Genomic DNA, 57,132 nt, shown 5'->3' with positions numbered 1-57,132 from the left:
GCCCCGGCGATCGCGACCGGCCTGTCGGTGTCCCGGCCGGACCTGTCGGTCTGGGTGGTCACCGGCGACGGCGATGCGCTATCCATCGGTGGCAACCACCTGATCCACGCGCTGCGGCGCAACGTCAACCTCAAGATCCTGCTGTTCAACAACCGGATCTACGGTCTGACCAAGGGCCAGTACTCGCCGACCTCCGAGGTCGGCAAGGTCACCAAGTCGACCCCGGCCGGCTCGGCGGACGCCCCGTTCAACCCGCTCTCGCTCGCCCTGGGCGCGGAGGCAAGCTTCGTCGGCCGCACCATCGACTCCGACCGCAAGCACCTCCAGTCGGTGCTGCGGGCCGCCGCGGAGCACGAGGGCTCGGCCTTCGTGGAGATCTACCAGAACTGCAACATCTTCAACGACGGGGCGTTCGAGCAGCTCAAGGACCCGTCCACCCGGGACGACTACCTGATCCGCCTGGAGCACGGGCAGCCGATAACCTTCGGCGCTGCTCGCGAGCCGAACGGGCAGCCCGGCGGCGCTGACGGGCAGTTCTGCGTGGTGCACCCGCCGGGTGGCTTCGGTCTGGAGGTCCGGGAGACCAGCTCGGTCCGTCCCGAGGAGATCGTCGTGCACGACGCGACGGTGACCGACCCGGCGTACGCGTTCGCGCTGTCCCGGCTGCCCGGCCTGGACCTGCGCAACACCCCGATCGGGGTGTTCCGCTCGGTGGACCGACCGTCCTACGACAGCGTGGTGCAGGCGCAGCTCGCGGCCGCAAAGGCCACTGTCACCGAGACCCCCGAGCAGCAGCTCGCCGGCCTGCTGGGCAGCGGCGACACCTGGACCATCCTCTGATCCGTCGGCACTGACGAGAGCGGCCGTCCCCGATCCGGGGGCGGCCGCTCTCGTCGAACCGGCTCTTTCTCAGCGCTGGGCGGTGGCCGGCGTCCAGAGGTTGTCGATCTCCTTCTCGGCCGCCGCGAGGCTCGCCTCGTGCAGCGGGATCAGCTCGGCCATCGCCGGCACCGACGGTGCCAGGGTCAGCTCGGCGCTGATGAAGCGCGGCTGCATGCCGGTCATCGACAGACCGTGCGGGAGCCATGGCTCGGCGTGGTCCCAGCCGGAGCGGGGGGTGCCCTCGCCGTAGCCGCCGCCCCGAGTGGCAAGCACCACGAACTCGCGTCCGCCGAGCAGACCCTCCTGCGTCGTCGGGTCGTACGCCAGCCCGGGAACGATCAGGTGGTCGACCCAGGACTTGACGCTGCTGGGCGCTCCGAAGTTGTAGAGCGGCAGGCCGAGCAGCACCACGTCGGCCCGCTTCACCTCGTCGACAAGCCGCTCACTGAGCTCCCAGGAGTCGCGCTGCGCCGGGCTGTGCTGATCCGGCGGCGTCATCCGGGCGAGGCCGCCATCCGAGTCCAGGTGCGGCAGCGGGTCGGCGCCCAGGTCACGGTAGGTCACGGTGCCGGCCGGGTGCGCCGCACGCCATGCGTCGACCGCGCGGGCGGTGAGCCGCCGGCTGACCGACCAGTCACCGCGGATGCTCGAGTCAATATGCAGCAGATGCATTATTCCTCCTCCAGGAATCGTCTGTGAAGCACCAACTATTTATAGCAGGCCGATGTTCCGCTCGGTCGGTAGACTGAGTCACATGTCCGCCCAGCCGCTCGACGCCTCCGAGCACCGCTCGGGCGCGCTCCTGGACCACCTGGCCCGGCGGATGCGGCTACGGTCGGAGTCGGTGCTCGCGCCGCTGGGGCTACGCCCCCGGCATCTGGTCGCGCTCACCGTGCTGCGGGCCGGCGGCGGCACCGGCCAACAGGCGCTCGCCGCCATCCTGGAAATGGACAGCACCAACATCGTCGGGCTGCTCAACGACCTGGAGGCGGAGCAGCTGATCGAGCGCCGGCGCTCCCCCGAGGATCGCCGCCGACACGTCGTCGAACTCACCGAAAACGGTGCGAAACGCCTCAGCGAGGCGGAATGCGCGCTAGCCAGCGCCGAGGACGAGGTGCTCGGCGCGCTGAATCCGACCGAGCGGGAGACGCTCTACGAGCTGCTCAGCCGGGCGTCCACCGGCACGTCGATCACCTGCACCGAGGCGATCTGCACCACCGACGACACCTGCTGACGCCGCGGCACACAGCAGGCGGGCGGGACGGTCAGGCGGTCGTGGCCGACTGGGGGCGGTCGTCGCGTACGTGCACAAGCATGTCGCCGGTCTCGATCACCGCGCCGGCCCGGTCGGCCAGGGTGACCACCTTGCCCCGCCGCACCAGAGCGATCACCAGCGAGTCCAGCTCGCGCGGCGAACGCCCCACCTCGTCCCGCTCCGCCGAACGCATGGCCAGCGCCATGCCCTGACCCGGGGTGAGCAGGTCCTCCACCACGTCGATAAGCGGCGGCGCCGAGGTGGAGAGACCGAGCAGCCGACCCGCGGTGGCCGAGGAGACGATCACGTGGTGCGCACCACTCTGCTTGAGCAGTGGCGCGTTCTCCGCCTCCCGGGCCGCCGCGATGATGCGGACCTGACCTGCGGTGAGCTGCCGTACCGTCAGCGCGACGAGCACCGACGCGTCGTCACTGTCGGTCGCGATGATCACGGCCTTGGCGTTCTTGACGTGTGCCTCGTTCAGCACCGACGAGCGGGTCGCCGACCCCTCGATCGCCACCAGGCCGGCGGACGTGGCCTGCCGCAGGGCGGCGGCGCTGCGCTCCACCACCACGATCCGCGAGCGGTCCAGGCCGTTCTCCAGCAGGGCCGAGACGGCGCTGCGCCCCTTGGTGCCGTAGCCGCAGATGATGACGTGGTCCTTCACGGCTCTCCTCCACCGCGACAGGCGACGGCCGGTCCGGTACTGCTCGGTCAGAACTTCAAGGGTGGTGCCGACCAGGATGATCAGGAAGATCACGCGGGCCGGGGTGATGAAGAGGACGTTGACCAGCCGGGCCGACGGCGCGGCCGGGGTGATGTCGCCGTACCCGGTGGTCGAGAGCGACACGACCGCGTAGTAGAAGCAGTCGAGGAGGGTGAGGCCGTCCTCGTTGACGTCGCGGTAGCCGTCCCGGCCCAGGTAGACCGCGGCGACCACGGCGAAGACCAGGCCCAGGGCGGCCGCGAGCCGGAGGCTCAACGCGCTCAGTGGGCCCCGCCGCTGTGCGGGAAAATGGATCACCGTCGAACCTGCTCCCCCGCCGTCTCCTGCACGCCCACAACATAGCGGGTACGACATCGATCGCACGTCCGGGTCGCGCCGGACGACCCAGGTCCTGTTCCCGGCGATCACGCTGGGCGCGGCCCGGACGGGTCGGCCCGGACGGCCGGGGACGGGCATGATGAGGGTGTTCCCGACGACGACCGCGAAAGTGAGGCCGGCATGTCGTTGCTGCGACGAGTCATCGGTGGAGTGCTCCGCCGACTCCGGCAGGGCCAGGGCCGCACCCTGCGTGAGGTGGCCGCCGCCGCCGGGGTCTCCGTGCCCTACCTGTCCGAGGTGGAACGGGGCCGCAAGGAGGCCTCGTCGGAGGTGCTCGCGGCGATCTGCCGGGCGCTCGGCATCCGCCTCTCCGACCTGCTCGAGGAGGCCCGCGACGACCTGCGTCGGGTCGAGCCCCGCATTCCGGCCGCGCCCCGGGCCGTGCTGACCCGTTTCGAGCGGGCCACTGTCGCCCGACACGAGTCGGGTCAGCGCACGCTGCGGACCAGCGGCCCGATCCTGCACCGGGCTCCCGGCGCGAGCGGGCCGACCCTCTCCGTTCGGGCGACGGCCTCCGCCGGCGGCGTGCGCCCCGGTCCGCGTACCGCCGCGTTGTTGGGCTGCGCGCGGGCCCGGGCGGGCGCGCGGCGGGTGACTGTCGCGTAGGCCGCGCCGGTTCTGCCGTCGGCGGATCTGCCGGCGGCAGAATCACTGGGCCCGCCACCGCCGTCGCCCGCACGCTTGGGGGGCCGGTCCACCGGGTGGTCCCCACCACCCGCCGGCATGGTGGGGAGGCGGCGGCACATGATGAGGTACGGCGCACGCATGCTTGACGGTGGGCAGCCGTCCTTCGGTGACCACGTGTTCGAACGACTGCTCCGGGAGCGGATCGTCTTCCTCGGCACCGAGGTGACCGACGAGTCGGCCAACCAGATCTGCGCGCAGATCCTGCTGCTCGCCGCCGAGGACGCCGACCGGGACATCTACCTCTACATCAACTCGCCGGGCGGGTCGGTGAGCGCGGGGATGGCGGTCTACGACACGATGCGCTACGTCCGCAACGACGTGGCGACGCTGGCGCTCGGGTTCGCCGGCTCGATGGGGCAGTTCCTGCTCTGCGCGGGTGCGGCCGGCAAGCGGTACGCGCTGCCGCACTCGCGCGTCATGATGCACCAGCCGTCCGGCGGGATGGGCGGGACGGCCGCGGACATCACCATCCAGGCGGAGAACATGCTGCACGTGAAGCGCACGATGCAGGAGTTGATCGCCGAGCACAGCGGACGGACCCTCGACGAGATCCAGCGGGACTGGGACCGGGACCGTTGGTTCACCGCCGATGAGGCCCGCGACTACGGCCTCATCGATCAGGTGGTGACCCGAGCCGAACAGCTGCCGACGCTCTGATCGCCGTCTGGTGGGGTACCGCCAGCCCGCGCTCAGGGGCGGCCGTTGATGCTCGCCCGTGCGCTCGGTGCCAGCGGGTTGGTGGCGGTCAGGTCGCGGGGCAGCAGGTCGAAGCCCTGCCAGTGCACGCGCATCGGGCTCTGGTCCTCGTCGCGCGGCAGGTGGTGGAAGCCGATCCGGACCCAGAGCACCGGGTCGGTGAGCGTCTCGCCGTTCACGTAGTCCACCACGGACCGGGCCGCGCACTCCGGGTCCAGGTTGAACGAGGCGAACTTCTCGCAGGCGCGGGCCTCGGTGACGGTCAGGTCGGGTGCCATCTCGGGCCGGCTCTCGTAGTCGTCGTTCGCGCCGGTCACGAGTTGGTAGGAGCGCGGGTGCCCGTCGGCGTTCGGCGCGGCGTCGCTGACCACCCGCCACCACCTGCGGTTCGCGCCGGTCAGCGCCCGCTCGGTGGGGATGGCGGTGCGGGTGGTGGCGAGGATCGCCGAGCGGCGGCCCTGCTGCCCGGTGGGCGCGGTGTCGAACTGCTCGACCCGTTCGCTGCCCAGGCCGGGATCGACCCGCCAGACCGCGTTGTGGTGGTGCGCGGCGGCGTGGTCGGAGGCGCCCGGGCCGATCGGCTGGCCGTACCGCGCGGAGGTGTAGTCGGTCGGGGACAGGTCGCCGGTCGCGCCGAGCCGGGCGGTGAACCGGCCGTCGTCGCCGAAACGGTACTCGGTGACGTACTCGTACCAGCCGACCTTGGAGATGGTCCGCAGCACCAGGTCGACACCCTGGCGGGAGTAGAGGTAGCCGTCGTCGGCGACCCGCTGCGCCGGGCCGGTGGGCTCGGCGACGACACAGAGAACCTTGCCGCTGTCGTACGCCGCGCGCCGCGACCCCCCGGGGCACTCGCGCTCGGGCAGCCGTTGCATCGCGTCGCCGCCGAAGCCGTACGAGGTGATGTCGTTCCACTCGGTGGTCCCGGTGTCGTACGGCACGTTGAGCTGACCGAGCGTCACCGACTCCAGCACGGTGGTGACCGGGCCGCCACGGAAGCTCAGCCCGACGTCCTCCAACACCAGGCCGGTCTGCGGGTCGACGTGCCAGCACATCTGCCAGCGGGCGCCGCCGGGCAGCGTTTCGCGGACGGTGGCCGCCGGACCGCAGGCCAACGAGGCGGGCTCCTCGGCGTGGCCGGCGCTGGCACCGGCCAGCCCGGAGGCCAGGACCACCGACAGCGCGGCGGACAGGGCGAGGGCCAGGGTGCGCTTGGTCATCGCGGGCTCCTCAGGGCAGACGGACGACGGTGCCGGCGGACAGGTCGACGACCAGATCGGTGAGATCCACGTAGGGCTCGCCCGGCCGGTGCAGGAGCAGCAGGACGCAGCGGTGCACCGCGCACGGTTCGCCGGTGTAGGTCTGCGCACCCGGCTGAAGCTCCGCCGCCAGGGCCGGCGCGGCACCGGTGGCCTGCCGGAACCGCTCGCGCATCAGCTCGCCGAGGTCGTGCCGCCAGAGCAGGTCCACCGCCGTCGCCACCTCCCGAGGGGTGGCCGGCGGCTGCATACCGGTGGCGGCGAACGTGCCGGTGACCCGGCCGGCGGTGAGGTCGACGGCGACCTTCACCAGCTTGTCGCCCCGGTAGTCGTAAGCGAGCACGTCGGCTCGGCGGGCGGTGCCGTCGCCGTCCGCGCGGCGGACGGTCAGCACCTCCGGCCCGGCCGCTCCGGTGACGTCGGTGGCGTCGGTGTCCGTCAGCCCGGCCAGTGCCAGCTCGCGGGCCCGCGCGGTCTCCGCCGGAGTGAGCGGATCCCGCCCGGTGCCGGAGGCCGGCACCGGCTCCTCGGGCGGGTCGGTTATCCGCGGGACGACGGGCGCGGCGCCGGGATCCTCCGCGCCGGCCGACGAGCCGAGCATCCAGCCCAGTGACCACATCGCGACCACCGCCGCGACCATGGCCGCAGCCGTTCTCTTCTGCATGTGCCGCCCCCCATGGGTGTGCCGGGCCGGCCGGTCGTGACCGGCCGGCCCGGATCGTGCGGTGCTACTTGTTGCGCGAACGCAGGAAGAGGATCACCACGATGGCGACCGCCACGAGGACGAAGAAGCCGATCAGCACAGGTGTGGCGACTGGTGACTTCGGGCCGCCGACCACGGCGAGGTTTTCCAGCATGTCCATCTCCGTCCGATGAGGAGGGTGCGGGTCAGAACTTCTGTGTTCCCGAAATGCCAAGCGAACAACCCGCTCCGGTGCTGCCCGGGCTGACCGAGGCGCTGTACTCGTCCTCGCCGGTTGCCGCGGACTCCTCGACGTTGGCGTTGAACGGCCCGGCGCTGCACTGTCCGTACCCGCTGACGCCCTCCTCGACGGTGCCGCCACCGATCTCGCTGTTGAAGCCACCACCCGCACCGACCCCGATGGTGCCGGTGACGCCCTGGTTGCCCTGGTCGTCGATCTCGTAGTTGAGACCGGCGCAGATGACGTAGCAGACCTCGAAGCCGATGCTCGCCACCACCAGACCCGTCGGGTCGGAGTTGTTGATCGGGTCGGCGCCGGCGAACGCGTACCTGTTGCCCACCGTCGGGTCGCCGATGGTGTTGAGGCTGTCCTGCTGGGTGAACCGGCCGGTCTCCGGGTCGTACCACCGCTTGCCGAACTTGGTCAGGCCGGTGCTGGCATGCCTGAGCCCGCCGGCGTAACCGATCGCGAACGAGTTGACCACCGGCTGGTTGGCAGTGGTGTTCGTGGTGCGGCCGTACGGGTCGTAGGTCCAGTGGCCGGCGTAGGTGCCGTTCTGGTTGGTCAGGCCGACCACCGAGCCGTTGCCGTCGATCGTCGGGAAGTAGTGCACCCACTTGCCGGTCTTCTTCTCGGCGACCCGGACGCCGACGAGCGCGCCGGTGCCGTCCCGCTCCAGGAAGTGGGTGTCACCGTCGACGGCCTGGTAGTCCTCGAGCGCGGTGCCGCCCTGCGAGCCACGACCCCAGGCGAAGTACATCTGGTCGTTGTCGTCCCCGTCCACCCAGACGGACTCCAGCTCGGACTGGTCGCCGGTCAGGTAGTGGAAGTAGGCGTCCTTGTTGCCGCTGGTCCTGTTGCCGGTCGTCTGCCCGGCCCCGTTGTAGTCGGCGCTTCGGGTGGCCGAGCCGTTGAGCTGGTTGCCCGCGCCGTCGTAGGAGTAGCCACTGGAGGTGATCTGGTTGGCCGAGTTGAACGTCAGCCGCTGCGTCTCGGTGCCGTTGACCTTGACGGTGGTGCGGTTGCCGTTCGCGTCGTAGGTGTAGTCGAACGTCCCCGGCGCCAGGTTGGTGGCCTTGGTCAGCCGGTTCGCCTTGTCGTACGTGTAGACCTGCACGGCGCCACCGCGGTGGTGCTCGGTCTGCCACTGGCGCAGCGAACTGTCCTGCGTCGTGTCGGTGCTGTTGCACGCGGCGGTGCCGACCCGCTTGCTGTAGCAGTACGAGACGTCGTACGTGACGAACTCCTGGTCGGCGTTGTTCACCCGCTCCCAGCGCTTGCTCGTGGTCCGGGTGATACGGCCCGACTTGTCGTAGGTCAGCTTGGTGTGCGCGGTGGTGGTCGGCCCGGCGTCCTCGACGCTGAGCTTCGTGTCGGTGCGCCGACCCTCCTTGTCGTACTCGAAGGTGTAGGTCGCCCCGTCGACCTCCATCTTCGTGAGCAGGTTGCGCTTGTCGTACGAGTAGATGGTGTCGCCCCGGTAGTCACCGTGCAGCTTGGTGAGGTTTCCGGCCGGGTCGTACGTGTACTGGGTCAGGTAGTAGTCCGGCCCGCGCTGGATGAGCCGGTTGAGCCGGTCGAAGACGAACGTCTCGCTCTTGCCGCGGGTGCGCTCGGTCAGGTTGCCGGAGCCGTCGTACTCGTACTCCACCGACTCGGTGTCGTCGGAGTACGTCGTCCGGACGAGGCGGTCGTCGGTGTCGTACTCGTTCGTGGTGACCCGTCCGCCGCCGTCGCTGGCGGTGCGCACCCGACCGAACGCGTCGTAGGTGAACTCCCGCTTGGCCAGGCTGTTGCCGGTCGGCGGGGTGATCGTGGTGAGCTGCTTGTCGCCGTTGTACGTGTAGTTCGTCGGGTTGCCGGTGTTCGCCGGGTCGGTGGCGGTCTTCACCGTGCCGTCACTGTTGTAGTCGACCTTGGCCTCGGCCGCCTCGGCGTTCTTGGCCGACATCTTGTTACCGGCGCCGTTGTACGAGTACGAACTCTGGTTCTTCTGCGCGTCCCCGCCACTCGATGGCTGGTAACCGGCGGTCGGGTTGGACGACGTGGGCGCGTTGCTGTACGCCGCCGAGCTCGACGCGCCGGTCGGCGTGGTGGTCGAGGTCAGCGACTGGCCGTTGTTGGCGTCGTACTTGTTGCCGACGCTCTGCCCCATCGCGTCGGTCGAGGTCGCCACGTCGTGGTACGGGGTGTAGGAGCGGCTGCGCTCGTTGCCGTCCGGGTCGACCGCCTTGGTGATCCGCTTGTCGCTGTCGGTGGTGTAGGTGGTGTGCGCGACGTCCGACACCCGCTTGGTGATGTCGGTGTTCGGGTCGGCCACCTCGACCTCCGTCGACGACGTGTACGCCCACCTGGTGATCGCTAGCCGGCCGTCCGGGTTGTCCACCGACTCGTTCTCGAGCACGCGGACGACCGCGGCGACGCGGTGCAGGCTGTCGTACTCGACCCGGGTCTCGGTGCCCGGCTCGGAGGAAAACCCGGTGGTGATCCGCTTGACCCGCTGGGACGAGTCGTAGGCGAACTTCACCGCGCGCCCAGAGGTGGGCATGATCTGCGTCAGGTTGCCCGCGTTGTTGTACGAGTAGATGACCTGGCGCGAGTTGGAGGCGTCGACCGCCTGCTGGAGTCGCTGGATCCGGCCGTTCTTGTACGTCACCACAGCGGTGCGCGCCCCGGTGGCACCCCGGTCGGTGACCACCTTGGTCAGCTCGCCCGAGCTGTTGTACTGGTAGTCGATGACGTTGTCGTTGCGGTCCTCGACCTTGTCGAGTTGCCCGGACGAGGTGAAGTACAGGTCACGCCCGTCGTTGTTCTCGGTGAACTTCCAGCCCGAGCCGTCCTGCTTCAGCGTGCCCTTGAACTCCTTGGGCGTGTCGTAGCCGCCGCTGACCGGCGTGAACGTGCCGACCAGCCCGTCCGCGGCCGCGTACGTCACCGAGTTGTCGGAGTTCTTGATGAGCTTGGTGTCCGGGCCCGTGCGTGCCCGCCAGCCGCGCCCGTGCGCGCCGGTCTCGATGTCACTGCCGACAAGCAGGCTGTTGAACGCCGCGCCAAGCACCACGTTGGTGCTGATGCCCGGCAGCACCAGATCGGTGGTGCGCAGGAGGAGGTTGCCGGAGCCGGCGTGTACCTGAAGCACCACCCGGTCGGACAGGTCGAAGGTGGTGAAGGTCGCGTTGTTACCGGCACCCGTCCCCTTGGGCACCGACACCGCACCGGGGACCATCGCGAGCGTCCCGTTGCTGGGGCCGAGCGCGATACGGCCGGAGCCCGGCGAACCGGGCTGCACCGGGGCGGCCTTGGGGGCCTTCTCCGGAGCCGCGAGCACCGGCCCGGTCACCGGCATGAGAACGGTCGCGGCGGAAACCGCCGCGACCGTGAACACTCTGAGTACGCGCACTACCGAACCTCCCCGTAGTCATGGCAAAGCACGGGAAGGCTCCCATCGAGATCACTGGATGGTCTGCCCCGTCGAGTCGTTTGCGCAGCATCCTCTATTGAGGACGATTGTCGTTGAGCAACTAACTGAAGGCGTGGTATGTGATCACCGGCAGTGACCTAGCGGGCAGGGTTGGCCGCTGCTGTCGATCCGGCGTGTTGGCGCAGCTCAGGGGCGCGAGGAAGGAGCACGCCGGTCGGGCGGCAGGGAGTCGAACCCTGGTGCGTGACCAGACTCCCGCCGGAGCGGCGGGTCGGTCTCAGCTGATCGTGAAGGTGCCCCCGGCAGGATTCGAACCTGCGACACACGGTTCAAAAAGTGTGGTCACGGGCGGACGCCGCTCGCCAGCGATCTGGCATGACCTGCGACCAGTGCCCGCCGACCTGTCCACTGTGGCTCGTGACTGTCAGCCACGACCCGCACAGGGCCCTCTAACGATCGCTTCGGCGGACAGTTCAGCAAGAGGCAGTTTCCAAGTCGTACGCGCAGACAGGGTGCGTGAGGCCTCACTGTTCCCCCTCAAGTAATGGGCGTTGAGGCTCTGCCACCTTCAGACGCTCTTCATCGACGATTCTAAAGAACTCCTTCTGACTCCGATCGACGGTGGAATCGCGCCACTCCACGTGAGTGTCGATATAATGGCGGCCGAGTTCGCTCCCGGCGAAGAAGGCAATACTCCTCCTAACCTGCTCCTCCGGCATCAGTCCTGCGCTGTAGTTGTAACTCCACCACCAAAACCACAGGTTCATGTAATACAGCTTCTTCTTATCATGGCCGTTGCCGAAGTTCGAGGGCACGCAGTCAGCCAGGCTCGGGTCTTGTATAGCCATCGTCAGCAACTGCATGTGATAGGTGCGATGATTCTCGCGCCGCTGGGCTCTCGCCTCAACCACTTGCATCCTCAGCGACAGTGCAATCGCGATCAGAGCCAACGCCGATACAATCGTCGCACTGAATCCGTACGCTTGTCCGACATTGGCCAGCTGCACCCAGTCAAGCTTCGAGTCACTCACATACCATGAAACTATGGGCGGCGCAAAGAACAGCACAAGGGCGAACACCAGAACAAACGCAAAGATATCGATCAGCATTGCTGGGCGCCGGTTTCCTTGCACGGACGTCCTCCAACTGTCGAAGCAGGCGAGAGGGGCATCGAGATCGCCATACGCCTATAGGTTGGCAGAAGGATGCAACTGCGTGCCGCTTGCGCAAGAGGAAGCACCTGGTTTGCGAGCTGGGTCGCGGATTCGCATGGCGTCCTGGTGGCCGCTCGTCGGCTCGGTCACGCCAGGCCAGCGTGACGACCCACCACTACGCTCGTGCGGCCGATGGCCGGGACGCTGAGGTCGCTTAGCACCCGGACGGCTAGCCGGGCGAAGGCCGCGAGGCGATCGGGCACGTAGCAGGCACTCAAGCCCCGGAAGGCGGAACAGTGATTGGTGATCAAGGCCGCGACCTGGGTGCCCCCGGCAGGATTCGAACCTGCGACACACGGTTTAGGAAACCGATGCTCTATCCCCTGAGCTACGGGGGCGCGAGTGGTCAGTGTAACGACCTGCGCGACCGTCCGTGTGGGCAGGGAGTGGCCCCCGTCGACGGACGTCGCTCCCGGTGACCACCTCGACAGGTGACCACAGCGGGCGCTTGATCACCGCACGACGAGGGTTCGCCGCGACCGCCGTACCGGGCGGTAGGGACTCTTGTCCTCAGCCCGGATTGGCCTTAGGTTGCATCGATGATCCTCAGCGAGGAGCCCCGCCCCGGCACGCTTCCGGATCTCGGCCACGGCGAGCTGCGGCCCGAGGATCTCGACGGCGTCGCCTACCTGCGCGGGTTGTCGAGACGGGGCTTCCTCACGGGTGCGGCGTTGGCGGCGTCCGGGGTGTCGGCCGCCTTCGGCCTGCTGCCCGGCTCCGCGCGGGCGGCCGGCAGTTATCAGAGGCCGTGCGGGAATGTCCGCATCTCCAGCTCCTGGCAGGATCACCGGAACCGGAATCCGCCCTCGGGTGAACCGGGCACCGACTACGCGGTGGGGACCGGCACTCCTGTTGCGGCCGCGGCGAACGGCACCATCCGTTACGTGAAGACCGACACCTCAAGCGCGACCGGGAGGGTCGTGGGGATGGCCCACGATGACGGCAACTACACCCGGCACCTGCACCTGTCGTCCATCGCCGTCTCGGCAGGTCAACGTGTGTCGCGGGGCCAGACGATCGCGTACTCCGGTGCCTCGGCGAACGGCAGCAACAACGGTGTCGGGCCGCACGTGCACACCAGCCTCTGGCTGAGCACCGGCAGTCCGACGAACTTCCGCGCGACTGTCGACTTCGAGAACTACGTCGGGGACGTCACCAACCCGAACCCGCCCGACCAGGAGGTAGACGACGTGTTCATCGCGAACGTGAAGGGCAACTGGTATCTGGTGGTGCCCCAGGGCACGGCCAAGCCGAGGGCTGTGGTCCTGGGCGGCGACAGCAATGCCGCCGCGTCGGGCATCCCCGTCCTGAACTTCAGCTGGGATCCGTCGGTGAACGCGCTCCGGGCCGCCGTCGACGGCATCGGCTGATCCAGCGGAAGCCATTCTGGTTGGCGGCGCGTACGGACGCCATGGTGTGGCGGGCCCGGCGCGGGGGGGTGCTCCTCCGCGCCGGGCCCGCTGCCGAGTGGGGGTCAGGCGGTCACGCAGGTGCCCGCCGTTGTGGCCGGGCCGGTGCCGGTGCCCTGGAAGCCGAAGTTCGTCGACTGCCGGCCGAGAACTCGCCCGTTGTAGCTCACGTTGGTGAACCTGACGTTCCCGCTGGTGCCGCTGACCTGGGCGTTCCAGGCGCTGGTGACCGACCCGTTGGGCAGCGCGACGGTAACGGTCCAGCCGTTGATGTCGGACTGGCCGGCGGTGACCGTCACGCTCGCGGTGAAGCCGCCAGCCCACTGGTTGACCGCGATCGACGCGTAGCAGCCGTCACCAGCCGGCGGCGTGGTCGGGGGCGTGGTCGTCGGGGGCGGCGTCGTCGGGGGCGTGGTCGTCGGCGGGGTGGTCGTCGGGGGCGGCGTGGTCGGCGGGGTGGTGGTGGGCGGGTTGGGCGCGCCGTTGGCCAGGCTGAAGGCCAGGTCGGGCTGGAACGAGCCGGCGGTGTAACGGCAGCCGTCCGCCTCACCCGGCGGCTTCACCCACAGGTACGCGTCGATGTTGCTGTCGCCGGTGTTGGTCGTCGGGTACGTCCCGATGCGCCGGTCGGTGTTGTCGTCGCCGCACCAGTCCCCACTGGCGCCGCCGTTACGGCTGGTGTCGATGACCTGGCGCTTGCCCGAGATGCCCATGCCGTTGAGGGAGGAGATGACCGCCCGGCCGAAGTTCGCCTCGTTCGACGTGGAGTTGTAGTTCGACACGTTGCTGAAGAAGCCGTCGGCGTACTGCACGCCGGCCGCCCGGAGCCGGTTGGCCGTCTCACCCGCGCTGTTCCAGGTGGAGTGGCCGGCGTCGAGGTACACCTTGGCGTTGGGGTTGGCCGACTTGATGGTCCGGGTGGCCGTCGAGATCGCCTGGTTACGCGCGTTGATCTCGCTGCTGCTCAGGCACGTCAGCAGGGCGAGCGAGTCGGTCTCCAGGATGATCAGAACCGTCTGGTTGCCAAGTCCTCTGGCGAAGTTGGACACCCACGTCTGGTACTGGTTGAGGTCGGGTGCCCCGCCGGCGCTGGCCCCGCCGCAGTCCCGGTTCGTGATCTCGTAGACCGCAAGCACCGGGATCTGCTGCGCCGCGTTCGCGGCACCGATGAACGCGGAGACCTCGGACTGCACCGTCGACGGGTTGAAGTTGGCGAACCAGCGGGCCTGCGGTTGGCTCGCGATCTTGTCGCGGATGACGGCGGCACGCGAGTCGCCGGGGTTGGCGGCGACCCAGCGGACGACTGCCGAACTCGGGTCGCGGTAGAGCGACCCGGACACCGTGCCGGCGGACGCACCGCCGACGGTGAGACAGATGCCGGCGACGGTGGTGACCGCGACGGCCGCCACGCTGATGGCCGCCGATCTACGGCGGAGCGAGGAGAGGATAGCCACGACGTGTTTCCTCCAGATCACATAGACGTATCTAAGTTCATGGGAGCGTTCCCATGGACGGTAGCGGAGGTAAGCGCCGCTGCCAAGATGTGCGGACATGCTCGTGCTGTCGACGTCCCCGTCGCCGGCCGGGTGACGGCGGGGCAACCCCTCCGCTTGCTGCCTCCAGGGCGTACTAGCCTGTCGCGGTGGCGAGCAATTCTCAGCCGAGCGGCGGGTTCTCCGGCACGCTACGGGCGGTCCTCAGTTGCGTGATCGCATTGGCGGTCGGGGTTGGTGCGATCTATGCCCTCGGGCCCTGGTCGGTCGAGTCGCCAGCACCTGCCGACTCTCCGCGTCCGCTGGGTGCCCCGGTGAAGGCCGCCGGACGGACGGTGTCAGTGCTCGGCGCGGGGGACATCCTGCTGCACCCCGAGTTGTGGGACCAGGCTCGACACGACGGCGGCGGCGAGTTGGACTTCGCCCCCATGCTGGAGCCGGTGCGCGAGACCGTTTCCAGCGCGGATCTGGCCCTGTGCCACCTGGAGACTCCGCTGGCACCGCCGGGAGGCCCGTACATCGGCTTCCCGAAGTTCAACGTGCCGCAGGAGGTGGTCAAGGGCATCAAGAGCATCGGGTACGACGGTTGCTCCACCGCCTCGAACCACACCATCGACCAGGGGTACGACGGGGTCAAGCGAACCCTCGACGCGTTGGACAAGTCGGGCCTGGGGCACACCGGCAGCTACCGGACCGAGCGTGACTCCCGCATCGTCAAGATCTATCGGGCGAAGGGCGTGAAGGTCGGGCACATCAGCTTCACCAAGAGCTTCAACGGCCTGCGCCCGCCGGCCGGCAAGGAGTGGGTGGCGAACCTGATCGACGTGAAGGCGATCCGGCGGGACGCGGAGGCGGCTCGGGAGGCGGGCGCGGAGATCGTGGTGGTCAGCCTGCACTGGGGCACCGAGTACGAGCACGAGCCGGACGTCGACCAGCAGACCTGGGCCCGCCAGATTGCCGCCATCGACGACGTGGACGTCGTCTTCGGACACCACGCGCACGTGGTCCAGCCGGTGGAGCGGATCGGCGACACCTGGATCGTCTACGGGATGGGCAACCAACTCGCCCGGCACGCCGAGCCGGTCAACGCCAACCGCGACGGCGCGATGACCCGGGTGACGTTCGGTCCGGCCGACGAGCCGAAAAGGTGGAAGGCGGTGGCCATCGAGGCGATTCCCACCTTCGTTGATCTGAACCCGGACATCCGTCTGGTCGATCTTGAGCGGGCACTCGCGGACCCGGCCCTCTCCCCCGGACGACGCCGGATCTACGAGGCCGCGGTCGAACGGATCGAGGGCAACCTGTTAACCAGGGCCGCCGACACGGCGGGACTCGTGGTGCGCGGGGTTTCGCGCAAGTAGCAGCGGTGACCCGGCCGACGCGAAGACGAAATCGGCACGTATCTCGTGGTGGTGGGCCTTGCTAGCATTCGCGGCGGCCGGCGACCGTGCCCGGCTGACGAGCTGGATGGATCGCGGTCCAGGGAGCAGCTCCACGGGGAAGGTTGTCGTTTCGTGTCAGGCAGGTCGGCGCAGTACGCGCCATGGCAGTCGACGGCTGGACCTGCGGACGACCATGAACAACTGGTGGCCTGGCGGCGACGGGCACTCGACCAGCAGTTGCCGGCGGCGGCCTTTCCGGCCGGCACGAGCGCGCCCTCCCTCGTCTATCTCTGGACCACGATGTTCGTGGTCGCCATGGCGATCCTCGGGTTCGCGGTCAGCGCCCAGCGCGGCGTACTCCCGGCTGTCGTCGACTCCCAGCGTGACGTCGTGTCCAAGCTGGCGTCCAGCATGCGGGTCGAGGCCCGCGGCCGGGCGACCGACCTCAGCCGGACGGTGCAGGACCGCGGCACCGCGAGCGACGCCGACCTGCTGACCCGCCTGGTCGGCGACGGCGCCGACTTCACCGGCGCGGTGATCGTCGAGACCGCCTCCCGGCGGCCTCTCGCCGCCAAGGGCGCGGCGCTGCCGATCGACCTGCTGCCGCCGGTGCTGGAGGTCGACAGGACGACAGCCGTCACCACACCGGACGGCCCCGCGCTCGTCTACGCCGTCGCGCTCGACGCCACCCGGGCGGTGCTCGCGATCCAGCCGGTCACCATGCGGAACCTGCGGCTCAACCCCGACGCTGGGCACGGCATCCACATGATCGGCCCGGACGGCAAGAGCAGCCTGATGCAGGGGGCCAGCGCGGTCGACGCCGTACACCTGCCGACGGTCTTCGCCGGCCTGGCCGGGTCCGACTCGTCGCAGAGCCGCGAGGTGGTGGTCAAGGAGTGGACGGACCGCAGGCTCGTGGTGTCGTCCGCGCCGGTGGGTGAGACCGGGCTCGTGGTCGTCTCCCTGCTCGCCGCGGAGGTGAGCGCCGGGACCTCGGGCACCAAGGGGGTGCTGCTCGGGCTCAGCCTGCTGGTCGTGACCCTGCTCAGCTTCGTACTCATGCGCATGTCGCTGGTCCGGCCGGTCCGGGCGCTGCTGGACCAGGCGAAGGCCGACGCCTGCGGCGCGATGACGCGGCACCGCGCGCCGGTGCGCATCCGCGAGGCGCACCGGATCACTCGGGCGCTGGCCCTGACCTCCGGCGACCCATACCCGAACGACCGGCGCTGGCGGCCGACAGTCCTGCAGGGCCTGACCGTGGCCGTCGTGGTCGCGATGCTCTGGCCGGCGGCGGCCACGGTGCTCGCGTTACAGGCTCCCGACCCGACGATTCCCGTGCAGTTGGTGCGCGATGCGGAGAGCCGGGCCGAGGAGGCAAGCAACGCCCTGGGACACCTCCTCGACGACGGCCTGGCCACCGTCTCCCGGGTCTCCCAGGGAGTCACCTCGAAGGACCTCGCCCAGGCGGGCCGGACTCTCGACCGGGAACTCGCCGACGAGCAGCGGCTCCGGGCGTTGTACCTGGTCGACCCGGACGGAAAGATGGTGGCCGGCGCGGGTCGGAAGCCGCTGCGGTCCGTCACGCCCCTGCCCGGCGAGGTCGGCATCCACCTCGACGACGCCGCCGAACGGTTGCCGCTGGTGTACGCCTTCAACAAGCGCGCCGACGGCTACGCGGTGGTCGGTGAGTTCGACCCCGACCGCCTGCTCGGGCTGGTCCGTCGGGTCGATGGTCGGGTCCGGGTCGTCGACGCCGAGCTGCGGACGATTCTCGATTCCGAAGGCTTCCAGGCGTTCCAGCCGCTTCAGGGCGAGTTGGCCCGGAGCATCGCCGTCGAGGTGCTGCCGGGCAGCACGGTCGGCCGGTCGACCACCGGGGACGGCGCTCCCGCGATGGTCGCCGCCTCCGGCCTGACCGTGCCGACGACAGTCGCCCACCTCGAGTGGGCGGTCGTGCTGGAGCAGGACGTCGCCGGGTTGCGCCTGCCGACGATGGTGGAGCGGCGCTGGACCCTGCTGGTGGCCGGCGCCGTGGTGGGCATCGCCCTCCTCACCCACGTGTGGCAGCTCTTCATCTACGTCCGGCCGTTGCGGAGGTTGAGTTCGTTCGCCGAGCAGATGAGTGACGGGACCGTCGAGCTGCCCGTTCCGCCGCAGCGGCACGACGACATCGGCGCGATCGCGATGTGTCTGGAGATCTGTCGCCAGGTGCGGCACACCGGGTCGGCCCGGTTCGGAGGTGCGCTGCGGCTGCGTGGTGCGGGAGCCGACCGGACCAGCGTCCTCGGCCGCGTCCGGCACGCGGCCGGGGCTCGCAACCGGGCGACGAAGGGCTGAGCATGACCTACCTGTACACCGTCTACAGCCTCTGCTGCCTCGCGCTGCTGGTGGCCGGCGTGATCGAGCAGCGGAACCACAACCGCAACCTGGACACCATCCCGCACCGCGTGCTCGTGAACGGGATCCGTGGCAAGAGTTCGATCACCCGACTCTGCGCGGGTGCGCTGCGCGGCGGCAGCAAGGTCGTGGTGGCCAAGACCACCGGCACCGCCGCGCGGTTCATCTTCCCGGATGCAAGCGAGGAGCCGGTACACCGCAAGTTCGGGATCGCCAACGTGGTCGAGCAGATCGGCATCGTCCGGCGGGCCGCCGTCTACCACCCGGATGCGCTGGTCATCGAGTGTATGGCGGTCATGCCGGCGTTGCAGGAGATCAACCAGAGCAAGCTCATCCGGTCCACGATCGGGGTGCTCTGCAACGTCCGTGAGGACCACCTCGCGGAGATGGGGCCGACCCTCGACGACGTGGCCCGGTCGCTGAGCCGTTCGATGCCCGAGGACGGCATCTGCATCACCGCGGAGAAGGACCGGCTGGCGATCCTGGAGCAGGAGGCGGCCAAACGGAACTGCCGGCTGATCGCTGTCGACCCGGAGTCGGTGACCGACCAGGAGATGTCGGGCTTCGGCTGGATCACCTTCAAGGAGAACGTGGCCATCGCGCTCGCCGTCGCCGAACAGCTCGGCGTGGACCGGCGCAGCGCCCTCGCCGGCATGTGGTCGGCGCCACCCGATCCGGGGGTGCTCTCGGTAGCCCGGGTTCTCTACGGCGACAAGCGTGTGCGGTTCGCAAACATCTTCGCCGCCAACGACCCGGAGTCGACGTACATGAACATCGAGCAACTGGAGAAGCAGCGGCTCATCAGTAAGCCGTTGACTATGGTGATCAACTGTCGGCCGGACCGGGTGGAACGGAACGGGCAGATGGGTACGCTCGCCGGCCGGGTACAGCCGCAGCGCATCGTGTTGATCGGTGAGATGACCCGCAGCGCCCGGGTGAACGTGCCCGCCGAGCTGCAGAACCGGGTGGTCGACCTGGGCGGGAAGCTCCCCCCGGAGCGGCTGATCAGCGAGGTCATGGCGGTGACCGCCGACGATGCCTCCATCGTCGCCGTCGGAAACATCCACGGGCAGGGTGAGGTGCTGCTGCACGAGTTGGCCGCCCTGCCGAGCTGGGAGCCGCGGGACCACACCCGCGCCGAATCGATGCTCCGTCCGCCGACCGCGCGCACGTCCGCCGTGGACGGCGAGACTGTGTTCCTGGGAAGGACCCACCGGTGACATTCGGAGGAGAACTCAGCGCCCAACTGGCCACCGCCTGCCTCGGCATCGGGCTGGTCTTCGCGCTGCTCTGCTATCTGACCACCAACCTCTCGCCCGGCGGGATGATCACGCCGGGCTGGATCGCGCTCGCGCTGATCGAGGACCCGCTCCAGGCCGCGGTGATCGTGGTGATGACCGTGGTCACCTACGCCCTCACCCGGCTGATGCAGCGCATGGTGATCCTCTACGGCAAGCGACTCTTCGCCGCGATCGTCCTGCTCAGCGTCCTCCTCCAGATGACGCTGTTCGTGATCGTCCAACGGGACCTGCCGCTGCTCTTCGCGCACCAGACCCTTGGCTTCGTGGCACCGGGCCTGATCGCCTACCAGCTCGTACGCCAGCCGCCGAAGGCAACCGTGCTGGCCACCGTCATGGTCACCGTCATCACCTACGGCGTGGCGTTCAGCGGCGTCGTGGCCGGCTTCGTGCCGGTCACCTGAGGCCACACACCGACGAGGGGCAGGCATGAACTACCGGACGTACTCCCGCAGCCGCGCCGTGCTGATGACCGTCGCCGCCTTCGCGTTGCTGAGCGGCGGCAGCACCTTCGCCTACGTCGTCGCCCGGCACACCGCGGCGGACCCGATCGAGCTGAGCCTCGGCGCGCAGGCCGCGCAGGCCGCCCCGCCTGCCGCTTCCGGCTACAGCTACCGCCGGCTGAGCGCACCGAACCGGACGCAGATGGTCGACGCCAAGGGAAAGACCGTCGCGATCATGACCGACGGTGCCCGCACGGTGCACATCAGCGGCACCCGGCGGACGTTCGCCGAGGCGCGGTTCACCAAGGCCAAGGTGCCCGCCGACTTCTGGGTACGACTGGCCCCACGGGAGTGGCGGGCGGGCGCCGAGAAGGAGAAGTGGTTCACCGACTGGTTCCGCAAGGCCCGCACCGACCGCTCGCCGGACGTCCTCGCGGTGGCCCGGGAGTACACGTACGTCGCCGTGCCGAAGAAGGACGCGAAGGGCCGGCAGTACTCCGGCGACGCCGCCTTCGGGCCATTGTCGGACATCGACCCGGACGGTCGTGCGGAGAACTCCGACTTCTACGACTACCTCGGTGTGTCCTGGGAGTTCCCCGACAAGAAGGAGAAGCCGACCGCGTCGCACATCCGCAGCCTGGACTGCTCGGGCTTCCTGCGCATGGTCTACGGCTACCGGATGGGCTATCCCCTGCTCGGCACCAACAACGCCGGCCCCGGCCTGCCCCGACGGGCGACCGCGATGGCCTCGGTGGGACCGGGGGCTCTGCTGATGCCGAACACCGGCAAGCGGGCCCGGGAGCTGGATCGGCTGCTCCCCGGCGACCTCCTCTTCTTCAACGCGGGGCCGGTGCAGGGCGCGAACATCGAGCACTCCGGCATGTACCTCGGCGTCGACGACCGGGGACACCACAGGTTCATCTCCAGCCGTACCACCGCGAACGGCCCGACCATGGGCGACCTGGGCGGCGAGTCCATCCTGGACGGCACCGGCTACTGGGCCCTGCGCTGGCGGACGGCCCGCCGGATCTGACCCCGGCGGCGCCCCGCCGACGGGTCAGGCCTCGGCGAGCTGCGCCGCGAGCACCGTCGCGACGCGGCTGCGGGCCTCGGCGTCGCGCCGGACCGACCAGCTCAGCTCCAGGTGGATGAAGACGGCTCTCAGCTCCGCCGCGGCCCGGCCCTGCTCGTTGGTCTTGCCCTCGAGCTGGCCGCACTTCTGCGCCCACGCCCGACAGGCGTTCAGGCCGGCGCCGGAGAGGCCGTCCGCGATCCGGCGGGCAACCGGGGTCACCGCAGCCGAACCTGTCGACACCACCGCGTCGGAGGTGGGCAGGTTCCGGTCGGCGAAGCCGTGCAGTTGGATCTGGTCGACGCTGTTCTTGGCGAACTCCGCCGCCAGGGTGTGGAACAGCGACCTGTCGTTGTGGGCGACGTCCGCGTCGCCGCCGGCGGCCTGCCGGTGTGCCCCGGCGACAAGCAGCACGCTCGCCGGCGTCTTCCGGTACAACGCCAGGCCCAGCTTCTCGGTGTTGATGTCGAAGCCCGGGTGCGGCACCTCGATCACCGTACGCGGGGTCGTGCCGCGGTCCACGAGCACGGCACCCCAGGAGCGGTCGTCGGAGCCCTCGGCGAGGTAGAGGTCGAACGGCCGGCCGGTGGCCGGGTCCGTCCCACGGTGCGCCCGGAAGCCGAGGTCGGCGAAGACCCGGCGCAGGTCGGCGTCGGCGTCCGGATCGGTGACCAGCAGTCGCGCTGCCCGCCGGGCCGTCGCCCGTTCCGCCGCGTTCGGATCACGGTACGGATCGTCCCGGGAAAGGCCGGCGGTCAGCTCGTCGATCAGAAGCTCGGGATCAGGCCCCCGCTGCTGTTCGGAGCTCGGCTCGGCGTCGGCACACGCCCCCGGACCGAGCAGTGCCAGCGTCGCCGCGGCGATCAGCCCGCGGCGAGTAGAACCCGCGGCCGGAAGCGGTGTACGCACCCGTGCAGGCTATCCGATCACCCGCCGCCCTCGTCTCGTGCGGCTGGCCCGTGCGCCGCGAGGACACAACCGACCTTTGCCGCGCTTTTTCCCTTCACGATGATCACAACATCGTCGATGAGCTGAGCCAGCTCAGCGAGCAGGTGGCTCGACAGCAGGACCGTTCCGCCGCGATTGGCGTGGTTACGCAGCAGGAGGCGGATCCACGCCACACCCTCGGGGTCGAGGCCGTTCGCCGGCTCGTCCAGCACCACCCGACCGGGCCGCGCCGTGAAGCTGACCCGGTCCACCGCCCGCACCCGACCGTACGACTTGGTCAGACCCAGAGCTTGAATCATCGCAGTTGGATGCCTCCGTGGGCGGTCATCGTGATGATCACCCATCTCTACACCAGTGACCCGACCACGCACCAGCGGAAGGGCCCGGAGCCAGCCGGCTCCGGGCCCTCACTCCCTCGGCGATCAGGGGCTGGTGCAGGTGACGTTGCTCGGTGCCGTGGCACCGTTGCCGGTGGCGGTGAAACCGAAGGTGGTCGAGGCGTTCGGACCGACTGCGCCGTTGTACGGGGCGTTCCTGACGGTGACGCTTCCGGTGGTGCCGGTGTTGGTGCCGCTCCAGAGGCTGCTGATGGCCTGACCACTGGCCAGGGTCAGACCCACGGTCCAGCCGTTGAGCGGCGTGCTGGAGTTGTTGGCCACTGTCACCTCGGCCTGGAAGCCGCCGGGCCAGGTGTTCAGCGTCCGGTAGGTGGCGGTGCAGGTGCCCGGTTCGCCGGTGGGTGGCGGGGTGGTCGGCGGCGGCGTGGTCGGCGGCGGGTCGGTGGGCGGCGGAGTCGTCGGCGGCGTGGTCGACTCGAACTGGCTGAAGAACCTCCAGATCTCGCCCGAGGTCCAGGTCCGCGAGTCGTTGGGGCTGCCCGACCCGTCGACCGGGCTGGGGGTGTGGTCCCCGTCGAATGCCGCCCACTGCACGGGGTATCCGGCTCGGCAACCCGAGTACGCGGTGGTGATGTGGGTGAGGCTGCCCCGGCTCGGCTCGCGCGGGCTCTGCGCGGTGCAGCCGTTGTTCCGCACGAACGTGTCGCGCAACTGCCGACCCTGGGAGATGTTCAGCACGCTGTCGTAGATGCCGTGGATGCCGAAGTAGGCGACGGGCTGGGTGCCCCCGTTGCATCCGCTGAGGTTGGCACCGGAGATGACGGTGACCGCGCGGATGATCGTGGGTCGGGCACAGGCCACCGCGTAACTCATCGCCCCGCCGTAGCTCCAGCCCAGGGCGAAGCGCTGGGTGGTGTCCACGCAGAGGTCGTTCTCGATCTGCTGACGGATGTCGTCGAAGAGGGTCAGGTCCCGACCGTTGGTGTTGGCCCAGCCGGCGTTGAGGCCCTGCGGGGCGACGAAGATCGCGCTGTTGTTCGACAACGGCTGGAGCCCGTAGTAGCCGGCCGAGGTGACGTTGTTGGCCGAGCCGTTCAACCAGTGGAAGCCGAAGATCAGGCGGTAGGGACGGTTCCGGTCGTAACCGTCCGGGATCCGCAGGTTGTACGTACGACTCTGCCCGCTGCTCTGAATCGTCCGCGTCCCACTGGCGAGGGTGGGGGCCTTACCGCAGCCGGCGGTCGCCGCGAGGGTGCCGTTGGTGGCGGCCACCGCTGTCGCACCGAAGCCGCTGCTCAACACGCCGCCGGTGGTGGCCGCGAGCAGGAGCGCCGCGGCCGCGATGGATGGGAGGAAGAACCTACGTCTCAGCATTGCTTGGGCTCCTTGCCGTTCGGCGTCTGGTGCTCGTGGGCTCGGCAGCGGCACCGGGGTGTGCGGCTGCCGCCCGTCGACGCCGGGGCTGCCTGCGGTGGAGCGTCGGAGGCTGGGCAGGTGGCCGGCGCGGCATCGTCCGACGACCAGCAGTGGTCACCTGACATCGACGGGGCCCGGACTGGTCACCGACCGGGAGAGCGGCGGAGAACTGGCCCCTCGGCGCGTCTGCACCGGCTGGCTCGGGTGACCGGGAGCGTGCCCTTCACTCCCGGGTGAAAGATAGCATGTTATCGATAACACACCGAGCCGATCGGGCCGATCGGGGTCACGTCCCGAGTGGCCGTGCCGCCCACTCGTCGGCCACTTCCCGCAGGTCACCGACGCGGAAGAGCGGCGGCTCGTGCAGCAGGAAGTCACGGTGGCTGATGTTCCAGGCGTACGCCCCGGCCATGGTGAACGCCAACACGTCACCCACGGCGATCGGCCCGGCGGTGGCCGAGAAGGACAGCACGTCCTTCGGGGTGCAGAGTTGCCCGACGACGGTGACCGGCCCACCGTCGGTACGGGGACCGTTGGCACCGCGGCGCGGGTGCACGGTGAAGGGCTGCGCGTGCCCCTTCGCCGCAGGTGTCCGCAGGTGGTGCGTCCCGCCGGCCACCACCACGAACCACTCGCCGTAGGAGCGCTTCACGTCGACGACCTCGGTGAGGTACGCCCCGCAGTGGGCGGTGACCGACCTGCCCGGCTCGATGCGCAGCCGCACGCCCGGGTGCCTGTCGAGGACAGCGTCCATTGCCCGGCCGTAGCCTTCCCAGTCGAATCGCGCGTCCGGGTCGGTGTAGTCGACGGTCATGCCGCCGCCCACGTCGACCTCGGCGGCGTCGACCTCGGCCACCGCCCAGCCGACCACCGCGTCGGCCACCGTCGCGGCGAGTGGCGCGTCCAACCCGCTGGCCAGGTGGGCGTGGATTCCGCGTACGTCGATCCCGGTTGGTGGGCGGCGGGCACACTCGACCGCGTCGGCCGGGTCCATGCCGAACGGGCTGGGCCCACCGCCCATGACCAGACTGGCACCCGGGGCGTCGACCGGCAGGTTCACCCGCAGCAGCACCTGGGCCGACCGGCCCGCGGCGGTGGCCAGCGCGCCGAGTCGCGCCAGCTCGTTCGGCGACTCGACGTGGATGCGGTGCACATCGGCGGCGAGGGCGGCGGCGAGGTCCGCGTCGGTCTTGCCCGGCCCGGCGTACGCGGCCGGCACCTGGCCCGGCAGCACCTCGGCCAGCCTCCGCAGCTCGCCACGACTGGCGGCCTCGAACCCGTCGACGATCGGGGCGAGGGTTCGCAGCACACCGGGGTCCGGGTTGGCCTTGACCGCGTAGAGCAGCTCGACCGGTCGGGGCAGCGCCGCCCGGATGGCGCGGGCCTGCCCGGCCAGCGCGTCGAGGTCGTAGACGTAGACCGGTCGGGTCATCGTGGCCCACCAAGCGGATTGGGCACCGGCACGAACGGTGCGGCCCGGTCGGCGTCGCGCCGCCACCGGACCAGCAGGTTCGCCTTGGCCAGCAGCGGCTCCCCGGCCAGCAGCGCCCGCAGTTCGGCGGGGTCACCGAGGTCGGCGGCCACCGCCTCGACGACGGCGCGCAGCTCCTGCCACAGCCGCCGTTCGACGCCGGGTCGCGCGTCGGCGAGGGCCCCGCTGATCCCGCCGAGGTGGTTGACGAACAGGCAGTAGACGATCCGGCGGTGGGCGGCCCGGGGGGCGTAGCGCACCTGCGCCGGAACGCCGTCCGGCCAGGCGCTCCACCGATCGGCGTCCAGCTTCACCCCCTCCAGGTCGCGCAGCAGCATGCGGACCGGGCGGCGGTCCCGGTCGAGCACGACGACGACGTTCTGCAGGTGCGCCTCGTGCACGACGCCGTGGCTGAGCCAGCTGCCCAGCACCGCCGGCACCAGCAGCCCGACGTACGCCCGCCACCAGGCCACCGGATCCGGTGTCACGAGGGGCGTTGCGGCCAACGCCGCCGCCAGCACCGGGGTGTCGCCGGGTCGCAGGTGCGGGCGCAGACCGTCGCGCAGGATCGTCCCGTACGCCTCGTCCGGGCCGGGAAGGTCGACGGTGCGGTAGGCGGGCTCGACGAGCAGCCGCACCCCGTCCGGCAGCGGCACCCGGGCCAGCAGGTCGGTGAGCGCCACCGCGCCGGTGAGTTCGTAGCGGGCGTTCTTGCGCAGGCAGTTGGTGATGCGTACGTGCAGGCTGGTCTTCACGAACAGGTCGGCGGCGGGGGCGTAGAGGGTACGGACGCTCGCCGTCGGCCGTACCGGCACACCGGCCGCCCCCAGGTCGCGCAGCCGTGGGTGGGTGGGCGGGATCAGCGACAGCTGCCAGGGGTGCACCGGCAGGATGCGGTGCCCTCGCGGGGGCCGTGGTGGGTCGAGGGCTGCCACGAGCGCATCGAACGGCCCGGCGTCGGCGATCAGGTCGTCCGGTACGGCGAGCCAGTGCAGCCGGAACGCCGTGCGCAGCTCCGGCGCGTACGCCTGCCAGCCGTCCAGGTCGCCGCTGCGCCACTTCGGAGTGGGGTGGTGCGGGTGGCCGAGGACCAGCGACTGCTCGGAGTCGACGTACGCGTCGATCGCGGGTTCGCCGGTGGGGGTGGGATCCGCCGCCGGCCGGTCGGCGAGCAGGCGGGTAACGGTGTCGCGGCTGGCCCGGACCTGGTCGACGAACTCGTCGTTGGCCAGGCCGGTGCGCCTGGTCAGTTCCGCCGCGACAAGCGCGGCCAACCCGTCGGCGTCCAGGTCCTCCCACCGTCCGTCGCCGACCCTGCGCTGCACCGGCCCGGTGTAGCGGTGCGCGCCGAGCGGCGAGACTCGCGCGACCCCGCAGCGCACGGTGACGTCGAGGTGGCGCAGCGGCAGCCGGACCGCGCCGTCGACAACGGTCGGGGTGCCGTCCGGCGGCGGCAGCTCGCGCAGCAGGCAGCCGAAGACGACGTGCGCGGCGGCCAGGTCGGCGGGCTGACCGGTGTCGGTGCCCGGCCGGGAGCGCAACTGCGCGCTCGTCATCGTGTCTCCCGGAGGTAGTTCGGGCCGGTACGCAGGTAGTACTTGTTGATGTCGGTGCAGCCCAACCGCTGTTTGGGCAGCAGGGTGCCGGCGGTGAGCATCGCCTTGACGGGCAGTCGGGTGGCGTGCAGGACCCGCTCGGTGAAGGTCCGCACCGCAGGTCCGTCGCCCCACCTGTCGCGGGCTGCGGCGAGCCGCGGCGCCAGCGCGTCGGCCGGCGACGGCACGGGCAGCCCTCGGGCGGCCAGGGCCACCAGGGGCGCGGCCGCGGCCAGGTGCAGCGTGATGGTGATGAACACGTCGGCCAGCTCCTGCGGGTCACCCGCCCACATCCGCTCGTCGTGCAGGGCGAGCCCGCTCGGGCCGCCGTGTCGCGCGTCGAGCCGCGCGCCGTCGTTGTCCTTGTAGAGCAGGCCGACGCTGCCGTCCGGGTGCACCAGCAGGTGGATGTTCTGCGGATGCGCCTCCAGGGCGATGCCGTGGCGGAGCCAGAGGAAGACGTGCCAGTCGAGCAACAGGTCCAGGTAGGACTCCAGCAGCGCGACGGGCCGCTGCGGGTCGACCCGTTCGAGGACCGTGCCCGCCACCGGGTCGACGGCGGCGAGGGCCGCGACCGGCACCACCTGGACGTCGGCCAGGTCGCGCGGAAAGCGGCGCAGCAGGAAACCCTGTCGCTCGTCGCCGTCGACGTGCGCCCAGGTGCTCTCGTCGGCGTGCCGGATCCGACCGGCGAAGCGGGGCTCGGCGGTGGCGATCCGGTCGAGCAGTGCGGCGACTGCCGCACCGTCGGCGAGCGAACCCGGTTGCAGCGTGCGGCGGTTGCGCGCGCCGAGGCTCGCGGTCGGCAGCGGCAGTTTGAGGTGCAGGTACGGGTCGTCGTCGAGCGCCACCGTCCGCATGGAGAGGGTGGGCCGCACCGGGGTCACCGGCAGGTCGACCACCGGCAGCGCGTCGCGGGCCACGGTGATCGGATGCGCGGGCAGCAGCAGATGGTCCGGTCGCGGCGCGCGCGGCCACCACGGCGGGAGGTCACCGGTGAGCCGGACGTCCTCGCTCCGGGCGGCGTACCAGCGCAGCGTGAAACGGGGTGCGTGCTCCGGGCCGTACCGGAGCAGGTCGTCGTCGCACAGACCGTGCCGGCACCTGTCGGTGGGGTAGACGGGGTGGCCGTGGTGGGCGGCGAGCACGTCGTCCAGGAGCGCCGTCGGCAGACCACCGGGGGTGTACGCGCGTTCGGCGGCCACCTCGGCGAGCACCCGGGGCCGGGCCGTCGCGGCGAGCCGGCGGGCCCGCAGGTCGGCGCGGCACTCGATGCCAAAGTCACGCCAACCCGCCTCGGCCTCGGCGTTGTCGCGCGGGGCCAGCAGCGTCAACAGCCCTTCGACGGTCTCCGTCCGCTGCGGTTCGCCGACGCCCGTCACCAACAGCACCACCGGCGCGGCGCTGCGCAGGGGCTGCTGGAACCCGTCCACCCGGACCGGAATGCGCAGCTGACCAGCGGGGTGGGGCGCCTGCCACCAGTGGGGCCCGTCCGCCCGGCCGCCGCTGAGCAGACCGAGGTGGTCCTCGCGCAGCAGGGCGTCGAGCACCCGGGTGAAGACCTCGCGCTCGCAGTCGTCGCTCACCCGACGATGGTCCACGTGAGGTCGCTGCGGAGAGCGGCAAGTGACTGCCGGACGGTCGCCTCGTCGGGGCCGATCCCGTGCAGCACGGCGAGGTAGTCACGGTTCGTGCCGGTGTACGCAGCGGTGCGGCCCACCTCGCGCAGCGGACGGCAGCCCAGCCGGACGTCGCCGTGGACGGTGTCGAGTGGGCCCGGTGCGGCGACGAGACGGCCGGACCGGTCCGCGCAGACGTACTCGACCAGGGCGTAGCGGTCGACCGGGTCGGGCAGGACGAGGGAGGCCAACGGCTCGCCGAGGTGCAGCCGGATGACGTACTCGAACAACGGCACGTCGAGCAGGTCGGCGAGGATCAGGTCCATCCGGTCGCCGATGAGGCGGTAGTTCACCTCGATGAGCCGGACCCGGCCGGCGGAGACGACGTACTCGGTGTGACAGGCCCCGAAGCCGACCCCGAGGGCGTCGAGCCGTGCCCGCAGTTGGGTGCGCGCCTCCTCGGTCGGGGGTGACCAGGCGAGGTTCTCCTCGGTGAAGGTCGGTGGCGGGCCGAGGCCGGTGCGCCACCCGCCGAGGGAGGCCACCGCCGTGCCGTCGCCGAGGGTCTCGAAGGTGCGCAGGTCGCCGTCGAGGTACTCCTCCACCACCAGGGCGACGTCGGGTCGCCGGCCACGGATCTCGGCGACCCTGGCGACCAGCTCGGCGTGGTCGGTCACCAGGTACGCGTCCTCGCTGGCCACCCCCTCGCGGGGCTTGACCACCGCCGGGAACATCCCGGTCGGCGCCTGCGGCGCGGCGCCGGGGTCGATGGTGACGGTGCGTACCAGATCGAGGCCCGCAGCGGCGATCGCCCGGCGGGCTGCGGCCTTGTCCTTGCAGAGACGGGCGGCGGCCGGGTCCTTGCCGGGCAGGCCGAGCTTGCGGGCGGCGATCGCGGTGGCCTCCTGAAGGTGGTCGCTATTGGACAGTAGCGCCACCGGCCGGGTCGGTGCCGCCGCCGCGACCACCGCGGCCGGGTCGCGGACCGCGCACCGCGCCACCCGCACGTCCGCCGGCCAGTCGGCGGGCCGGTCGGTCAGCACGGTGGCCTCGAGCCCTAACGACGCCGCCGCCGGGAGGAACCCGTGCAGCACGGCGTCGGTGGGGTTGAGCGCGGTCAGGTAGAGCAGCATGCCGCCTCCGTCGACTACCACGATGTCGCCCTCAGGTAGCCGACGAAACGGTGGTCACGCCACCGCCTTGACGCCGTCCGCCGCGCGCTGCTCGGCCTGCCCTCCGGCGGTGCGCCGCTCGGCCGGCACGTCACCGGCGGGGTCCGGCCGGTGCGGGAACCGCCGTTGGTGGGCAACGCCGAGGACGACGCCGGCGGCCACCAACACGATTGCCGCGACCGCGACCGCCGGGTAACCGAGCCGGTCGGCCGCCGCGAGACCGATCGACGCCGCCACGAACGAGCAGACCAGGCCGAACGACGACAGGACGGTGAAGTCGGTGCCGCCGGTGTCGGGCCGTGAGTAGTCCATGTTGACCGTGTAGAGCACGACGTTGGCGATGGTGTAGGCCGCCATGAAGCAGCCGAGCGCGGCGACCGTCCCACCCAGCGGCGCCCGGCCGTTCATCAGCGGCAGCAGCAGCACCGTCGACACCGTGAGCGCGACACCACCGGCCACGAGGACGCCGGCACGCCCGAACCGCCCGATCCCGAGCCCCGCGACCAGACCCGCCACGATGGCCGGGACGCTTGTCACCACGCCGGTCACGACGCCGATCCGACCCAACGACCACCCGGCGTCGACAAGCGCCGGGGTGACCAGGGCGTACGCCATCCCCGCGCCGACGTAGACAAGCGGCACCACGCCGAACGTCCACAGGCGGCAACCCGGCTGGCGGAACACCGACAGCAGCGCCCGGTAGGCCGCGCCGACCCGTTCCACCCGATCGGTACGGGGCGGCTCCCGGAACCGCCACACCACGAGCAGGCCCACCGCCGTCATCGCGGCCAGCAGGCCGATCGCCGGCACCCAGCCGAGATGGTCATAGACCAGGACGCAGGCGCCGCCGCCGAGCAGGTTGCCGAGGTAGCTCGCGGCGACCTGGATGCCGTTGCCGGTCCCCCGGGCCGAGTCGGCGAGCATCCGGACCGCGACGGCGTCCACGGCGATGTCCTGGGTGGCCGAGAAGAACACGTACGCGGCGCAGATCGCGACGATCGGGCCGAGCGCGTCGGCCGGGCTGGTGAACGGCAGCAACGCCAGCAGGGCGAGCACCAGGGCGGTCTGCAGCACGAGCAACCAGGATCGGTAGTGGCCGCGGTGCCGGGAGCCGTACCGGTCCAGGATCGGCGCCCAGAGGAACTTGATGGGCCAGATCAGGCCGACGACCTGCAACAGCGCCAGGGTGTCGAGCGAGGTGCCACCGTCGCGCAGGATCGCGGTGAGCCCGACGGTGATGAAGCCGACGCCGAGGTACTGGGTGACGTACAGCGCGGTCAGGGTGCCGAGGCGGCCCTTCATGCCGCTTTCCAGTAGCCGAGGGAGGTCAACCGGTCCTTGTCGACACCGAGCGTCTTCCGGATGTGTCGGCTGAGACCCCGGGTGGTGGCCGCCTCGCAGGCGACCCAGTAGTGGCCCGCACCGCTTGTCGGCAGGGCCGCGCAGACCGTGTCGACGAGGTGTTGACCCTCGTCGCGCCGTGGCACCCAGGTGACCTCGTGGTGCGCCCGGGCCCGCAGCGCGAGCGCCTTCTCGCCCTCGTGGGCGTACTCCAGCCAGACCGTCGCCGGGATGTCGGCACCGGCGTCGAGGAGGCTGTTGACCGCCGGCAGCGAGGCCGCGTCGCCGACCAGGTAGAGGTGCTCGGGCGCGGGGTCGGGCAACTCGAAGGCGCTGCCCTGCACCGTCGCGCCGATGGTGTCGCCGACCTGGGCCGTGGTGGCCCACCGGGCCGCACAGCCGTCGTGGATGGCGAATTCGAGGGTGAATCGGCCGGTGGAGGGGTCGGGGTCGACAAGCGTGTAGGCGCGCTGGTGCGCCCGACCGTCGTTGTCGAACCACAGCCGGATCCACATGGTGGGGTGCACCCCGCACGCCTCCAGCAGGCCGCCTCCGTCCAGGACGAGCCGCTGGTAGTGCCCGTCGACTGACTCGGTGCTCAGGACCGTCAACTGAAAGTCCCGCCCTCCCATGGCCTTGAGGACCAGGGCCTCCCAGTTCCGCTTCACACACCCCTCCAGGTAAGGTCATCCTTGGTTAGGGGAGGTTAACCTAAGTTGCGCCCCGGATGGAACAGAGGACAGCACCCGATGACCTACCAGGAGAAGATCGCCGGTCTCGGCGAGCTGTCGTTGGTGACCGTGGACCCCGACCGGGACGCCGCCCTCCTGCACGGCTGGGTCACCCTGCCCCGCAACTCCTTCTGGGGCATGGGTTCGCACAGCCTCGAAGAGGTCCGCGAGATCTACGCCTTTGTCGACAGCCTGCCCACCCACCACGCGTACCTGATCATGGTCGCCGGGGAGCCGGTCGGCCTCTTCCAGAGCTATCAGCCCGAGGCGGACCCGGTCGGCGAGCGCTACCCCGTCCAGCCCGGCGACGTGGGGATGCACCTGCTGCTCAGCCCCGACCGACGCCTCGCCCGCAGCCTCACCAACGCGGTCGGCCCGGCGGTGGCCCGCTTCCTGTTCCTCGACCCGGCCGCGCAGCGGATCGTGGTCGAGCCGGACATCCGCAACCACCTCGCCCTGCGCCGTCTGGAGATCGAGGGCTTCACCTTCGACTCGGAGATCGACATGCCGGACAAGCGGGCGCAGCTCGCGTTCCTGACCCGCGCCCGGTTCACGGCGAGACACCCCGCCTCGGCCTGACCCCCAACGCGGACCCGTCGACGCTGACGGTGACCGTCAGCTGTTGGCGTTCCAGAAGCCGACGAGGGTCGCGGTCCACCAACCGATCTGCGAGATCGTGGCGGCGGCGACACCCGGCAGCAGTGCGGACCAGGGCGGGCGACCCCGTACGGCTACGAGCCGATCCCGCACCCGGCCGAGGAACAGCCCGTTGACGCCAACCACAAGCACCGCGAGCAACTTGACCCAGATCAGCCCGGACGACGTGTCCGGCCCCAGTGCGGCGCCACTGGCGAGCAGACCCACCAGGCCCAGCCAGATGAGCAGGTGCGCGCCGCGTGCGGCGGTCAGCACCGTACCGAGCGGTTCCCGGCGCAGAACCCACCGGAGGCTGAACCAGTCCACCGTCAGCACCGCTCCGAAGCCCACCACCAGGCAGGTCAGGTGGCAGAAGAGGGCAACCATCCGCGCAGTCGGCGACAGGGTGACGTGCGGTGCGACGAGGACCGCGAGCAGCCACCCCAGACCGACAGTCAGTATCGAGGCGATGACCGTGGCGCGGCCGGCCGCCCGACGGTGACCACCACGCCACCCCGCCGCCGGCACCGAGGCGACCGTGCCCGGCGGCGGTGCGCTCCGGGCCCGGTGCGTCGCGCGCCGGGCCGGGCGGACCGCGCCCGACGTGACGGCTCGGTGGGTGGCCCGGGACGCCCGGACCGCGGGGTGGACGTCGGCAGGCAGGTCAGACGTCCGCATCGGCCGGTCTCCTGAGCCGCATGCTCAGCCGCCCGGTGCAGCGGCGGGCGCCCCCGGCCGGTTGTCGAGCGTGCTCAGCTCGGCGGCCCGCGCCTGCTGGATCCGGCCGGCGAGCGCCTTCAGCTCCGGGCTACCCCCAGCGGTCTGTTCACCCCGGCACAGCACAACTGTCTGCGCGAGGTGTGCCCGGATCAGGGCAGCCGCCCGGGACGGCACCTCGGCGTCCGGGGCGGCACGCAGCTCGGCGAGGCTGGCATCGGTGACCATGCCGGGCATCTGGTGCCCCTCGTGGATGTTCAGCTCCGGCACGTTACCCGCGGCCAACAGCCCACGCAGGTCCCGCAGCTCCGCCTGGTGAGCCTTCCGGACCGCACCGAGGAGGGCCCGCAACGACGGGTCCGCGGCCGTCGGTCGGGTGTCGAGCTGGTCGATGAGCGCGAGCGCGCCCTCGTTCATCGGGATCAAGAGTTGGATGAACGCGTCGTCGGTGCCGTTGAGCAGCACCGGCGCGGTCGGCACCGCAGCGGCCGACGAACCCGGGGCCGACGCTGCGGCCGACGACGGCGTCGACGCCTGGTCGGTGCGGCCCCAACCTTGGGTGAGACCGACGGTCAGCGCCGTGGCGACAAGTGTCGCGACGACGCCGACCATCCGACCGGTACGGACGCGGCGGTCACCGCGCTCCGCCGCGAACCGCTCGTCCACCCGTTCGCCGCCGCTCACCGGGCGGCTTGGAAGGCGCGGCCGACAAGGGTTGCCTGGGCTCCGTCGCTGAACAGACCGGACCTGTCCTTGTCCGTGGCGGGCAGGCCGAACCAGGCGTAGCGCTGGAGGTAGGAGAGCTGGCCGAGCATCGTGGTGGCCGCCGTGAGGAAGGCGGCCTGCTGCTCCTGACTGGGGAACTGCGCGCCGTCCGCGCCGAAACGGATCAGCGCGAACTCGGTCAGCCAGATGGGCTTCCGGTACCGCTGGTAGACGGCCTGTAGGTACTGCCGGAGCTGGGCCACGGCGGCGGCGGTCGTGAAGTCGGCGCCGAACCAGTGCAGCGTGATGAAGTCCACCCGGTGACCGCGGGACTCGGCGCCGGTCATGAACCGGTCCAGCCAACCCTGCGGGTCCGGCGCACCCCAGGCGACCGCTGGGCTGCCCAGCTTGCTGCCCGTCGCCATCAGCTGCGGCCACAGGTCCAGCGCCCGCTCGACAGTCATGTTCGCCTGCTCGGGCAGGTCCGGCTCGTTGAAGGTGAGCAGGTACGGCCCGGCGGCCTTGGCCCGAGCCAGCTCCGTGGCGGTGACGTTCTCCGCACTGCGGATCATCGGCACGAACGTCGTACCGCGCGGGGTGCTGATCCCCGGGTGCTGGGTGCCCCAGGTGTAGTACCAGCCGGCCCTGGAGTTCGCCAGGGCCTGACTCGCCCCGGCGAAGTTCCACACCCCGACGCCCTTGCGTACGGAGCTGGCCACCGGCGCGACCGGAGCCTTCGTCGAGGGCCGTGCGCTTGGCGAGGGCGCGACGCTCGGGGCGGCGACGGCGGTGGGCGCCGCGGACGGCGGGGCCGCCCATGAGGGCGCGGACGGCTCGTCCGGCAGGATCACCACCGCCGTGGTGATGGCCAGGACGGCGGCGGCGACACCTGCGGCGAGGGACGGCACGAGGCCACGGGGTCGGTTCACCGCGAGGTCGACGACGCTCGGGCCTGCACCCGCATCACCGGGCGGCGTCGGCCCGGCAGCGGGGCCGGCCGTCGGGCCGGGAGGCGTGAGCGCCTGCGCGGCGGCCGCGGGGGTGGCCGCGCTGGGCAGGTGCGCGCCGAGACCCGCCGGCAGCGGCAGCAAGGGCAGGCCGGCGAGCAGCCTGTCGATCGGCAGCAGCGTGGTTCCCAGCCGACCGCAGTACGCGCAGTCGCGGACATGCCGGGCCAGTCGCTTGCGCCACAACGAACTGGGCGTGCCGTCCCACTCGGCGGTCACGGTGCCCAGGTCCGGGCAGCCAGGCCGGGCGCGCAGCGCGCGTACGACGCCGCGGGCGCTCTGGATCTGGTCCTTCATCCGGTGGATCCGCACCGCCACGTGCCCGGGTGACAACCCGAGCGCGTCGGCGACCTCGTTCCGGGTGATCTCGCCGGTCTCCTCCAGCCACCACAGCGACAGCAGTTCCTGGTCGTCCGGGTCGAGCCAGCGGGTCGCCTCGGCGACCTCGCGTCGTTGGTCGGTGAGGCCGAGCCGGAGGATCGTCATCCCCGCGAAGTCGGAGGCGGGGTCGGGCACGTTGTGGATCACGTCGAGCCCGGCGTCGCGGTTGAGCGCGACCCGTCGGCGCGTCTCCCAGTCCCGCACCTGGCGAATGGTGATCGCCACCAGCCAGGATCGGTACGCCGCCGGGTCGTTGAGCGCGGGTAGGTACCGGATCACCCGTACCAACGTCTCCTGGACCACGTCGTCGACGTCGGCGTGCCCGCGCAGCGCCCGCCCGACGATGTTGTAGACAAGCGGGAGCGACGCCGCGACGACGTCGTCGAGAGCGCGCTGGTCGCCCTGCCGGGCCGCGACGACCGACCCGACATCGGGCAGTGCTCGACCGGCTGACGACATGGGTCTCACTCCTCGTGTGCTCGTCCGCGCGGCGCCCACGCTGGGTGCGCTGACCGCCCTCAGGATCGGAGACTTGCGGCAGCGGGCGGGATTACAGAATTCCTGGGCGGCCGGCCAGTCACAAGCGACGTGAGTCCGTCGGCGGCGCATGCGGAGCGACGGTGCCGGGTATGGTGCCGGGTGTCGGTGTCGCCGGGCGTTCGCCCGTGCACAGGACACCTGCATTCGCGCGCCAGCATGCGTCGAAGCGCTCCTCAGGTCACCCGGCGGACATCGCCGAGGCCAGCCGCACCCCTCTCGTAGAGACAGGATCCCTGCATGACATCGAACGACAACGGTCGGTCCGCCCTGTTCCTCGCCACGTCGACGGGCGACGGGCTGGACGGTCCGGCGGTGACCTCCGACAGCAGCGAGGAGGCCATGCGGCGGCTGCGCCACCCGTTCGCGGTGACGCCCGCCCAGCCGGCCCCGGCCGCTGTCGACGCCCCCGATCAGCGCGGCTGATCCACGCCGACCTGCACTGGCTCATACTTTCGGCTAGTTAATGTTCCGACGTTCGGGTAGGGTTCGGTTCATCAAGCGAACGACATGACGCGGTGGCGAGGCCCGTGATCGTCGCCCTGCGACAGCGCACCTTCGCCCGTACGTGCGCTCCGGCGGCAGCCGGGTCGGAGATCCTTCCGGTCGACCCGATCGACGGGCACGTGCGGGAGGGACAACCATGTCCACGATCGTCGAGAACGCCACAAGCACCCAGCCCAGCGAGCGGAGCACCGACCAGAGCCCGGACGACCTCCTCGCCGCCCTGGCGGCGACCCCGCCGCAGGACCCCCGCCGCCCGGCACTGCGGGACCGCACCATCGAGGCGTGGCTGCCGCTCGCGCGGCACCTGGCGCGCCGCTACAGCGGACGTGGCGCACCCGACGACGACCTGGCCCAGACCGCCTCGGTCGGGCTCATCAAGGCCGTGGACAACTTCGACCACAGCCGGGGGATCGACTTCAGTGGGTACGCCATCCCCACCATCATCGGCGAGATCAAGCGGTACTTCCGGGATCGCACCTGGGCGGTGCGGGTACCCCGCCGCCTCCAGGAGCTGCGCCTGTCCATCAGCGCCGCCAACGGCGTCCTGACCCAGACCCTCGGTCGCCTGCCCACGGTTGCCGACATCGCCGCCTACCTCGACGTGTCCGAGGAGACCGTCCTGGAGGGGCTGGAGGGTGCTCGCGCCTACCGGGCCACGTCGCTGTCCACCCCGATCGGCAGCGACGGCAACCGGGAACTCGGCGACACCCTCGGCGACGACGACCACGAGATCGACCTCGTCGAGATCCGCGTCGCCCTCGGCCCGGCCCTCGCCACGCTGCCGGAACGCGAACGCCAGATCCTCAGCCTGCGTTTCCACGGCAACCTCACCCAGGCCCAGATCGCCGACCGGATCGGCGTCTCACAGATGCACGTGTCCCGGCTGATCACCCGCTCGCTGGCCACGCTGCGCCACCGGCTCAGCGACGACGTCGCCGGCTGACCCCCTTTCACAGTTGGACGACGTGCCCCACTCGTGGCGGCGTACGACCGGCGAGAACGTCGAGCCACGCGTGTTGCAGCGCCGCCGGCCCGGCGCCCACCCGGACGTCGAGCCACCCGCTCACCACCTCGGCGAAGCGCTGCCAGGCCTCGGTGAACCGCTCGTCGAGCCCGTCGCGGCCCCAGTCGTGGCTGCGCTTGCGCATCTGCACCGGCGCGAAGAACACCTCCTCGGCGGCGGCGGCGTTTGGCGTCTGGTTGGTGAGCCCGACCGCGATGTCCCGGACCAGCCGGTCACCGAGGCGCCGACGCAGGGCAGCGCGGGTCGAGGCCGCACCGGACAGGTCGAGGTAGACGGCCGGGACCACGTCGAGGGCGTCGACGTCGTCGTACGACACGACCTCGTCGTAGCAGCCGAGCGACCTGGTGAACGCCACGTTGCCGGGTGAGGTGAGACCTACCAGGCGCGGCCCGCGCCCGTGCAGCTCGAACGCGGCGGCGTACGCGGTCTTGCTCGACGCCGACGACACCAGCAGCGCCTCGGCGCCGTAGAAGTCGTTGTCCACGACCTGGTCGGCGAGCATGAACGAGGTGAAGAACAGTGGCCGGAAGAGGATCAGCAGATCCTCCTGGTCGCGCCGGTACGCCGGGTCGCCGGTGGTCGACCGGTACGCGTTGTACGGCGACGGCAACTTGGCCCGGTGCGGGCTCACCTCGCGGAACCCGGACCCGTCCACCCGGTCCGGTCGCACCACGAGGTGACCGGCGGGCGGGAGGTAACCGTAGATCCGCTGCCCCACCTCGACCCCCGCCACCGTCGAGGCGACCACCTCGGCGAAACCCCAGAGCGGCGGGAGGCCCCACTGCGGCCCCAACCCCTGGGCGGACGGCGGGAAGAACTGCCAGTAGCGCATCGCATCGCCGAGCACCGCGTAGGTCACGTTGTTGGCGGTGAGGCCGACACGGTCGACGCGCAGCAGCGCCTCACCGTCGACCAGGGCGGGGGTGGAGCCATCGACGAGCGTGGTCTGCCCGAGATCGTCACGCGCCACGGCGAAGGTCCATGAGTCAGCCATGAGGTGACGCTAGACAGCCCCACGTTCGGAGACAAGTGCACTTCTAGTGCAAAATCCCACCGGGTGCGGTCAGGTTCTGTCCGCGGCCAGGTCACGGAGGTGCGCGAGCGGCAGGTGCGGTGGTCGCCACTCCACGAAGAGGGCTGTCGCGTCGTCCTCCAAGTGGTCGTCCTGGTAGCCGACGACCGCCCGGACCAGGCGACGCATCGTCTCCGGGCTGGGCAACCCGTCGTTGAGGGCGCGGTTGACGAAGTCGACGAGCCGGTCCAGCCCGAACTGCTCGCCTTCCGCGCTGCGGGCGTCGGTGATGCCGTCGGTGTAGGCGAGAATGCGGTCACCCGGGTGCAGATTCTCCACGTGCACCCGCGGTCGGCGCGGGGACAGGTGGCCCAGGCCGAGCGGCAGCGCGGTCGGCCCCGGAAGCTCCCGGACGGCCTTGCCGTCCCGCAGCAACATCGCACCCGGGTGCCCGGCGTTGATCATGCTGAGGTGGCCGGTCCGGCGGTCCAACTCGATCAGCAACCCGGTCGCGAAGAGGTTCGGATGCTCGGCCCGCACCCACCTGTCGATGCTGATCGCCGTGTCGACCAGGTCGAGGCCACACCGACGGGCGTTGCGGTACGCGCTGACCACGAGCGAGGCCAGGGTGCTCGCCTTGATGCCGTGCCCGCAGGTGTCGAAGAGCCCGACGCTGAGCACGTCGTCGTTCAACGCGTAGTCGAAGATGTCGCCGCCGACGTCGTAGCACGGTTCGAGGATGGCGGTGACCACCAGATCGTCGGTGGCGAAGGTCAACGGTGGGAGCAGGCCCCACACGATCTCGGCCGCGACCTGCATCGGCATCCGCCGCCGCATCCGCTCGACCACGTCGCCGTAGAGCCGGCGGTTGACCAGGATCTGGGCGACGTTGACTGCCACCTCCCAGGCCGGACCGTCAGTCGTCGCGTCGGCGGCGGTCGACGAGACGATCTCCAGTACGCCCATCCGCTCACACCCGAGCAGCAGCGGCACCCACATCCGGTCCGGGCTGTCGGGCGCGCGTTGGATGTCGAGGGTGGTGAAGGCCCGGCCGGCGAGCGTCGTCTCGATCGGCAACTGGTCCCGGTCGAGACCCGCACCGAGCAGCGGCACGAGGAGGGTCTGCGTGTAGTCGGCCAGATAGATGACGATCTCGCTGGCGTCGATCGCCGGCGCCGCCCTGGCGACCAGCTGCGACACCTCGTCCGGGCCGCCCCGGGGTGCGTTGAGCTGCAACCAACGCACCACCTCGCCGACGTCAGCCACGCTTCATCTCCCCCATGTCCTCCCCGGTCGCGGGGAGCACGTAGTGCAGGTCGTGAGGCTACCTCGCCCGCCGCACACCTGACCCCTGCCGAGCCGGTGGTCAGGGCTCCAACACCACCTTGCCGGCCCGGCTCCGGGTCTCGGCGAACACCAGCGCGGTGGAGACCTCGGTGAGCGGGTAGCGGGCAGCGATCTGCGGCACGATCACTCCCTGCCGCAACAGATCGAGCACGGTGCCGAGGTCGGCGCGCAGACGCCGGCGGAACGCGGCCGGACGGGTGCGCTGTCCCGCCCAGAAGTTGTAGAAGCCGGCCTGGTGCCCGTTGGGCAGCGCGTTCCAGGTGTAGAGGCGGGCCAACAGCTTCACGAAGACCCACACGACCGACTGCCCGGTGCCCACCGCGGCGGCGTTGCCGTAGACGACAAGCTTGCCGCCGGGGGCGAGCAGGGCGTACGAGGTGCGTACGCCCGGGCCGCCGACCGGGTCGAAGACGGCGTCGACCCCACCTGGCGACAGCTCGCGGACCTGGGCGGCCATGTCCGGGTCGCGGTAGTCGAGCGGTTCGACGCCGAGGTCGCGGAGGCCGGCGTGGTGCCGTGCGGCGGCGGTGCCGATGACCCGCAGGCCGAGGTGTCGGCCGAGTTGGACGAGCACGCTCCCCACGCCGCCGTTCGCGCCGTGCACGAGGATGGTCTGCCCGGCCTTCAGGTCGGCGTCGCGCAGCATCTGCCAGGCGGTCACCCCGTTGACGACGACGGTCTCGGCCTCGGCCGGGTCCAGACCCACGGGTACCGGGGCCAGAGCGTCGATGTCGACAAGGGTGTGTGAGGCCCAGGCGCCGGTCTTGGTGACCGCCGCCACCCGGGTGCCGATCAGCGCGTCGTCGCCGCCGGGACCGACCGCCCGGACCGTGCCGACGAGGTCGTACCCGGGCACGAACGGGAACTTCGGCTGGCCGGGGTAGAGCGCGTGGCGCATCTGCTGCTCGGCGAACGAGATCCCGGTGGCCTCGACCTGGACGAGCACCTGCCCCCGGTCGGGGGTGGGCATCGCGCGTCGGTGCAGCAGGAGGCCCTCGGGCTCCACCACGCCGGGCAGTACCACTTCGGTGATCATCGTGTCGGTGGCCATCGGACTCTCCTTTGTTTGTAAGTGTGCACTCACACACTTCGAAGGTCGAAGAAGTGGGCCGCCGAAGCGGCCCGCACATAGGGTCGGTCAGGGGTGGCGGATGCCTGCGGTCAGGGCCCGAGCCCAGGGCTCCGGAACCTGCTCCAGACCTGCGGTCACGATCAGGTGGCACAACTGGCCGTACGCGAAGAACTGCTGCACCTGCGCATCACTGGCCCCGGCCCGGCTCTGCACGAAGGTCGCGACCCGCCGGTAGCCGGCCCGCACCGCCTCGGCGACCTCCGGGATGTCCGTGACGGCCTGCGCCTGCACCTGGAAGAGCAGCAGGTCGCGATCGGCGATCAGCTCGGCGTACGCACCACCCATGGCGTCGAGGATCTCCTCCGGGCTGCCACCCGCGGCCCGCTCCGCACCCGCCTCGATCGCGTCGGCTATCCGGTCGAAACACGCTCCGGCCGCCGCCACGAACAGCCCGAGCTTTCCGGAGAAGAGCCGGAAGACGTACGCCTCGGAGATGCCGGCAGCGGCCGCCACGGCGGTGACCGGGGTGGCGTGGAAGCCGGCGCGCGCGAACACCGAGACCGCGGTGTTCAGGACGGTGGCCCGGCGGGCCTCGGCGGTGGATCGCATGTTTGTAAGTGTGCACTCACTAACAACGCTCGTCAAGCCCCGGGCTCACTCCAGCGGATAGAGGCGGGCCGGATCGCCGGGTCGGAGACTGTCCGGCACGTCGTCCACGCCGCTGGCGGCGATCGAGCCGAGCAGCGCCAACGAGCGGGCGGACTCCGTGCCCGGCTCGGCGTGGTAGATCACCAGCAGTTGCCCGTCGGCGCCCGCCACCGCGAGCTTGTCGCAGTACAGGTCGAGGTCGCCCACCTCGGGGTGGTGCAGCCGGCTCACCACGCCCTCCCGTCGACGCACCTCGTGGCGCGCCCACAGCTGCCGGAAGCAGTCGCTCTTGAGTGACAACTCGCCCACCAACGCCGTCAACCGCGGGTCGTCGGTGGCTCCACCCGAGTCGGCACGCATCTGCCCCACCACGCTCTGCATCGCCTGCCGCCAGTCGCGGAACAGCTCCCGCTCGGCCTCGTCCAGGAACACCGCGAGGAGCCGGTTGGAGCCCGGGGCGAGATTCGGCGACAGCGCCCTCGCCATCGGGTTCGAGGCCAGGATGTCGAGGTAGCGGTTCTGCACGAAGGCCGGCATGGAGAGCTGGCGCAGCAGGTGCAGGATGCTGGCCGGCACCCGCTCGGCGGCGGGTCGGGCCGCCCGGCGTGACCGCGCACGGCTCAACCCGATCATGTACGCGGTCGCCTCCGGATCGAGCCGCAGCACCCCGGCGAGGGCATCGAGAACCTGCACCGAGGGGTGCCTCTCACGCCCCTGCTCCAGGCGGAGGTAGTAGTCGGCGCTGATGCCGGCCAGCATCGCCACCTCCTCACGGCGCAGCCCCGGCACCCGGCGCAGGCCCACACCCGGGCCGAGCCCGACGTCCTCGGGTCGGGTCTGCTCGCGGCGGGCACGCAGGAAGTCGCCGAGCGGGTTCGTCGCGTCCATGCCACCGACGGTAGATCGCCGGACGGCCCGGTGGCTGGCTGTGTCACTACCAGGAACAGCTCGCCCTGCCGCCCAGGTCGGCCCCGGCGCACAGTCGTCGAGGGCCGGTTGCGAGCGGCCCCCGGACGTCACGACGATCGACAGGAGGACGACATGAGCGAGAACCTTCCCGGTGATGCCCTCACCCCGGCTGACGGCCTCACGCTGAGCCGGATGGGCTACGGGGCGATGCAGCTGGCCGGCCCCGGTGTCTTCGGCCCGCCCCGCGACCGTGAGCAGGCGCTGGCCGTGCTCCGCCTGGCCGTCGAGCTGGGCGTCCGGCACATCGACACCAGCGACTTCTACGGGCCGGTCGTGGTCAACGAACTGATCCGCGAGGCGCTCCACCCGTACCCCCGGGGTCTGCATCTGGTCACCAAGGTCGGCGCGCGACGCGGCGCCGACGGCTCCTGGATCCCGTCTCTGGCGCCGGACGACCTCAAGGCCCAGGTCCGGGAGAACCTTCAGCACCTCGGCCTGGATGCCCTCGACGTGGTCAACCTGCGGGTGGGGGCGGCACACGGCGCCAGCGAAGCACCGCTCGGTGCGCAGTTCGCCGCCCTGGCCGAGCTGCGGCAGGACGGTCTGATCCGGCACCTGGGGCTCAGCAACGTCACGCTCGACCAGCTCACCGAGGCCCAGGCCATCGCCCCGGTGGTCACGGTGCAGAACCACTACAACCTCGCCAACCGGCTGGACGACGCCCTTGTCGACAGGTGCGCGGCGGAGAACATCGCGTTCGCGCCGTACTTCCCGCTCGGTGGGTTCACGCCGTTGCAGTCCGACACGCTCGAGGGCGTGGCCGCCCGGCTGGGTGCCTCGCCGCAGCAGGTCGCCCTGGCCTGGTTGCTCCAGCGGTCCCCCGCCATCGTGCTGATCCCCGGCACCTCGAGCGTGGCGCACCTGCGGGAGAACCTGGCGGCGGCCGATCTGGAACTGCCGGCCGACGCCGTCGAACAGCTGGACGGGATCGCCGCCTAGCTAGTGCTGGTGCGGCCGGTTGCGGATGAGGGCGAGCGCGAGCACGGCGGTGACGAGGAAGACGACCCCGGTGACCCGCAACCCGGCCTGCACACCCGAGGTCAGCGCCTCGGCGATCGCCGCCCGGACCGGGTCGGGTAGCGGTTGCCCGCCGTTGGCACCGGAGGCCACCGCCGCCTGCACCGCGGTACGGGTGGGTTCGGCGACCTGGTGCGCGGCGAGCCGGTCCGGCAGGTCGGCCACCATCGTGGTGGTGAGGAGCGTGCCGAGCAGGGACGAGCCGAGCACCGAGCCGACCTGTCGGGCGGCGTTGACCGCCCCGGAGGCCATGCCCGCCTGGGCTGGCGCGACGCTCGCCAACGCCGCCGCCGTCGCCGGCGCCACCACCAGAGCGCTGGCCGCGCCGAACAACGCGAACAGCGGCCAACGGTCACCGAACGACGTGGTCGGTCCCTGGTTCGCAAGCGCGAAGCTGGCCACCGCGCCGAGGACCAGACCGAGGGTCAACGGCGCCTTGAATCCGGTACGACGGATCGCGCGCCCGGCACCGAAGGCAGCGAGCACGTAGGCACCGAAGAGCACCAGCATCCGCCAGCCGGTGTCCAGCGGGCTGAGCGCCTGGGCACGTTCGTGGAAGAGGACCAGCAGGATCGCGACGCCGGTGAAGCCGAACAGCGACACCGCGCCGACGACCATCACCGCGCTGAACGACAGAGACCGGAACAGCCGTACGTCGAGCATCGGCGCGCTGGTTCGCAGCTCGACGAGCACGAACGCGACAAGTGCGACAGCCGCGACAGCCCAGGCTGTCGCCACCACCGGGCTGGTGTAGCCGACCTTGCCGCCCTGGATCAGCGCGTAGACGGCGGACGCGATGGCGACGGTGCCCAGCAGCAGGCCGGGCACGTCGAGGCGGGCGGCGATCGGCCGCGACTCGGCCACCCCGACGACAGCGACGACGAGCGTGATCAGGCCCAGCGCGATCGTCGACAGGTAGACGCTGTGCCACTGGTAGTGGTTTAGCAGGGCGCCGGCGATGAGCGGGCCGACCGCGAGCCCGATGCCGGACGCCGCCGACCACGCCGTGATGACCTCGGTCCGGCGGTGCGGGTCGGTGAAGGTCGCGCCGAGGATCGCCAGGCTGTTCGGCAGGATCAGGGCCCCACCGAGGCCGGCGACCAACTGCCCCACGATCACCCACCCGACGGTCGGAGCGCTGGCCACGACCCCTGCGCCGACGATCATCGCGACGACCCCGGCACCGAACATGCGCTTACGCCCGTAGCGGCTGCCCAGAGTGGCCGCGGAGAGCACGACGCTCGCCACCATCAGGGTGTACGCACTGGGGATCCAGACCAGGGTGGTCGGGTCGACCCGCAGGTCCCGCTGGATCGTGGTCAGCGCGGAGACCGTAGCGGTGATCTGCAGGAACGTGATCATCGCGCCCAGGCACATGGCGACGAGGGTCACCGAGCGGGAGCCGCGCAGGGTTCGTCGGGCGGCGCTTGTCGCTCCGGGCGGTCTCGGGGCCGGGTTCGTGGTGCTGGTGGTCACTGGCGTCCTCGGAGTGAGTGGGGCTGACTTGCGTCTGCTTAAGCCAGCAATGCACCAGTGAAGCACCTGACTAGCGTCACCGCAAGTCAGGTAAGCTTGGCGACATGGAGGACCTACGGAACGACCGCGACTCCTGGTCGAGCGAGAACTGCTCGGTGGCCCGGGCGATGGACGTCGTGGGCAGCAGGTCGACGGTCCTGATCATGCGCGAGGCCCTGCTCGGCACGCGCCGCTTCGACGACTTCGTCCGTCGGGTCGGCGTCGGCGAGCCCGCCATGGCCGCCCGACTCAAGGAGATGGTCGCCGCCGGGCTGCTCGAACGAATCCCGTACCGGGAGCCGGGTCAGCGCACCCGCCAGGAGTACCAACTCACCCGCAAGGGCCGCGAACTCATGCCCGTCATCACCGCCCTGCGCAACTGGGGCGACACCTGGGCCGCCACCGACACCGGCCCCTCAATCGTCGCCACCCACCACGACTGCGGCGCGCCGATCCACGCGGTGCTCCGCTGCGCGGCCGGCCACGACGTAGTGGACGGCGACACCGACATCACCGCCGGCCCAGGCCTCGTCCGACTCGACTGACCACTGCACTGCCGGCCCAGCGACCCTTCGCCACCCGGTCCCGGCTTACCCCTCGCCAGCCGCGCGCTCGTAGGCGGCCCCTTGCGATGCGTCCGCCCTGACCAGCACGGCGAGTCGCGGCGGCTGCGCACGGGCGCGACACGGGCGGCGCGGACGCCCTACGGGAGGCGCGCGCGGCGCGGGAGGCGCGGGAGGCGCGGGAGGCGCGGGAGGCGCACAAGGTCGAGGCACGGGCGCGGCACGGCACGGGCGGCACAGCGCGGGCGGCGCAACGCGGGCGCGACGCGGCGTGCTCACCGCAGGGCAGGAGCGCGGGGGCGCGGGCGGCACATCGATCATGGTCAACCGAAAATGTCGTACACCTGTTCTAGTGTTGGGTCATGGTTGAGGAGTTGGCGCAGGCAGACAATGCCGTCGTCGCCTGCACAACCGCCGCCACCTGGGCGCTGCCTGAGCACGAGCTGATCGCCGCTCTCGACGCCGCGCACCGCCTGGAGCAGCGTCTTGCCGCCGTCAAACTCGCCCTGATCCGCGAGATCGACGGCCGCGGCACCGCCCGCGCCCAGGGCGCATCCTCCACCGCCGTATGGCTACGCGAACGGTTACGGCTGACCGTGCCCGCTGGCCGCCGCCTGGTCGACGTCGCCACCGCCCTCGACGTCGGCAACCCCGGGATCCGGCAAGCCCTGGCCGATGGCGTCATCAGCCTCGACCAGGCCCGGGTCATCGCCGACACCGCCACCACCGTGCACGCCACCGCTGGCGCCGAGGCCACCGAGAAAGCCGTCAGTCTGCTCGTCGACTGGGCCGGGCAGTTCGAGCCCAACCTGCTGCGCAGACTCGGCAGCCGCATCCTCGACCATGTCGCCCCCGACCTTGCCGACGCCGCTGCGAAAGCGGCCCTGGACGCCGAAGCCGCCCGCTCTGCCCGCGACCGCCATCTCACCCTGTCCGAGCAGACCGACGGTCGTCTCCGACTCACCGGCACCCTCGATGCCGAAACAGCAGGGCTGCTACGCGCCGCCATCGACCCGTTGACCGCGCCATCAGGCTCCGACGATCAACGGTCCCCCGGGCAACGCCGGCATGACGCGCTCGCCGACGTCTGCCGACTCAGCCTGCGCACCGCCGAGCTTCCCGAACACGGTGGCGATTCCGCCCAGATCGTCGTCACCACCACCTACGACGCGCTCGCGGCCAAGCTCGGCGCCGGCACCCTCGACACCGGCCTTCAGGTCACCCCGCAGACGGTACGGCGGCTCGCCTGCGACGCAACCCTGCTGCCCGCCGTCCTCGGCGGCGCTGGCCAGATCCTCGACGTCGGGCGACAACGCCGCCTCATCACCGGCCCCCTCCGCCGCGCCCTCGTGCTGCGCGACAAGGGGTGCACGTTCCCCGGCTGCGACCGACCGCCCCGCTGGTGCGACGCCCACCACATCGAACACTGGGCCGACGGTGGCCAGACCAGCCTGACGAACGCTGTGCTGCTCTGCGGCCACCACCACCGACACCTTCACCACAGCGGCTGGACAGTTCGACTCGCGAGCGACGGCCAACCCGAATTCACCGCACCCGCCTGGCTCGACCCCGAACAAGTCCCCCGCCGCAACCACTACCACCAGCGGACATAGGACAAGCGAGCCGAAGCTGACCGCACCGCACCGCAGCGCGCCGGGCCGCGCCGGGCCGGGCCGCGCCGGGCCGCGCCGGCAATCAGTCCGGAAATGACGCGCAAAGTACCCGTTGTGTTACGAGCTTGTTTCCAAGATGACAGCCAGGTTACGGACGCTTCTCGATGATCGGTGCCGATCCTAGGTTTCGGCCACCGTCATCAGTCGTGACGGCCGGCACCGAACGTGGAGGCAACGACGTGCCACAACCGAACGCACATCGGACCGGACGGGCCAGGTACGGGGTCAGCATGCTGGCCGTCGTGGCGCTGACCGCAGCCGGTCTGACCAGCCTGCCCGCCAGCGCCACCGCCGCGCCGGCCGGCAGCGGTCCGACTGCCCGCTACCTCGTCCAGCTCGACGATGAGCCGCTCGCCACGTACACCGGCGGGGTTCCCGGGATCGCGGCGACCAAGCCGGCCGGCGGGGCCAAGCTGAACCGCACCTCCGGGAACGCCAACGCGTACCGGGATCACCTGCGCCGGCAGCGTAAGTCGGTGTTGGACCACGTCGGCGTGCCGGCCGAGCGCACCCGCGTCACCCTGGAGACCGCGTTCAACGGCTTCGCCGCCGACCTGACCGGGCCGCAGGCCGCCCGGCTGCGGGCGACCGCCGGTGTCCGAGCGGTGTACGAGAGCCGCAAGGTGCACGCCACCACCTCACACACACCCGACTACCTGGGCCTGACCGGCAAGGGCGGGGTGTGGAAGAAGGAGTTCGGTGGGGACTCCCACGCGGGTGAGGGCGTGATCATCGGGGTCATCGACAGCGGCTACTGGCCGGAGAGCGCGAGCTTCGCGCCGCTGCCCAGCCCTCGCCCCGACCAGGCCGTCATCGACGCCAAGTGGAAGGGCACCTGCGACGTCGGCGTGGAAGCGCCGGTCACCTGCAACAACAAGGTGATCGGGGCGCGCTGGTACAACGACAGCGGCATCGCCGAGGCGTTTCCGGACGACTACTCCTCGCCGCGCGACCGCAACGGCCACGGCACCCACACCGCGAGCACCGCGGCGGGCATCCACGGCGTGCGGGCGACGTCCGGCACCCAGGACCTGGGCATGATCTCCGGCATGGCGCCGGCCGCGCGGTTGGCGATCTACAAGGCGCTGTACGACAACGGTGCGGGCGGCGCGACCGGCACCGACATCGACATCGTGCACGCCATCGACGACGCGGTCGCGGACGGCGTCGACGTGATCAACTATTCGATCGGCGACGACACCGAGCAGTTCGGGGCTGTCGACGCGACGTTCTTCAACGCGGCCGCGGCCGGGGTGTTCGTGGCCGCCGCCGCCGGCAACTCCGGCCCGTTCGCCAACACCGTCGACAACTCGACGCCCTGGCTGACGACTGTGGCCGCGAGCACGACCGACCGGCAGAACACCCGGAAGCTCACCCTCGGCAACGGCACCACGATCGCCGGTGTGGGCATGGGCGAGACCGGCGTCGGACCGGCCCGACTGGTCTTCGCGAAGGACAGCGCGGTCGACCCGGACGGCGCGTACGGTGCGGGCCTCTGCGCTGACGACACGTTGGATCCGGCCAAGGTCAAGGGCGCGATCGTGCTCTGCCTGCGCGGCGAGATCCCGCGTACCGACAAGAGCATCGAGGTGGCGCGGGCCGGCGGGGTCGGCATGGTGCTGTACAACGAGGAACTGAACTCGCTCAACGCCGACGTGCAGACCGTGCCGACCGTGCACATCAACGAGGTCGACCTGGCGACTGTCACCGCGTACGTCGCCAAGGGCAACGCCACGGCGACCATCTCGCCGAGCCGGTTGGAGACGGTCGAGGCACCCTCGGTGGCCGCGTTCTCCTCGGCCGGACCGTCCAACCTGAACGCCGGTGAGCTGCTCAAGCCGGACATCAGCGCGCCCGGTCAGGACATCGTCGCCGCGTTCTCCCCATCCATCGGCGGCAACGACTTCGCGCTGGAGTCGGGCACCTCGATGGCGGCGCCACACATCGCCGGTATCGCCGCCCTGCTGCTGGCCAAGCACCCCGACTGGTCGCCGGCGGCGGTCCGCTCGGCGCTGATGACCAGCGCCGTGGACAAGACCGACAAGGGCAACCCGATCAAGATCGGCACGTACGACGCGACCCCGCTCAACTACGGTGCCGGCCAGGTGGAGCCGGGCAGCGCCTTCGACCCGGGCCTGGTCTTCGACTCCAACCAGCAGGACTGGATCCAGTACCTGTGCGGGGTGTCCGCCGACCGGGGCGGCGACTACGGGCTCGGTGAGCTGGACGGTTGCGACACGGTCGGCGCGATCGACACGGCGCAGCTCAACTACCCGTCCATCTCGCTCGGCCGGATGGTGGGCAAGCAGAGCGTGACCCGTACGGTCACCAATGTCAGCGACAAGACCAGCACGTACACCTCGTCGGTGCAGGCTCCGCCGGGCTACAAGGTCACGGTCACGCCGAAGAAGCTACAGATCCGTCCGGGCGGCAGCGCCCGCTTCACCGTCGAGGTCACCAACACCGGCGGGGCGTTCGACACCTGGGCCGACGGTTCGTTGACCTGGCGCGACCAGTTCAAGCACGAGGTACGCAGCCCGCTCGTCGTACACAATTCCGGTCTGGTCGTCCCCGATGCCATCACCGGCAAGGGCACCTTCGGCAGCGTCCGGGTCGCCGCCGAGGTCGGCTACAAGGGACAGCTGATCTCCCAGCTCTCCGGTCTGACCTCCGGTACTAGCACCGCGGTGACCCTGAAGGGCGACGGGCCGAGCTGGGACTGGAGCACGTCGAACAACCTGCCGGTGCCGCTGCCCGCGTCGATCAGCAGGACCACCCTGCACGTCCCGGCCGGCACCCGCAGTCCGGAGATCCACGTGACGTCGGCACGACCCACCTGCTCCCACATCGACTGGGACGACGAGGAGGGCGTGATGGAGTGCACCGAGTTCAGCCTCAACGTCTACGACACGTCCGGGAAGTTCGTCACCGCCACGGCCAGCACCCGGATCGGCGCCAAGGTCACCCTGCCGGACGGTGCGGGTGACTACATCGTCGTCGTCGAGCAGGAGTTCACCGAGAACATCAAGGACGGCGCGAACGCGTACACCATCACCAGTTACCTGCCGGGGGCACCCGGCACGTCCACCGGCCGGTTCACCATCGACCCGAAGCAGCGTTCCGTGCAGCCGGGCGCGACGGCGAACCTGACCCTGCGCTGGTTCGGCCTCGCCCCGGGGCAGCGCTACGTCGGCCTGGTGGAGTTCCGCAACGGTGACGGCTCGCTGAAGACCGTGCCCGTCACCATCCAGTCCTGACTGCACCCCCCACCCGGCGGATCGGCGTGTGACCCAGGTCACCGCCGGTCCGCCGGCCCACCGTCCCGCCACGCAGAGGTGATCTGCTCGGCCACGGTGATCGACGGCGACGAGAACTCGGCACGGGGCGGCGGGAGCCCGACTTCCGTCCGCCCCGAACGTGTGCGCGGGCCCGTCGAGTTCGTCGGTCGAGCGGCGGAGCTGGCCCAGTTACGCCGGCTCGTCGAGACTCCGCCCTGCCTGATCCTGCTGGAGGGTGAGCCCGGCATCGGCAAGAGTCGACTCGTCGCCGAACTGCTCGCCGAACTCCCCGGGCGGCACCTCATCGGCGAGTGCGACGACGTGCCGGAACCCTTTCCGCTCGGTGTCCTGCTGGACGCGATCCGGGGCAGCGCCGACCGACTCGGCCCGCTCAGCCCGGTGGCAGGCGCCCTCGCGCCACTGCTGCCCGAACTGGCCGACGTACTGCCGGACGCGCCGCCCCCGTTGACCGACCCGGCGGCCGAACGACATCGCCTGCTCCGCGCCGTCGCGGCGGTGCTCGCCGCGCTGAGCCCCGCCACGCTGCTGCTCGAGGACCTGCACTGGGCGGACCCGGCGACCTGTGAACTCCTCGCCTACCTCAGCACCCACCCGGTGCAAGGGCTGGCCGTGGTGCTGACCGCACGTACGGCGACGCCGGGAAGCAGTACGCCGATCCACGACGCGCTGGCCCGGACTCCCCCGTGGAGCGTCACGCGCGTCCCGCTCAGCCCGTTGGACGCCGACGACGTACGCCGGTTGGCGGCACGCACCCTGCGGCTCGACGATCCGCCGCAGCAGCTCACCGCCACCCTGCTCGACCGCACGGCCGGCATCCCGTTCGTGGTCGAGGAGGTGCTGCGGACGCTCGCCGAGCGGGGCGGTGACCCGTTGGCGGACGACAGTGTCCCGTTCGTCCTGCGCGACGTGCTGCTCTGGCGGTTGCGTCCGCTCGACGAGGCCACCCGGGAGGTGCTCGGCGCGGCTGCCGTACTGGGGATGACACCCGATCAGCGCATCCTCGCCTCGGTGCTCAGCCTGGACCGGACGGCGATCGGCGCGGCCATGACCGCCGCACACCGGGCGGGTCTGCTGCACGACGCCGGGGACGGGCTGCGGTTCCGCCACGACCTGGCCCGGCAGGTGGTGTACGACCTGGTGCCCCGGGAGAGCCGGGAGTGGCTGCACCTGCGTGTGGCACGGGTGTTGGAACAGGAGCTGCCGAGGCCCGTGGCCCAGCTGGCGCACCACTACCGGCTGGCCGGCAGCGGGGCGGACTTCGTCCGCAACGCCGAGGCGGCCGCCGACCTGGCCACCGAACGCGGCGACGACGCGACCGCCGCCGGCTTCCTGCTCCAGACCATGAACGTCGCCGAGCTGCCCCGGCCGGTACGGGTCCGGCTCGCCGCCAAGTTGGGCCGGTCGGCCATCGACGGCCTCAGCCAGGCCGAGGCGATCCCGGTGCTGGAACGGCTGCTCGCCGACCGACGGTTGCCGCCCGGCGCGCGCGGTGAGCTTGGTCTGGTGCTCGGGCGGATGTTGCGCCAGCAGGGCGAGGCGCTGCGCGGGTACACGGAGATCGAGCGTGCCGTGCCGTACCTGCGTGCGCCGCGCCGCAGAGCCCCGGCGCTCGCGGTGCTCGCGGCCCCCGACACCGTCGTCGGCCGGCACGTCGACGACCACTTGGCCCGGTACGCGGAGGCGGAGGCCGCCGCGGAGGCCAGCGGGGATCCGGCGGCGCACCTCGCGGTCCGCATCGCCCGAGCGTCGCTGCTGCTGGAGCTGGGCGACCCGGCGGCCTGGGCGATCATCGCCGAGCTGCGCGCCTCCGCCGAGTTGGCCGACCGGCCCCGCGAGCATGCGCGGGCCTGCCTGAACTGGGCACAGGGCGCGTTGCACGCCGGCCACCCGGCACCTGCCGAAGCACTCCTGGCGGCCGGTCGGGCGCTCGTCGACGAGACCGGGTACGCGCGGCTGACGGCCCTGGTAAAGGCGACCGAACTGTCGCTGGACCGGGCCGCCGGCCGGCTGGACGGGCTCGCCGAACGGCTCGGTCGGCTGGTCGCCAGCGCCGAGCGGATGCCGGTCACCCTGCTGGACGCGCGAGCCGAACTGGCGACCGTCCTGGCCCGTACCGCCGACGGCACCGCGAGCGGCGGCGGTGTGGAGGGGCGCGACGAGGCGGCGGTGGCCGAACGGGCGCTGCGGGAGGTGGTGGCCGACGCCCGGCGGGTCGGTGCGATCTGGCCGCTGGTGCAGGCGCTCTCGACGTTGGCCCGGCTCACCCTCACCCGGCGTTCGGACGAGGCCGTCCGGCACGCGGCGGACGCGCTGTCTCTGGTACGGGAGAAGGGCATCCTGGCGTGGGCTGCCGATGCCGTGTTGGTGCTGGCCGAGGCAGCAGCCGCAGCCGGCGATCCGGGGCGGGCCGCGGGAGCGGTCGCCGAGTTGGAGGCCGGAATCGTGGGCCGGGACGCTCCGCTAGCCCAGGCCGCTCTACGCCGATGCCGGGAACTCGTCCCGGCCTGAGCCCGGCCCGGTCGAGGCAGCCGGACCCGGGTCACCGTGTCGAGCACGAGGCCGGGACGGTGCCGGTGGCGGGCCGCTGGACAACGGCCCGCCACCGTGGATCAGAGGGTCACCTGGTGCACCCGGTCGTCCACGCCGCGCACTGCCAGCCACGCGCTGCCGTTGGCACCGGCGGCGGCACCGGGAGCGCCCCGGAACGCGTCGGTGGCGAACTCACCGCGACGGAACCAGCCGCCCCAGGCGCCGTCGGTCAGGTTGCGCTGCCAGAGCCGGTTGTCGGCGGCGAGCGCGAACAGGTAGACCCGGCCGGACGTGGCGAGCAGGGTCGGGCTGCCACTTGTGGTGCCGCCCAGGTTGGTCCAGGCCGACCAACCGGTGCCGGTCCGGCTGCTCCACCACACCTCGTCGGTGCGGCTGCGAACCGCCACGTGCAGCACACCGTTGTCGTCGACGACCGCGCTCGGCCGACCGTAAAACGGCCGGTTGTCGGGAGCTCCGACGCCGGTCCAGCCACCGCTTGGCGTACGCGACCAGAGCTTGCCGTCGGCACCGCGGCCGACGAGGGTCCACTGCGTCGGGCTGGTCCAGGCCACCGTGGGCGCATCGGTCAACGTGCCACCGAGGCTGCGCCACGTCCCCCACGTACCGGCGATGTAGCTGCGCTGCCAGGCGGCGTTGTCGGTGCCACGGACGAAGACGTCGATCCGCCCGTCGGCGGAGCCGTACGCCGCCGGCTGGCCGAGGATCCGGCCGCCGACCGGGCCGCCGAGCGAGGTCCACTGCGTTCCCCACGTCGTACCGGTGCGGGTGTTCACGGCCAGTGCGCCGGAAGCGTCGCGGACGAAGGCGGTGGCGTGCGTGTCGTCCGCTCGAACCAGCGCGGGGCTGGCGCTTGCGGTGCCGCCGAGGTCGGCGCCGGCGACCTGGTCGGCGCCGGTCAGGCGGAGCATCGCCACACCGTGCGCCGGCACCTCGACGGTGTACGAGCCGGCGAACGGCTGCACTCCGGCGGTGCCGGGCTGGGCGTCCACGTCGGCGCGGGACCAGAGGTCACGGACGCGGACCGCGCCGCCGAGGGCGACGTCGGCGAAGTTCACGGTGATCTGCTGGGCGGTGTCGTGCCGGTTGAGCAGCGCGACGGCCCGCTTGCCTGAGCCGGCGAGCACCTTACTCCAGACCTGCGCGTCGGTGCCGGTGTCGGCGACCTTGACGCCCTGTCGGACCAGCGGGTCCTGGTCCACCGCGACGATCTCCGGGTTGGTCAGCGCCGAGATCATCTCCTTCGGCAGGCCGCGCGGGTCGGAGCCGATCACCAGCGGCGCGGCCATGATGGCCCACATGCCGAGCTGCGTCTTGGACTCCTCCAGGCTCAACTCGTACCCGCCGTCGGGCAGCGGGCGCATCGGCAGCAGGTAGTCCGGGTCGTTGTAGTGCCCCGGGCCGGTGGCCGCCGGGTGGTACGCGTTGACGTCCATGTTGCGCAGCACCCACGGGTACGCCCACTGCGGGGTCGGGTCGGTGAGCCCCACGTCCGTGTAGGTCCGCCAGGAGTCGGCGATGGTCGGCGCGTACGTGTAGCTCCAGGTGGAGAGCTGCTCCGGGGTGTACGGGCCGCCGCCCCAGTCCGAGCTGACCGGGTTGCAGATGTTGAGCAGCATCGGGCGGGGCGACTGGCGTACCGCCTCGGCCAGTTCCCGGAAGGTGGTCTCCGGGTCGAGGCCGGCGGCGCGGCCGCAGAGCCAGTCGGCCTTGAGCGCGTCGAAGCCCCAGCCGGCGAACTGGGCGATGTCCGCCTGGTAGTGGCCGTTGCTGCCGAGCCCGCACTGCCCCGGCAGGTACGGGCCGGCGTCGGTGTAGATGCCGGCCTTCATCCCCCTGCTGTGGATGTACGCGGCAAGCGCGGCCATCCCGCCGGGGAAGCGGGCCGGGTCGGCGACGAGGTTGCCGGCCTCGTTGCGCGGGGTGGGCGCGGCCCAGTTGCCGTCGATCCAGACGTAGGTGTAGCCGGCGTCACGCAGGCCACTGTGGACCATGAAGTCGGTGACCGACCGCACTTCGGCCTCGGTGGGATCGCCACCGAGGCCGAAGTAGGTGTTCCAGCCCTGGTAGGGCGTCGGGGCGAGCCCGCTGTTGAAGCAGGTCGGCGCACCCTGGTCCTCCGCTCCGGCGGCCGGGGCGTGGGGTGGGCCGGCCATCGCCGGCATCGGGCTGGCCAGGCCCAGGCCGAGCACGGCCAGGGCGGCGGTCAGCGGTCGGTTCAGGCGCATGGAGGTACTCCTGTCCCTCGGGGGTGGGGGTGGTGGTGCTCCGACCTCAGTCGCGGGTCAGCACGATGAGGTCGGCGTCGTGGGTCGCGCTCCACTGCACGGGCAGGCCGACAGCGGCGAGGTGGCTGCCGGAGTAGTGCCGATCGCCGTGCGAGTAGCGGGCCGTCGGGTCGAGCCCTCGCAGGGGCAACCGGACCGGGCGGGACGGGAGCAGCCCGGCGCCGTCGAGCCGGCCGGTGTGCCAGGCCAGGACGACCACCCGGCTCTCGTCCGGCGCGGTGTACTGCACCGCACAGCGGGCCTGGTCGGGGCCGCCGACCAGGTGCACCTCGCCGTGCGTGACGACGTCCCGGATCTCCTTGTAGCGGGCGATCCAGCCGGCCGCCTCGGCGCGCTCGTCCGCAGTCCAGGCCCGGATGTCCGCGCCGATGCCGAGCACCCCGGCCATCGCGAGGACGAACCGGAACGCCAGCGTCCGGGGCCGTGGGTCGAACAGACCGGGCGCGTCGGTGACCCAGGAGCTGAGCAGGTGCGGGGCGTTGGCGTGCAGGAAGCCGTACTGGATGGCCAGCCGGTCCAGCGGACCGGTGTTGTCGCTGGGCCAGAAGACGTCGGCACGGGCTGCCATCGCCAGGTCGGTCCGGGCGCCCCCACCGGCGCACGCCTCGATCAGCACCCCCGGGTGGTCCCGGCGCAACCGCTCGTAGATCCGGTGCAGGTTGGCGACGTGCGCGCCGTCCAGGTCGAGTGTGGCGACCCCACCGGGACGGCCCGGCTCGGTACGCGGCCGGTTGAAGTCCCACTTCAGGTAGTCGATGTCGTACCTGCGGAGCAGACCGTCGACGGTGCGGTGGACGAACTCGGCGACCTCCGGCCGACCCAGGTCGAGCAGGTACTGGTTGCGGACCGGGGTGAGCGGGCGGCCGTCGACGGAGTAGACCCAGTCCGGGTGCTCGGCGTACAGGGACGACTTCGGGTTGACGCACTCCGGCTCGACCCACAGGCCGAAGTTCAGCCCGAGCGCGCGGACGTCGGCGATGAACGTGTCGAACCCGGCCGGGAACTTCGCCGGGTCGGGCGTCCAGTCACCGAGTCCGGCGGTGTCGTCGTTGCGGCCGACGAACCAGCCGTCGTCCACGACGAACGTCTCCACGCCCAGCTCGGCGGCGATCTGGGCGAGGGCGAGCTGGCTCTGCGCCTCGACGGCGAAGTAGGTCGCCTCCCAGGAGTTGTAGAGCACCGGGCGAGGGCTGAGCCGATTCCCGGCCAGCAACCGCTGGTGGGTGTGCCAGACCCGGGCCAGCCCGTCCAGGCCGTCCGGGCTGTACGCCCCGGTGACCACCGGCAGGGTGAGCCGCTCGCCGGCGGCCAGCACCAGCGGACCGTCGACAAGTTGGCGGCCGACCCGGACCCGGGTCAGCCCGCCGGTGTCCCGCTCCGCGCTGATCTCCCAGGAGCCGGTCCACGCCAACCCCATCCCCCACGCCGAGCCGGCCGGGTCCGCGGTGTCGCGCACGGCCAGCCAGGGCACGTGCAGATGCCCGGGTACGCCCTGGGAGCTGCCGATACTGAACGTGCCGTGGCCCAGCTCGACGTGGGAGAGCTGGAACTCCTGCTCCCACTGGCCCCACTGGTGGCTGAGCAGCGCGCCGTGCGGGGTGGGTACGCAGAAACCGCCTGAGCCGGCCCGGACGATCCGCAGCGCGTCGGCGCCGCCGTTCGTCAGCTCGACCCACCGTTGCACCACGTCGGTGCCGACGGGCACCCGGTAGTGCACCGTGGCACGCAGCCCGGTGACCGGGTCGGCGAAGTCGACGGCCAGCTCCCGCCGGTCGGCGTCGACCCGCGCGTCGGTGTGCGCGAAGCCCACTCGCCGCTGCCCGTTGGGGGTCTCGACCACCAGATCGGCGCCGGTGAACGGGCGGTCGGCGTCGGTGGCGTACTCGATGGGGGCCGCGTCCCCGGCGGTGAGGAAGGGGACCGGGCCGTCGTAGGCCACCGGCGACGGCCCGTCCGAGACGCCGTGCGGTCCCCACGCGACCAACTCCAGCCAGCGACCGTGCGCCGGCACGGCAACCGTGTACTCGGTGTGGGTGCCGCGCAGCGTCCACCGCTGCCCGGTCACTTGACCGCTCCCAGGGCCAGGCCGGAGACGAAGTGC

At 71.2% G+C, this 57,132-nt stretch carries 47 protein-coding genes and 1 tRNA gene (2 of these 48 only partly in view); 18 read left to right on the top strand and 30 right to left on the bottom strand.

The genetic code is table 11. The features are described from left to right. Positions 1-840, top strand: partial view of a 2-oxoacid:ferredoxin oxidoreductase subunit beta gene (locus ACWER9_RS02860; protein ID WP_452300167.1) — the 3' portion only. It extends 228 nt beyond the left edge of the window; the window shows 840 of its 1,068 coding nt (coding positions 229-1,068); its start codon lies beyond the left edge, outside the window; the stop codon is at positions 838-840. A gap of 69 nt (positions 841-909) precedes the next feature. Here ACWER9_RS02860 and ACWER9_RS02855 read toward each other — a convergent pair whose 3' ends face one another. Beyond that, positions 910-1,554: an FMN-dependent NADH-azoreductase gene (locus tag ACWER9_RS02855; RefSeq protein WP_452300166.1), complete on the bottom strand. Its 645-nt coding sequence runs from the start codon at positions 1,552-1,554 to the stop codon at positions 910-912. An 82-nt stretch (positions 1,555-1,636) separates the two neighbouring features. On the opposite strand from ACWER9_RS02855, the gene ACWER9_RS02850 reads away from it, so the two are divergent. Next, the gene (locus tag ACWER9_RS02850; RefSeq protein ID WP_452300165.1) at positions 1,637-2,116 is read left to right on the top strand and encodes a MarR family winged helix-turn-helix transcriptional regulator; all 480 of its coding nucleotides are present in this window, start codon (positions 1,637-1,639) and stop codon (positions 2,114-2,116) included. 31 nt (positions 2,117-2,147) lie between these two features. On the opposite strand, the gene ACWER9_RS02845 is transcribed toward ACWER9_RS02850, so the two are convergent. Next, on the bottom strand, positions 2,148-3,161 hold the full coding sequence (locus ACWER9_RS02845) for a potassium channel family protein (protein WP_452300164.1): 1,014 nt from the start codon (positions 3,159-3,161) through the stop codon (positions 2,148-2,150). A gap of 201 nt (positions 3,162-3,362) precedes the next feature. Here ACWER9_RS02845 and ACWER9_RS02840 point away from each other — a divergent pair, with 201 nt between their 5' ends. Both ACWER9_RS02840 and ACWER9_RS02835 read left to right on the top strand, forming a co-directional pair. Then, entirely contained in the window at positions 3,363-3,848 is a 486-nt protein-coding gene (locus ACWER9_RS02840; RefSeq protein ID WP_452300163.1) for a helix-turn-helix domain-containing protein, read from the top strand. 138 nt (positions 3,849-3,986) lie between these two features. Then, positions 3,987-4,586 carry a ClpP family protease gene (locus tag ACWER9_RS02835; protein WP_452300162.1) on the top strand — a complete coding sequence of 200 codons (600 nt, stop codon included), beginning with the start codon at positions 3,987-3,989 and terminating at the stop codon, positions 4,584-4,586. A gap of 32 nt (positions 4,587-4,618) precedes the next feature. Here ACWER9_RS02835 and ACWER9_RS02830 read toward each other — a convergent pair whose 3' ends face one another. The 6 genes from ACWER9_RS02830 to ACWER9_RS02805 form a co-directional block, all read right to left on the bottom strand. Beyond that, positions 4,619-5,845 carry a copper amine oxidase gene (locus tag ACWER9_RS02830; protein ID WP_452300161.1) on the bottom strand — a complete coding sequence of 409 codons (1,227 nt, stop codon included), beginning with the start codon at positions 5,843-5,845 and terminating at the stop codon, positions 4,619-4,621. Between the two features lie 10 nt (positions 5,846-5,855). Then, positions 5,856-6,548, bottom strand: coding sequence for a hypothetical protein (locus ACWER9_RS02825; protein WP_452300160.1), 693 nt, complete (start codon positions 6,546-6,548; stop codon positions 5,856-5,858). 64 nt (positions 6,549-6,612) lie between these two features. Next, the gene (locus ACWER9_RS02820) at positions 6,613-6,741 is read right to left on the bottom strand and encodes a hypothetical protein (RefSeq protein WP_357352364.1); all 129 of its coding nucleotides are present in this window, start codon (positions 6,739-6,741) and stop codon (positions 6,613-6,615) included. A gap of 31 nt (positions 6,742-6,772) precedes the next feature. Beyond that, positions 6,773-10,207 carry an RHS repeat-associated core domain-containing protein gene (locus ACWER9_RS02815; protein ID WP_452300159.1) on the bottom strand — a complete coding sequence of 1,145 codons (3,435 nt, stop codon included), beginning with the start codon at positions 10,205-10,207 and terminating at the stop codon, positions 6,773-6,775. 545 nt (positions 10,208-10,752) lie between these two features. Then, entirely contained in the window at positions 10,753-11,337 is a 585-nt protein-coding gene (locus ACWER9_RS02810) for a DUF6082 family protein (protein ID WP_452300158.1), read from the bottom strand. 370 nt (positions 11,338-11,707) lie between these two features. Continuing rightward, positions 11,708-11,780 (bottom strand) — tRNA-Arg (locus ACWER9_RS02805). A gap of 201 nt (positions 11,781-11,981) precedes the next feature. On the opposite strand from ACWER9_RS02805, the gene ACWER9_RS02800 reads away from it, so the two are divergent. Beyond that, complete coding sequence (locus ACWER9_RS02800; RefSeq protein ID WP_452300157.1) at positions 11,982-12,812, top strand: M23 family metallopeptidase; 831 nt, start codon at positions 11,982-11,984, stop codon at positions 12,810-12,812. A gap of 104 nt (positions 12,813-12,916) precedes the next feature. Here ACWER9_RS02800 and ACWER9_RS02795 read toward each other — a convergent pair whose 3' ends face one another. Then, positions 12,917-14,305 (bottom strand): glycoside hydrolase family 6 protein, encoded by a 1,389-nt coding sequence (locus tag ACWER9_RS02795; protein WP_452300156.1) that lies wholly within the window; start codon positions 14,303-14,305, stop codon positions 12,917-12,919. Between the two features lie 188 nt (positions 14,306-14,493). Between ACWER9_RS02795 and ACWER9_RS02790 the strand changes: the two genes are divergently transcribed. The 5 genes from ACWER9_RS02790 to ACWER9_RS02770 all read left to right on the top strand — a co-directional run bounded on the left by ACWER9_RS02790 (position 14,494) and on the right by ACWER9_RS02770 (position 20,897). Continuing rightward, positions 14,494-15,705 carry a CapA family protein gene (locus ACWER9_RS02790; protein WP_452300155.1) on the top strand — a complete coding sequence of 404 codons (1,212 nt, stop codon included), beginning with the start codon at positions 14,494-14,496 and terminating at the stop codon, positions 15,703-15,705. A gap of 153 nt (positions 15,706-15,858) precedes the next feature. Beyond that, complete coding sequence (locus ACWER9_RS02785) at positions 15,859-18,063, top strand: HAMP domain-containing protein (protein WP_452300154.1); 2,205 nt, start codon at positions 15,859-15,861, stop codon at positions 18,061-18,063. Positions 18,064-18,065: 2 nt separating this feature from the next. After that, positions 18,066-19,343 carry a poly-gamma-glutamate synthase PgsB gene (gene pgsB, locus ACWER9_RS02780; protein ID WP_452300153.1) on the top strand — a complete coding sequence of 426 codons (1,278 nt, stop codon included), beginning with the start codon at positions 18,066-18,068 and terminating at the stop codon, positions 19,341-19,343. Beyond that, on the top strand, positions 19,340-19,825 hold the full coding sequence (locus tag ACWER9_RS02775) for a poly-gamma-glutamate biosynthesis protein PgsC/CapC (RefSeq protein ID WP_355005071.1): 486 nt from the start codon (positions 19,340-19,342) through the stop codon (positions 19,823-19,825). The genes pgsB and ACWER9_RS02775 overlap by 4 nt, the downstream gene beginning before the upstream one ends. Positions 19,826-19,850: 25 nt before the next feature. Beyond that, positions 19,851-20,897: an NlpC/P60 family protein gene (locus tag ACWER9_RS02770; RefSeq protein ID WP_452300152.1), complete on the top strand. Its 1,047-nt coding sequence runs from the start codon at positions 19,851-19,853 to the stop codon at positions 20,895-20,897. A gap of 24 nt (positions 20,898-20,921) precedes the next feature. Here ACWER9_RS02770 and ACWER9_RS02765 read toward each other — a convergent pair whose 3' ends face one another. From ACWER9_RS02765 to ACWER9_RS02725, 9 genes are all read right to left on the bottom strand, one after another. Beyond that, positions 20,922-21,845: a hypothetical protein gene (locus ACWER9_RS02765; RefSeq protein WP_452300151.1), complete on the bottom strand. Its 924-nt coding sequence runs from the start codon at positions 21,843-21,845 to the stop codon at positions 20,922-20,924. A 17-nt stretch (positions 21,846-21,862) separates the two neighbouring features. Beyond that, entirely contained in the window at positions 21,863-22,183 is a 321-nt protein-coding gene (locus ACWER9_RS02760) for a hypothetical protein (RefSeq protein ID WP_452300150.1), read from the bottom strand. 123 nt (positions 22,184-22,306) lie between these two features. Beyond that, positions 22,307-23,596: a cellulose binding domain-containing protein gene (locus ACWER9_RS02755; RefSeq protein ID WP_452300149.1), complete on the bottom strand. Its 1,290-nt coding sequence runs from the start codon at positions 23,594-23,596 to the stop codon at positions 22,307-22,309. Positions 23,597-23,924: 328 nt separating this feature from the next. After that, on the bottom strand, positions 23,925-25,070 hold the full coding sequence (locus tag ACWER9_RS02750) for an alanine racemase (RefSeq protein ID WP_452300148.1): 1,146 nt from the start codon (positions 25,068-25,070) through the stop codon (positions 23,925-23,927). Continuing rightward, positions 25,067-26,665 (bottom strand): IucA/IucC family protein, encoded by a 1,599-nt coding sequence (locus tag ACWER9_RS02745; RefSeq protein WP_452300147.1) that lies wholly within the window; start codon positions 26,663-26,665, stop codon positions 25,067-25,069. Before ACWER9_RS02745 ends, ACWER9_RS02750 begins: the two co-directional genes overlap by 4 nt. Further along, a complete protein-coding gene (locus ACWER9_RS02740; RefSeq protein WP_452300146.1) occupies positions 26,662-28,290 on the bottom strand; it encodes an IucA/IucC family protein in 1,629 nt (542 codons plus the stop codon). Before ACWER9_RS02740 ends, ACWER9_RS02745 begins: the two co-directional genes overlap by 4 nt. Continuing rightward, the gene (locus ACWER9_RS02735; protein WP_452300184.1) at positions 28,287-29,456 is read right to left on the bottom strand and encodes an ATP-grasp domain-containing protein; all 1,170 of its coding nucleotides are present in this window, start codon (positions 29,454-29,456) and stop codon (positions 28,287-28,289) included. The genes ACWER9_RS02740 and ACWER9_RS02735 overlap by 4 nt, the downstream gene beginning before the upstream one ends. A gap of 54 nt (positions 29,457-29,510) precedes the next feature. After that, the gene (locus tag ACWER9_RS02730; RefSeq protein ID WP_452300145.1) at positions 29,511-30,797 is read right to left on the bottom strand and encodes an MFS transporter; all 1,287 of its coding nucleotides are present in this window, start codon (positions 30,795-30,797) and stop codon (positions 29,511-29,513) included. Continuing rightward, entirely contained in the window at positions 30,794-31,504 is a 711-nt protein-coding gene (locus ACWER9_RS02725; protein ID WP_452300144.1) for a siderophore-interacting protein, read from the bottom strand. The genes ACWER9_RS02730 and ACWER9_RS02725 overlap by 4 nt, the downstream gene beginning before the upstream one ends. Positions 31,505-31,585: 81 nt before the next feature. Here ACWER9_RS02725 and ACWER9_RS02720 point away from each other — a divergent pair, with 81 nt between their 5' ends. Beyond that, positions 31,586-32,146: a GNAT family N-acetyltransferase gene (locus ACWER9_RS02720; protein WP_452300143.1), complete on the top strand. Its 561-nt coding sequence runs from the start codon at positions 31,586-31,588 to the stop codon at positions 32,144-32,146. Between the two features lie 36 nt (positions 32,147-32,182). Here the strand turns inward: ACWER9_RS02720 and ACWER9_RS02715 are convergent, their stop codons facing one another. From ACWER9_RS02715 to ACWER9_RS02705, 3 genes are read right to left on the bottom strand one after another with little or no spacing between them, the layout of a single operon-like run. Continuing rightward, positions 32,183-32,881, bottom strand: a complete 699-nt coding sequence (locus tag ACWER9_RS02715) for a hypothetical protein (protein WP_452300142.1) — start codon at positions 32,879-32,881, stop codon at positions 32,183-32,185. A gap of 24 nt (positions 32,882-32,905) precedes the next feature. Continuing rightward, on the bottom strand, positions 32,906-33,604 hold the full coding sequence (locus ACWER9_RS02710; protein WP_452300141.1) for a DUF305 domain-containing protein: 699 nt from the start codon (positions 33,602-33,604) through the stop codon (positions 32,906-32,908). Next, positions 33,601-35,472 carry a sigma-70 family RNA polymerase sigma factor gene (locus ACWER9_RS02705; RefSeq protein WP_452300140.1) on the bottom strand — a complete coding sequence of 624 codons (1,872 nt, stop codon included), beginning with the start codon at positions 35,470-35,472 and terminating at the stop codon, positions 33,601-33,603. Before ACWER9_RS02705 ends, ACWER9_RS02710 begins: the two co-directional genes overlap by 4 nt. Before the next feature lie 318 nt (positions 35,473-35,790). Here ACWER9_RS02705 and ACWER9_RS02700 point away from each other — a divergent pair, with 318 nt between their 5' ends. Both ACWER9_RS02700 and ACWER9_RS02695 read left to right on the top strand, forming a co-directional pair. Further along, on the top strand, positions 35,791-35,976 hold the full coding sequence (locus tag ACWER9_RS02700) for a hypothetical protein (RefSeq protein WP_452300139.1): 186 nt from the start codon (positions 35,791-35,793) through the stop codon (positions 35,974-35,976). A 217-nt stretch (positions 35,977-36,193) separates the two neighbouring features. Next, positions 36,194-37,000, top strand: coding sequence for an RNA polymerase sigma factor SigF (locus tag ACWER9_RS02695; protein WP_452300138.1), 807 nt, complete (start codon positions 36,194-36,196; stop codon positions 36,998-37,000). Between the two features lie 7 nt (positions 37,001-37,007). On the opposite strand, the gene ACWER9_RS02690 is transcribed toward ACWER9_RS02695, so the two are convergent. The 5 genes from ACWER9_RS02690 to ACWER9_RS02670 all read right to left on the bottom strand — a co-directional run bounded on the left by ACWER9_RS02690 (position 37,008) and on the right by ACWER9_RS02670 (position 42,048). After that, positions 37,008-38,075 carry a DUF2855 family protein gene (locus ACWER9_RS02690; RefSeq protein ID WP_452300137.1) on the bottom strand — a complete coding sequence of 356 codons (1,068 nt, stop codon included), beginning with the start codon at positions 38,073-38,075 and terminating at the stop codon, positions 37,008-37,010. Between the two features lie 69 nt (positions 38,076-38,144). After that, positions 38,145-39,359: a PP2C family protein-serine/threonine phosphatase gene (locus ACWER9_RS02685; RefSeq protein ID WP_452300136.1), complete on the bottom strand. Its 1,215-nt coding sequence runs from the start codon at positions 39,357-39,359 to the stop codon at positions 38,145-38,147. 100 nt (positions 39,360-39,459) lie between these two features. Next, entirely contained in the window at positions 39,460-40,491 is a 1,032-nt protein-coding gene (locus tag ACWER9_RS02680; RefSeq protein ID WP_452300135.1) for a medium chain dehydrogenase/reductase family protein, read from the bottom strand. Between the two features lie 87 nt (positions 40,492-40,578). Further along, positions 40,579-41,121 carry a TetR/AcrR family transcriptional regulator gene (locus ACWER9_RS02675; RefSeq protein WP_452300134.1) on the bottom strand — a complete coding sequence of 181 codons (543 nt, stop codon included), beginning with the start codon at positions 41,119-41,121 and terminating at the stop codon, positions 40,579-40,581. Between the two features lie 45 nt (positions 41,122-41,166). Next, complete coding sequence (locus ACWER9_RS02670) at positions 41,167-42,048, bottom strand: helix-turn-helix domain-containing protein (protein ID WP_452300133.1); 882 nt, start codon at positions 42,046-42,048, stop codon at positions 41,167-41,169. Positions 42,049-42,201: 153 nt separating this feature from the next. Here ACWER9_RS02670 and ACWER9_RS02665 point away from each other — a divergent pair, with 153 nt between their 5' ends. Beyond that, complete coding sequence (locus ACWER9_RS02665) at positions 42,202-43,068, top strand: oxidoreductase (protein ID WP_452300132.1); 867 nt, start codon at positions 42,202-42,204, stop codon at positions 43,066-43,068. Here ACWER9_RS02665 and ACWER9_RS02660 read toward each other — a convergent pair whose 3' ends face one another. Continuing rightward, positions 43,069-44,622 carry an MFS transporter gene (locus tag ACWER9_RS02660; protein WP_452300131.1) on the bottom strand — a complete coding sequence of 518 codons (1,554 nt, stop codon included), beginning with the start codon at positions 44,620-44,622 and terminating at the stop codon, positions 43,069-43,071. Positions 44,623-44,726: 104 nt separating this feature from the next. Here ACWER9_RS02660 and ACWER9_RS02655 point away from each other — a divergent pair, with 104 nt between their 5' ends. From ACWER9_RS02655 to ACWER9_RS02640, 4 genes are all read left to right on the top strand, one after another. Further along, complete coding sequence (locus ACWER9_RS02655; RefSeq protein WP_452300130.1) at positions 44,727-45,206, top strand: winged helix-turn-helix transcriptional regulator; 480 nt, start codon at positions 44,727-44,729, stop codon at positions 45,204-45,206. Positions 45,207-45,586: 380 nt separating this feature from the next. Next, on the top strand, positions 45,587-46,837 hold the full coding sequence (locus ACWER9_RS02650) for a DUF222 domain-containing protein (protein ID WP_452300129.1): 1,251 nt from the start codon (positions 45,587-45,589) through the stop codon (positions 46,835-46,837). 290 nt (positions 46,838-47,127) lie between these two features. Then, positions 47,128-50,154, top strand: coding sequence for a S8 family serine peptidase (locus ACWER9_RS02645; protein WP_452300128.1), 3,027 nt, complete (start codon positions 47,128-47,130; stop codon positions 50,152-50,154). Positions 50,155-50,316: 162 nt separating this feature from the next. Further along, positions 50,317-52,704 (top strand): ATP-binding protein, encoded by a 2,388-nt coding sequence (locus ACWER9_RS02640; protein WP_452300127.1) that lies wholly within the window; start codon positions 50,317-50,319, stop codon positions 52,702-52,704. 101 nt (positions 52,705-52,805) lie between these two features. Here ACWER9_RS02640 and ACWER9_RS02635 read toward each other — a convergent pair whose 3' ends face one another. The 3 genes in view from ACWER9_RS02635 to ACWER9_RS02625 are tightly spaced (at most 46 nt apart) and all read right to left on the bottom strand, a layout consistent with a single transcriptional unit that may run on beyond the window. Beyond that, complete coding sequence (locus ACWER9_RS02635; protein ID WP_452300126.1) at positions 52,806-54,971, bottom strand: glycoside hydrolase family 27 protein; 2,166 nt, start codon at positions 54,969-54,971, stop codon at positions 52,806-52,808. A gap of 46 nt (positions 54,972-55,017) precedes the next feature. Beyond that, entirely contained in the window at positions 55,018-57,096 is a 2,079-nt protein-coding gene (locus ACWER9_RS02630; protein WP_452300125.1) for an alpha-galactosidase, read from the bottom strand. Further along, a protein-coding gene (locus ACWER9_RS02625) for a carbohydrate ABC transporter permease (protein ID WP_387172644.1) crosses the window boundary here: on the bottom strand, positions 57,093-57,132 show its end. The gene runs 782 nt beyond the window's last position; only the last 40 of its 822 coding nucleotides appear in the window; the start codon falls outside the window, past its right edge — the gene reads right to left on this strand; it ends in the stop codon at positions 57,093-57,095. Before ACWER9_RS02625 ends, ACWER9_RS02630 begins: the two co-directional genes overlap by 4 nt.

Source organism: Micromonospora sp. NPDC003944 (assembly GCF_053605225.1).
This window is presented reverse-complemented; position numbering and strand designations above follow the sequence as displayed.

What these genes read in the sequence shown, in the direction of transcription:
- ACWER9_RS02855 (WP_452300166.1), bottom strand. Translation starts at nt 1,554, where the DNA reads ATGCATCTGCTGCATATTGACTCGAGCATCCGCGGTGACTGGTCGGTC.
- ACWER9_RS02850 (WP_452300165.1), top strand. Translation starts at nt 1,637, where the DNA reads ATGTCCGCCCAGCCGCTCGACGCCTCCGAGCACCGCTCGGGCGCGCTC.
- ACWER9_RS02840 (WP_452300163.1), top strand. Translation starts at nt 3,363, where the DNA reads ATGTCGTTGCTGCGACGAGTCATCGGTGGAGTGCTCCGCCGACTCCGG.
- ACWER9_RS02835 (WP_452300162.1), top strand. Translation starts at nt 3,987, where the DNA reads ATGATGAGGTACGGCGCACGCATGCTTGACGGTGGGCAGCCGTCCTTC.
- ACWER9_RS02830 (WP_452300161.1), bottom strand. Translation starts at nt 5,845, where the DNA reads ATGACCAAGCGCACCCTGGCCCTCGCCCTGTCCGCCGCGCTGTCGGTG.
- ACWER9_RS02825 (WP_452300160.1), bottom strand. Translation starts at nt 6,548, where the DNA reads ATGCAGAAGAGAACGGCTGCGGCCATGGTCGCGGCGGTGGTCGCGATG.
- ACWER9_RS02820 (WP_357352364.1), bottom strand. Translation starts at nt 6,741, where the DNA reads ATGCTGGAAAACCTCGCCGTGGTCGGCGGCCCGAAGTCACCAGTCGCC.
- ACWER9_RS02810 (WP_452300158.1), bottom strand. Translation starts at nt 11,337, where the DNA reads ATGCTGATCGATATCTTTGCGTTTGTTCTGGTGTTCGCCCTTGTGCTG.
- ACWER9_RS02800 (WP_452300157.1), top strand. Translation starts at nt 11,982, where the DNA reads ATGATCCTCAGCGAGGAGCCCCGCCCCGGCACGCTTCCGGATCTCGGC.
- pgsB (WP_452300153.1), top strand. Translation starts at nt 18,066, where the DNA reads ATGACCTACCTGTACACCGTCTACAGCCTCTGCTGCCTCGCGCTGCTG.
- ACWER9_RS02770 (WP_452300152.1), top strand. Translation starts at nt 19,851, where the DNA reads ATGAACTACCGGACGTACTCCCGCAGCCGCGCCGTGCTGATGACCGTC.
- ACWER9_RS02760 (WP_452300150.1), bottom strand. Translation starts at nt 22,183, where the DNA reads ATGATTCAAGCTCTGGGTCTGACCAAGTCGTACGGTCGGGTGCGGGCG.
- ACWER9_RS02755 (WP_452300149.1), bottom strand. Translation starts at nt 23,596, where the DNA reads ATGCTGAGACGTAGGTTCTTCCTCCCATCCATCGCGGCCGCGGCGCTC.
- ACWER9_RS02750 (WP_452300148.1), bottom strand. Translation starts at nt 25,070, where the DNA reads ATGACCCGACCGGTCTACGTCTACGACCTCGACGCGCTGGCCGGGCAG.
- ACWER9_RS02745 (WP_452300147.1), bottom strand. Translation starts at nt 26,665, where the DNA reads ATGACGAGCGCGCAGTTGCGCTCCCGGCCGGGCACCGACACCGGTCAG.
- ACWER9_RS02735 (WP_452300184.1), bottom strand. Translation starts at nt 29,456, where the DNA reads ATGCTGCTCTACCTGACCGCGCTCAACCCCACCGACGCCGTGCTGCAC.
- ACWER9_RS02730 (WP_452300145.1), bottom strand. Translation starts at nt 30,797, where the DNA reads ATGAAGGGCCGCCTCGGCACCCTGACCGCGCTGTACGTCACCCAGTAC.
- ACWER9_RS02720 (WP_452300143.1), top strand. Translation starts at nt 31,586, where the DNA reads ATGACCTACCAGGAGAAGATCGCCGGTCTCGGCGAGCTGTCGTTGGTG.
- ACWER9_RS02715 (WP_452300142.1), bottom strand. Translation starts at nt 32,881, where the DNA reads ATGCGGACGTCTGACCTGCCTGCCGACGTCCACCCCGCGGTCCGGGCG.
- ACWER9_RS02705 (WP_452300140.1), bottom strand. Translation starts at nt 35,472, where the DNA reads ATGTCGTCAGCCGGTCGAGCACTGCCCGATGTCGGGTCGGTCGTCGCG.
- ACWER9_RS02700 (WP_452300139.1), top strand. Translation starts at nt 35,791, where the DNA reads ATGACATCGAACGACAACGGTCGGTCCGCCCTGTTCCTCGCCACGTCG.
- ACWER9_RS02695 (WP_452300138.1), top strand. Translation starts at nt 36,194, where the DNA reads ATGTCCACGATCGTCGAGAACGCCACAAGCACCCAGCCCAGCGAGCGG.
- ACWER9_RS02690 (WP_452300137.1), bottom strand. Translation starts at nt 38,075, where the DNA reads ATGGCTGACTCATGGACCTTCGCCGTGGCGCGTGACGATCTCGGGCAG.
- ACWER9_RS02680 (WP_452300135.1), bottom strand. Translation starts at nt 40,491, where the DNA reads ATGGCCACCGACACGATGATCACCGAAGTGGTACTGCCCGGCGTGGTG.
- ACWER9_RS02675 (WP_452300134.1), bottom strand. Translation starts at nt 41,121, where the DNA reads ATGCGATCCACCGCCGAGGCCCGCCGGGCCACCGTCCTGAACACCGCG.
- ACWER9_RS02670 (WP_452300133.1), bottom strand. Translation starts at nt 42,048, where the DNA reads ATGGACGCGACGAACCCGCTCGGCGACTTCCTGCGTGCCCGCCGCGAG.
- ACWER9_RS02665 (WP_452300132.1), top strand. Translation starts at nt 42,202, where the DNA reads ATGAGCGAGAACCTTCCCGGTGATGCCCTCACCCCGGCTGACGGCCTC.
- ACWER9_RS02655 (WP_452300130.1), top strand. Translation starts at nt 44,727, where the DNA reads ATGGAGGACCTACGGAACGACCGCGACTCCTGGTCGAGCGAGAACTGC.
- ACWER9_RS02650 (WP_452300129.1), top strand. Translation starts at nt 45,587, where the DNA reads ATGGTTGAGGAGTTGGCGCAGGCAGACAATGCCGTCGTCGCCTGCACA.
- ACWER9_RS02645 (WP_452300128.1), top strand. Translation starts at nt 47,128, where the DNA reads ATGCTGGCCGTCGTGGCGCTGACCGCAGCCGGTCTGACCAGCCTGCCC.
- ACWER9_RS02635 (WP_452300126.1), bottom strand. Translation starts at nt 54,971, where the DNA reads ATGCGCCTGAACCGACCGCTGACCGCCGCCCTGGCCGTGCTCGGCCTG.